Consider the following 57671-nt stretch of genomic DNA (forward strand, 5'->3'; position numbering starts at 1 on the left):
GACTTGCAAACCCGGTACCAAATACCTGAAATCAGGAAGATTTCACCGATTCGACCGCGCGGCGGTCCAGGACCTGATCGATCAGGCCGTACTCCTTGGCCGCCTCGGCGCTCATGAAGCGGTCGCGCTCCATGTCCCGCTCGATCTTCTCCAGGGGCTGGCCGGTGTGCTGAACGTAGATGTCGTTCAGGCGGCGGCGCAGGTACAGGATTTCCTGTGCCTGGATTTCGATGTCGGTCGCCTGGCCGCGGGCACCGCCCGACGGCTGGTGGATCATCACCCGCGAGTTGGGCAGCGAATAGCGCTTGCCCTTGGCGCCGGCCATCAGCAACAGCGAGGCTGCGCTGCAGGCCTGCCCGATGCACATGGTGCTGACGTCGGGCTTGATGAACTGCATGGTGTCGTAGATCGCCAGCCCGGCGGTGACGGCACCGCCCGGGCTGTTGATGTACAGATGGATGTCCTTGTCCGGGTTTTCGGACTCGAGGAACAGCATCTGCGCGACCAGCAGGTTGGCTACCTGATCGTTCACCTCGCCCACGAGGAAGATCACGCGCTCCTTGAGGAGACGCGAGTAGATGTCGTACGAACGTTCGCCGCGAGCGGTCTGCTCGACGACCATCGGTACAAGGTTGAGGTTCTGGATCGGGTCCATAGCCATGCGTGTCGCTCTCCGGTTAATTCGCCTGAAGGATGCCTCAGGCACTGACCGGGCGCATCACCTCGTCGAAGCCCAGGTTCTGCACGGTGGTCGCGGCGTGATCTGCCACCCACTCTGCCACCTGGTCTTCCATCACGCGGTTCTGCAGCCCTGACATCAGTTGGGGGTCACGGTTGTAAAGTTCAACAACCTTCTCCGGCTCCTCGTACGTCGAGGCAATGGCGGCCAGCTGCTCGGCGACGCGGCTGCGGTCGATGACCAGCGCCTGCTTGCGGGCGATCTCACCCATCAGCAGACCGGCGACGACGCGCTTGCGGGCGACCGGCGAGGCAGCCTCGATCAGCTGCGGCGGCACCTGCTGGCCACGCGGAACGCTGTTCTGGGCCAGGGCATGAGCCTCGGACTGGATCATCACGTTCGGCACGTCCAGGTCCGGATGCGCGTCGGCCAGCTTCTCGGCCACTTCGGACTTCAGGCGGGCCATCAGGGTGGCCTTCAGCTCGCGCTCGAGGTTGGCGCGCACTTCTTTGCGGAACTGCTCCAGGTCACCGTCATTGATGCCAAACAGCTGGGCGAACTCGGCGTCCACTTCCGGCAGCTTCGGCTCCTGCACCTTGATGATCTTGAAGTGGCACTGGGCGGTCTTGCCAGCCAGGCCTTCGTTGCGGAAATCAGCCGGGAATTCGACGTCGGCGTCGAACTCTTCATCGGCCTTGCGACCGGTCAGCACTTCGTCCAGCGCCTTGAAGAGGTTGCCCGAACCCAGCACGCTGCCGGCACGCTCCAGGCCTTCCGTCGGGAAGCGGTAGTCGCCCGCCTGCGCGGAGTATTCGAACATCACGAAGTCACCCTCGGCCGAGGCGCGCTCGACCGGGTCGAAGCTGCGACGCTGCATGCGCAGGGTCTCGATCATCTTCTCGATGTCGGCGTCGCTGACTTCAGCCACGGGGCGGCTGATCGCGAGCTTGGCAACGTCGATTTCCGGGAATTCCGGCATCACTTCGAAGGTGGCGGTGTAGGCGATTTCGCCATTTTCCGGACGGCCCGTGGTGTCGATCGACGGGTTGGCGATCGGACGCAGGTTTTCCTGGTTGACGGCCTCACGCAGCGTGCTGCCGATCAGGTCGGAGAGCACTTCACCACGCACCTGGTCACCGAAACGCTGCTGGATCACCGCGGTCGGCACCTTGCCCGGACGGAAGCCCTTGAGGCGCACGGTGCGACCCATTTCGGCGATGCGCGCGCTGACCTGCGACTCGAAGCGCTCCGCGGGGAACTTCACCGTGAGCTTGCGCTCGAGCTTGCCGACGTTTTCAACCGAAACCTGCATGACGTCTCCTGGTGTAACGGTAAGGGCGCCCGTCAAAGGCGCCTGGCGGCCCCTGGCCGCCTGCAAAAAAGAAAAAACCATAAGGGATGGTGCGAAAGGAGGGACTCGAACCCTCACGGGGTTACCCGCTGGAACCTAAATCCAGTGCGTCTACCAATTCCGCCACTTTCGCATCAGAACAACCAAGAGGAAGTGTCCGCAAGCCTCGGATTCACAAGGAAATAAAAGGATGGAAAACCCTTCATGCCCCGCCCCGCCAGCTCCCGGGCGCTCCGCCCCTAAGTCGATGATTCCCTTACACGAAAGCGGGTCATTTTACGGTTCGTGCAGGGGCCAGCACAAGCGGGGGAACGCGGCTGGCCCAAAGGTCTCCAGGTGCCTGCGACACGGCCATCCCGGCTCGTCCAGACCCTGCGTTCAAAGCTCGCGCAAGACCCGGATGCCCACGCGTCCGCTGCGCACGCTGGCGTCCGCGCCCTGCCGGTAGGCCGAGCGCACCTGGTCCGGCGAGCTGCCCCATGAACCGCCACGCACCACCCGGCTGCCACACCCCGGATTGACCCAGGCGCTGCCGTCGCGAGGGGCGCGCAGGTAGCTGTCGTGCCAGCAGTCCTGGACCCATTCCGACACGTTGCCATCCATGTCGTACAGGCCAAAGGGATTGGCCGCGAAGCTCATCGCCGGCGCCGGCCCCCAGAAGCCGTCGCGATAACCTTGGAAGGCATTGCTCCAGCGGCGCCCACTCGGCGAGCGGTCTCCGGAACCCGTGAGATTCTCCACTTTGCTGCTGGGCGCGCCATCGCCCCACCAATAACGTGTGGTGGTGCCGCCCCTCAGGGCGTACTCGAACTCGGCCTCGCTGGGCAACCGGTAGGTCTTGCCAGTGCGCTGGCTAAGCCAGTCCACGTAAGCCTTAGCGTCATTCCAGGACACATTGACCACCGGCAGGCGGTTGTCTGCATTGCGTCCCGCATAATCGGTCTGCCAGCCGGCGCTGGTGTCGTCGCGCATGGCGCCCGAGCCCTCGTCATACACGCTGGCTCCACCCAGCTTCACCGAGTCGGGCTGGTAGCCACTGGCGCGGACGAACTCCCGGAACTGCCCCACCGTGACGGACGTGCGTGACAAGGCAAAACCCTTGGAAATCGTGACTTCGTGCTGCGGGGTTTCGGCATCTTCGCGGCCGGTCTCGCCATCCGGGGCACCCATCTGGAAGCTGCCCGTCGGCACGACCACCATGGAGGGCGCCTGTCCGGGAATGTCGGCAAAGCGGTCGGAGAAGACCTGCCCGGGCTTGTAACTCGCGTACAGGCGTGCGTTGGTGATGCGCTCGCCGAAATCAGCCAGTCCGGCCAGATCCGGGCTGATCGCCTTGGCCTGGTCCGCCAGCTGCTGGGCCAGGGCCAGGTTGCCCGAGTCGAGCGCTGAACGCGCCTGTGCCAGCAGGCCATTGGCGCGTCCCTGCCGCAAGCTGTCCACGCGACCGTGCACGTCGCGCAGCGCCTGCGAATCGGGGGCGATCTGCGCGGCCTCGGCCAGGGCCTCATCCGCCGCCTTGAAATCGTTCTGCGCGATGGCAGCCAGCGCCCGGTCGAGGATCACGCGCTGCACCTGCAGGGTTCCCTGCGCGGCCACTGCATTGTCCGGGTCGAGCTGCTGCACCTGGCGATAAATCTCCATCGCGTTATTGCCGGTCGGCTGGTCGGCATTCCCCTGCTGCAGCAGCGTGGCCGCCTTGGCCAGCAAGGGCCTGACCTGGGACAGCGTCTTCAGCTTGGCCTGCAGCTGGTTCACGTCATCCCCGGAATCGGGAATGAGCTTGAGGCTGTCGAGCAGATCGCTGGCCGACTCCGCATCGCCCACGGCAAGATCCTGGTTGATCTCCGCTTCCAGGCGGGCACGCACTTCGAACAGGCCCTGTGCGGCACGACGACTATCGGGCTTGTCCTTGAGCGCCTGCCCGAACAACGCCGCGGCACTGTTCTCGTCCCCTGCCAGCTGTCCCGCCTTCAGGGCCTTGGCCGCGCGCGTGATCAGGGCATCGACCTCCGGCGTATCCGCGCTCAGCTGTTCGGGGAGGTTCGTGTTTTTCTTGCTCAACCGCGCCACCACCACATCGGTGGGAGCCAGCGTCAACGGCGGGCCCGCATCCACCTCGCTCGGCTCGGGCAAATGCAACGATGCCGTCGGCGCCGCGGCAGTAGCCGGCCCCAGGTTCATCGCCCGGTGCGAAGGAGCGGACGAGGGCTCGACGTGGAACACGCGCGGGAAGAAGTGATAGACGAGGGCGAGCGCCAGCACGACGACACCCACGGCACCACCGAGGGATCGCTGTCGTCGTACGGTTTCCTTGCTCGGCATGTTGGGCGTCCCTGGGCGGCCTGCTATGGTGCGCAATCTAAACCTTAGGCACAAACCGATGTCAGGACAATGCACTCGTGCAAGTCCGGCATCGCCAGGAAGACGCATGCAACAAGATTCCTCCCTAGCGCCCCACGCCGACTGGATCCAGCGGCGCGAAGACCTGCAGGCCTGGCTCGCCGAACTGCCGGGCGATGCCGCGCTGGGCTTCGACACCGAGTTCATGCGCCGGAACACCTTCTATCCGCAGCTGGCACTCATCCAGCTGGGTTGGAATGGTCGCTACGCCCTGGTGGACCCACTGGCTTTCGACATCAACGATGCGCTGCGCCCGCTGATTGGCGAGGGCAACGCCGTCACCGTGATGCACAGCGCCAGCGAGGATCTGGAAGCCCTTTCACCGCTGCTGCCCCACGGCCCGCGCCAACTGTTCGATACGCAGATCGCCGCCGCGTTCGTCGGCATGGGGTTGGGCATCAGTTACCGCGCCCTGGTGGCCGAGCTCGCCGGCGCGGAACTGGACAAGGGCGAAACCCGCTCGGACTGGCTGCAGCGACCGCTCACCGATTCGCAGCGCGTCTACGCCACGCTCGACGTGGTGTACCTGAAGACGGTGCACGAGCAGCTGGCCGAACGACTCGCCCAGCGTGATCGCACGGCATGGCACGCCGAAGACTGCGAGCGGCTCAAGCAGCGCGCATGCTATCGCGAGGGCGATCCGCAACCCCAGCGCGGCTTTCGCAGCGCGTCCGAATGGCGCCCGGAGCAACAAGCCCTGCTCCGCCGCGTGCTGTTGTGGCGCGACCAGTCCGCCCGCTCGCTGGATCGTCCGCGACCGTGGCTGCTCGAAGACGCCGCGGCCATGAGCCTGGCCCAGCAGCCGCCGCGTTCCGCCCGTGAGCTGGAGGAACGCACGCGTGGACAGCGCGCGCTGCGTTCACCGCAACGCGTGGAGTTGCTCGACCTACTGCAACGTCCGGTCGATGCCGATGAAATTTCCGCCACCGGCCCCATCCTCGAATCGCCCCAGGGCGAAGCCAAGCGCGCGCTTGCGGCCATGAAGGACAGCGTGGACAAGCACGCCGAGCAGCTCGAACTACCCCCTGGCCTGCTGTGCCCGCGCAAGGTGCTGGAGGAGTACGTCGTCACTGCCGAATGGCCCGATTTCCTGGAAGGCTGGCGACGTGGCGTCCTGTTCGAACCCTTGAGCAGCCTGCTTCCCTGAGCCTGCGCCGGGGGCTTGGCGAGCGCCGGAGTTCGCTGCTACCATCAATGGCTCGTGTGGGGCCATAGCTCAGCTGGGAGAGCGCGTCGTTCGCAATGACGAGGTCGGGAGTTCGATCCTCCCTGGCTCCACCACTCAGACAACACCGAACAGCGCTTTATGCCTTGCGGCGTGAAGCGCTGTTTTGTTTTGGGCGTTCCGCACCGATGGCGAAGCCGTGATGACGCGCTCCGCCAACCGGATTGATGGCCGTCAGTTGACCAGCGGCGGCTCGCTGAGGGCCGGGCGCCGCACGCTCAACGCCGTGCCGGCAGCCGCCACGATGATCGCCACGATGGCCGTCCATTGCAGAAGGCTCAGGCGTTCACCCAGCAGCATCACGCCCGCCATCGCCGCCACGGCTGGCTCCAGGCTCAACAGGGTGCTGAAAGTGCGCGCAGGCAGTCGCGTCAGCGACACCATTTCCAGCGAATACGGCAAGGCCGAGCTGAGCACGGCCACGCCCAGCGCGTAGGGCAGCAGCGAGGGAGAAAACAACGCACTTCCCGCATGCGCCACGCCAAACGGAATGGCGAGCAAGGCCCCGATCGACGTACCCCAAGTCACGGCATCGCCCCCATGAGCCTCGCCCGCCTTCTTTCCGAACACGATGTACAGCGCCCAGCCCAGCCCGGCAGCCAGCGCATACATCACGCCCACGGGATCAAGCGATTGCACCTCGCCGCGCAGTGGCAACAACAGGAGCAGGCCCGCAACCACCAGGGCGATCCACACGAAATCGATCAGGCGACGCGAACTGAACAGCGCCAGCGCCAACGGGCCAGTGAACTCCAGCGCCACCGCGATGCCCAGCGGAATCGAGCGCAGCGACATGTAGAACACCAGGTTCATCGCGCCCATCGATAGCCCATAGGCCCACAGCGAGCGCCAGTTCGTCCCTGCCCCCACCCGTCGCCACGGGCGGCGCCAGAGCAGCAGGATCAGCGCACTCAGGCCCAGACGATAAGCGGTTGCGCCCTGCGCACCCACCGCCGGAAACAGGTGCTTGGCCAGCGACGCACCGCACTGATAGGACACCATGCTGATCAGCAATGCACCGATCGCGAGCGCGACCGGACCGAGCGTCGAACGAGAGGACATGGGGACGGCCGCGAGGAAGCAATGCGCCCATGATGCCTGCAGCTATTTGCGAAGCCCACACCCCTGCCCGCTTCCGAAACGCTGCTGCTGACAGGTGATGTCAGTAATCCAGGCGTGCGCCCCATCATGCCTCTGGTCGAAAGAGCTTGCGCATTCGCTGACTGCAAGGAAAACGACAGCGGCCTGGGCCTTGATGTCACGCGTGGCGGTCACACTTCCGGCACTGCAGCCCCAACAAAACGGCCGCCACAGTATTCGTTACTTGCCGTCCCACGGAGATTCGCCAGTCATGACCCCGCAGGAACAACAGCTCATCGATGATTTTCTCCAGCGCCTTGTCGCCGCTGGCAGCGTGGCCAAGGACGCACAGGCCGACGCGCTGATCCGCCAGCGACTGGCCGCGCAGCCCGACGCCCTGTATCTGCTGGTACAGCGCAGCTTGCTGCAGCAACAGGCGCTCGACAGTGCCAAGGCGCAGATCGCTCAACTGCAGGCCCAGCTTGCCGGCCAGCAGGGCGGCGGGAGTTTCCTCGGTGGCCAGCCGGCACCGGCCTGGGGCGCCGCACCGCCGCCGATGCCTCAGCAACCCATGCCCCAGCAAGCCATGCCGCAACAGGCCCCGCCAAGCTGGCGTGACCGCCTGTTCGGCAGCGCACCGGCGCAGCCGGCACCGGCCGCGCCATCCTTCCTTTCGCAGGCAGCCACCACCGCCGCCGGCGTGGCGGGCGGCATGTTCCTGTTCGACGGCATCGAGAACCTGCTGGGCGGCGGCCACCATGGCGGTGGCTTCTTCGGTGGCGGCGGACAGCCGACGGTGGTGGAGAACATCACCGAGAACAACACCTACTACGACGACAACAACGATCGCCTTGGCGATCACCGCGATCGCGACGACTTCGCCTCGAACGATTTCTCGTCGAACAACGACTTCGACGATAGCGACGGCGGATTCGACGACAACAACTGGGCGTAAGCTCAGCCTGCACCACGGAACGCCTCCCTTGCGGAGGCGTTCTTATACCGGGGCCAGGGTCGCCAGTGCGCGCAACTCCGGATGCGTCGAGCGGGACAGGTCTTCGCGCAGCGCGTCGGCGAAGTACGCGGGCGACGCAACCAGCACGCGACGCAACAAGGCGCTGGCTTCCTCGATGCGCCCCTGCTCGGCAAGCACCGACGCCCAGCTGCATTGCCCGCGGTAATCGCCCTTTTCCGCCGAGCAGCGATACAACTCGCGCGCACGCTCCGCATCGACCTCGGTTTCCCAACCGAACTCGTAGTACTGCCCCAGAAAATGCATGGCGCGGGCATGTCCCAGCTCCGCCGCACGGGCAAACCACTGAAACGCGGCGGCACGGTCAGCCTTCACGCCGCGACCGTTGGCCAGCACGTGCGCAAAGTTGTACATGCCCCAGTCGGAACCATGCGTGGCCGCCTCGCGATACCACACCGCGGCCAGCTCGGGATCGGCCGCACCACCCCACCCGTTTTCCAGGCAGCGCCCCAGCATGTTCATGGCCATGGCATCGCCCTGGTGCGCCGCATGCTGGAACCAGTAGCGCGCCTCCGCGCCATTGCGCTCGCAGCCGATGCCTTCCAGGTGCATCTGACCAAGAGCCAGCTGCGACGCGCTGTCGCCGGCCAGCGCCTGCACCCGCAACATGCCAAGCGCGCGGGCAGGATCGCTCCGCAGCAGCTGCGGAAAACCATCGTTGGGATTGGCGACGCTATGTATTGCCGTCATGTTTCGGACCACGTGCGCAACAGGTTGTGATAAACGCCGGTCAGGCGCAGAACGTCCGCCTGCGGCGCCTCCGCCTGCGCCAGGCTCTGGATGGATACATCCAGTTCCAGCAACAGGCGACGCTGCGCTTCGTCGCGCACAAGGCTCTGGATCCAGAGCTGCGCTTCCACCCGCTCGCCACGCAATACGGGCTCCACGCGATGCAGGCTGCTGGCCGGATAAAGAATCATGTCGCCAGCGGCAAGGCGCACCGTGTGCGAGCCGTAGGTATCCTCGACGACCATGTCGCCACCGTCGTACTCGTCCGGGCCACTGAAGAACAGTACGGCCAACAAGTCCGTGCGGATCGTCGCACCGTCACCGGTGCCGCGGTCGATGCGAATGGCGTTATCCACGCGGGCGCCCGACGACTGCCCCGGTCGATAGCCACGGAACTGCGGCGGAGAGATGTGACGCGGCAAGGCGCCGGCAAAAAAGGTGGTATTGCGATGGAGCGCCGCGCTCACCAGCGCATCCAGCTCCCGCGCTTCGGCGCTGTCACCAGGCAGTTGCCGGCCGTGGCCTGCCGCAGCCCCATCCTCGTTCCACGAAGCCTGCGCAAGGCGTTGCCGGCCTTGGGCGAGCTCGTCGGCATTCAATACATCGGGAACGTGGAGCAGCATTGCATTTCCTGTCTTGACCCATCGGTCGCACCCTCCGGACCGAAAGGCGCGACCGTGCCGTGTGACCGTATCAGAAACTGAAGTTGGCCGTGAGCATACCCACCCGACCCGGGGCCACCGACGCGTAATGTGCGGCATAGGCCTTGTCGAAGTAGTAGCGGTTCGCAAGGTTCTGCACATTGAGCTGCAGCGACAGATGCGGGTTCACGACGTAGGACACCATGGCATCAAAACGGGTGTACGACGGCACCCACTTGGTGTTCGCCGTGTTGCCGAACACCTTGTCCTGGTAATAGGCGCCTCCGCCCACCGTCCACTGCGAGGTGATGGCATAGGTGGTCCACAGGATGAAGCTGTTCTTCGGCGTATTGGGGAACACGTTGCCCTGACTGGCCGCGTCGCCCGGTCCGGTCTTCACCAGCTCGCTGTCCAGATAGGTGTAGCCGCCATACACGTTCCAGCGCTCGGTGACCTGGCCACTGAAACCGAGCTCCACGCCATCCACGCGCTGCTCGCCTGCATTGATCTGCGGGCTGCCGCGACCACCCGTTGCCACGCGCGCATTGGTCTTCTCGCTGCGGAACACTGCCGCCGTCAGCGACAGACGCTGACCCAGCACATCCCACTTGGTACCCAGCTCGATATTGCGGCTGCTTTCGGGCTTGAGGTCTTCGTTGGTCACCGCCAGGCCATCCGCGCCATCACCGGCGTCCACGCCCGGCGGATTGGACGACGTGCCCCACGACACATAGATGCTGCCGTTGGCCGCCGGCTTGTAGACCAGGCCCAGCTGGTAGTTCCAGAAGCTGGAATCGTTGCTGAGGCGGGCCACCGCGCCGGTGGTGGTCGTGGTGGCCGTGGAACGCGTGCTGTAGCTGTCGAAACGCAGGCCACCATTGAGCGACCACTGCGGATTGAACGTCACCGTGTCGAAGGCCCAGGCCGAACGCGTGTCAGTGACGATGCGCGTGGGATTCTGCCCGCCGATGATCGCGCCGGTGAAGGGGTCGTTCGGCGTGGGGTTCTGCGCGCTGGTGCACCAGTAGTTGGACGCTGCACCGATACCGTACTTGCTGCTGCAGGCGCCGTTGACGATGGAACCGGTGTTATGGGTGTCGCTGGCGTTCTTCGCCGGGTCCACCAGATAGCTGGTGCGGTGGGTCTTCTCGCTGCTCAGCTCGATGCCGGCGGCCAGGCTGTGCTTCAGCGAGCCGGTTTCGAACTCGCCGGTGAGGTCGGTCTGGTTGGTGAGGTTGGTGGTGTTGCTGTCGCGGTTGTTGTTGCGGCGCCAAATGCCGCCATTCAACAGGAAGTTGCCCTGGCTGTCGTCTGGCTGCGTCCAGATGTAATCGTTGGTGGAGCGCCCATACACCGTGGTATTGCGCAGCAGCCAGCCGTCACCGAAATCATGTTTGAGCAGGATGGTGCCGACGTCGTTGCTCTGCTTCTGGTAATCGCGGGCCAGCCAACCGTAATAGGTACCGCGCGGCACCGAATACGGGCGACCGTCGCCATTGAGGCTCGCGTACGGGCTCGTGGCGGCAAACGGGTTGTTGTACGGAATGCCACTGTCCGGCGTGTCGTCACTCTGCAGGTGGTAGTAGCTCAGCGTGACGCTGGTCGCCGAATGCAGACCGAAGGTGACCGATGGCGCGATGCCCCAGCGCGACATGTCCGGACCGTTGCGCCCCGGCACGTCGTTGCTGTGTCCCATCACGTTGAGGCGGATGGCCGTGTCGGCGCCAACCAACTGATTCCAGTCGACCGTGCCGCGGTAGTAGTTGTCAGTGCCCATCCCGGCCGAGGCGCGCACGAAGTTGGTGGCCGTGGGCATCTTGGTCACCAGGTTTACGCTGCCGCCCACACCGCCTCGGCCGGTATAGGCCGAGCTCGGGCCCTTCATCACCTCGACCTGCTCGATGTCGAAGATCTCGCGCGACTGCGAGCCGGAGCTGCGCACGCCGTCGATGAACACCGAGCTCTCCGAATCGAAGCCACGGATGATCGGGCGGTCGCCGTTCGGGTTGCCGCCCTCGCCCGCGCCGAAGGTGATGCCCGGCACCTGGCGCAGCACGTCGAGCAGCGAAGTGGCCGCAGTCTGCTGGATCACCTGCTGCGGCACCACGGTGACCGAGCGCGGCGTGTCCAGCAGCGGCGCGGTGAACTTGGGCGAGGTGGTGTTGACCACGGTGGAACGCACTTTGACGCCGTCCAGGTTCTGGGCGTCCTGCGGGTCGGCCTTGCTATCGGCGGGCGCGTCGGCGGCGGCCATGGCCGAGGTCGACACCAGTGCCAGCCCAAGGGCGCTGGCCATCAGGCGCACCGGCGGGTGGGCCGAGGAGGAAACAAAGGGCTTGGAGGTCATGCTCGATCCTTCGCGCAGGCGAACACCGGCCGCCCCGGATCTGGGCAGCCATTCACCATGGGGTTGAGGGGGAAACCTGGGAGCGCGTGGCCGGGGGCCCACACGCTTCGCATGAAATTACGGTAACAATATTGAGAATGATTCGCAATACTGCTGTTGGATGGCAGTTTGCCCAGCTACTCCCGACATGCGCGAGGAGTGGATCAACGGCCCTCTCCGGCCGCCTGCATCGACTCGAAATTTTGCAGCTCGCCCGCAACCACTGCGTCCGCCGGGTGCAACGGCTCACATTCCCGCATACGCCATCCGGCAAGCATCCTCTGGCCTAGCGGAATTCCCTGATGACCCTGCTAGCCTTGCGCCGCCTGCAACCGGTTCGCACATTCGCACGCGTCTATGCACGCTTGCATTCATCCGAGGGCATGTAACGTCGCACGGGCTCGATCGATCCATCGATACCCTGCGGGTCTAGCCTCGCCATCAACAGTGGAAGAACGGCATGCAGAATCTGGAAGACACCAAGCTCGCCATCATCGGACTCGGTTACGTCGGACTGCCACTGGCAGTGGAGTTCGGCAAGCACTACGACACTACTGGTTTTGACATCAACCAACGCCGCATCGAAGAGCTGTCGTCCGGCGTCGACCACACGCTGGAAGTCAACGGCGAAGAACTGGCGGAAGCCAAACGCCTGCGCTTCAGTTCGCAGCTGGCGGATCTGGCCAGCTGCCATGTCTACATCGTTACCGTGCCCACGCCGATCGACTCGGCCAAGCGCCCTGACCTCACCCCGTTGATCCGCGCCAGCGAAGCACTGGCCAAGGTGCTCAAGCGCGGCGACATCGTGGTTTACGAATCAACCGTGTACCCCGGTTGCACTGAAGAAGTCTGCGTTCCCCTGTTGGAAAAGGGCTCGGGACTCGTCTTCAACAAGGACTTCTTCGCGGGCTACAGCCCCGAGCGTATCAACCCGGGCGACAAGCAGCATCGGGTCACCAGCATCCTCAAGGTCACGTCGGGCTCCACGCCGGAAGCGGCGGATTTCGTCGACCGCCTGTACGGCTCCATCATCACCGCCGGCACGCACAAGGCCAGCTCGCTCAAGGTGGCCGAGGCCGCCAAGGTCATCGAGAACACCCAGCGCGACCTCAACATCGCCCTGGTGAACGACTTGTCCATACTGTTCAACAAGCTGGGCATCGATACGCTCGAAGTGCTGCAGGCGGCTGGCACCAAGTGGAACTTCCTGCCGTTCCGCCCGGGCCTGGTTGGCGGCCACTGCATCAGCGTGGATCCCTACTACCTCACCCACAAGGCCCAGGAAGTCGGCCACCACCCGGATGTGATCCTGGCCGGTCGCCGCACCAACGACAGCATGGGCCCCTACGTGGCCAGCGAAGTCATCCGCCTGATGGTGCGCAAGGGCATCAACCCCGTGCGTGCACGCGTGCTGGTGCTGGGCCTGGCCTTCAAGGAAAACTGCCCCGACCTGCGCAATACCCGCGTGGTGGACATCGTGCACGCGCTGCGCGACTACAACGCCGAGGTCGACGTGCACGATCCGTGGGTGAATGTGGCGGAAGCCGAGCACGAGTACGCGCTTACGCCCATCGGCGCACCCGACCAGGGCAACTACGATGCCGTCATCATTGCCGTGGGCCACCGCCAGTTCGCCAGCCTGGGCGCCGAGGGTATCCGTGCCTACGGCAAGCCATCGTCCGTGGTCTACGACGTCAAGTACATCCTTCCGCGCGAAGCGGTCGACGGTCGACTCTAAGAGCCAGCTCAATGTCTCCCCGTAGCCCGCGCTGCTCAACCCCATGGAACAGGCTCTAAGGAAATAGCGTCATGAAAGTGTTGGTCACCGGTACGGCAGGCTTCATCGGTTCGCACGTCGCCCAGCGCCTGCTGGCGCGCGGCGACGAAGTGGTGGGCCTGGACAGCCTCAACGACTACTACGACGTCACCCTGAAGAAAGCGCGCCTGGCGCGCTTCGCGGACAACCCGGGCTACACCCACATCCACGCCGACCTCGCTGACCGCGCGGCCATGGAGCAAGCCTTTGCCGAGCACCGCCCGCAGCGCGTGGTGCACCTTGCGGCGCAGGCGGGCGTGCGCTATGCCGCGCAGAATCCGCACGTGTACACCAGCAGCAACGTCACCGGCTTCCTGCATGTGCTGGAAGGTTGCCGCCATCACGGTGTTGAACACCTGGTGTTCGCCTCCACCAGTTCGGTCTATGGCGCCAACACCGCCATGCCCTTCTCCGAACACAAGTCGGCCGAACATCCGCTCACGCTGTACGCGGCCACCAAGAAGGCCAACGAACAGATGGCGCACAGTTATGCGCATCTGTACGGCATTCCGTGCACCGGCCTGCGCTTCTTCACCGTGTATGGCCCCTGGGGCCGGCCGGACATGGCGCTGTTCCTGTTCACGCGCGCCATTCTCGCCGGCGAACCCATCCGCGTGTTCAACCACGGCAAGCACAAACGCAGCTTCACCTACGTGGACGACATCGTCGAAGGCGTGATCCGCACGCTGGACAAGGTGCCGCCCATCAACGTCGACTGGGACAGCAACCAGCCCGACCCGGCCACCAGCGGCGTTGCACCCTATCGGCTGTTCAACATAGGCAACGAGCGGCCGGTGGAACTGCTCACGTACATCGAAGTGCTCGAAGCCTGCCTGGGCCGCAAGGCCATCATGGAACTGCTGCCGCTGCAGCCGGGTGACGTGCCCGACACCGAAGCGGATGTAACCGACCTGATACAGGCCGTTGGCTATAGGCCGCAGGTGTCGGTAGAAACTGGCGTGGACAACTTTGTACGCTGGTACAAGGAGTACTACCGCGTGTGATCACCCAGGCCACCCCTAGTCCCTAGCGACTGTGCGCTGCGCCGCGGACCTGATCCACGACCGAGAGGGCAGTACGCGACGTGGGTCACTAGGGGATTGGCGTGATCATCGACTACTTGGATGGAGCGCATCCGGAGGATGTGGAGGCCGACCTGTGCATCATCGGTGCCGGCGCGGCCGGCATCGCCATCGCGCACAGTTTCATCGGCACACAGGTGCAGGTCTGCCTGCTTGAAAGCGGCGGACTGGGTGGCGAACAACGCAACCAGGCCCTGTATGAAGGCAGTTCGGCGGGTCATGTCGATTTTGATCCCGGCACGTCACGCATGCGCGTGTTCGGCGGCAGCTGCAACCTGTGGGGTGGCGGCTGCATTCCACTGGGTCGCGACGACCTCAAGCCACGTGACTGGGTGCCGCACAGCGGCTGGCCCATAGGCTTCACCGACCTTGAGCCCTACTACGCACGCGCCCGTGCGTTCTGCCAGCTGGGCGACATCGCCTTTACCGAAGGCACCTTCACCGCGCCCACCGCGCGACCGGTGCTTCCGTTTGACGACGACAAGCTGATCAATCCGCTCTTCGCGCGCTGCGCGATCCTGTTTGGCAATGCCTATCGCGACGTGCTTGATCACGCCGACAACGTCAAGGTTCTGCTGCACGCCAACCTGCTTGAACTGCTGCCCACGCCCGATGGCCAGCATGTGCGCGAAGCCATCATCGGCTCGCTCGGCGGCCATCGCGGGCGCATCCGCGCGCGCCAATACGTGCTCGCCTCCGGTGGCATCGAGAATGCGCGCCTGTTGCTGCTGTCCAACTCCGTCGTGAGCGAGGGCCTCGGCAACCAGCGCGATGTGGTCGGCCGTTATTTCATGGACCATCCCAGCGGCACGCTGGGCACGCTGACCGCCGACGAGTCCCATCGCGTCACGCGCCCCTACGAGCGCCTGCACGGCAAGAACGCGCCGATGTCTTTTCCCGAGATCGCGCTGTCGCCGGAGTACCAGCGCTCGCAGCGCGTGCTCAACGGCCGGGTGCATCCCTTCGGCGTCGAAGGCCCGTTGCCGCGTGGCATCCGCGCCTTGCGCGAATTGCGCACCGCCATGCGCAAGACCGTGCAGGATGAGAATGCGCTGCTTGAAGCGCGCCTGTCCGAAGCCCTGCGCAATGCGCCGCTGGGAGAAGTCATCACCGCACCCAGCAGCGTCGGACTGACCGCGCTCAAGCTGGGGCTTGGCATCGGCGACATCGCCAGGGCCGTGGTGCACAAGCTGGGCGATCGTCCGGTGGTGCGCAACAGCCACGTGGAACTGGTGGGCTACTTCGAACAGGCGCCCAACCCCGACAGCCGCGTCACGCTGGGCGACGACACCGACGCCCTGGGGCAGCGCAAGGTCTGCGTGGACTGGCGCCTTACGGAGCTGGATCATCACACCCATCGCAGCTCGGCGCAGCTATTCGGCAACGAACTGGCGCGCTCCTGCAACGGCCATTTCACCCTCGCGCCGTGGCTGACCAACATCGGCGATGCCAAACCCGAGATCCACGGCACGGCCCATCACATCGGCACCACGCGCATGTCGGATGATCCGGCACTGGGCGTGGTGGATCGCGACTGCAAGGTGCATGGCATGGACAACCTGCACATTGCCGGAAGCTCCGTATTCCCGACCGGCGGCTGGGCCTTCCCCACCTTCACCATCGTCGCCCTCAGCCTGCGCCTTGCCGACGAGCTGCGCGCATTGCTGATGGCCGGATTCCTGTAGCAAGAGGCAATGGAATGCACGCAGCCATGCTCCAGCAGGCAAGCTTTTCCCGCTTTACCCACCGCGTCGCGGCTGCCTTGCGCGCCTGCGGCTTTGTTGCACCCACCGACCACGAGGCGCGCGTGGTGGTGTTCGACAGCACGCCATGGTGGCCGCTGCTGGACGAAGCGGCGGACCTGCTTTCGCCGCAGGAGGCCTCACGCGCCGCCCGCTTCCGCCATGCACTCGACCACCACACCTACACCATTGCCCATGCCTTCTGGCGCGTGGCGCTGGGCATAACCCTGGATGCCGATCCCGCGGCCGTGCAGCTGGCGCGCTCGCCGGAGGGCCAACCCCTGCTGCCCGGCAGCGGCCTGGCAACCAGCCTCAGCCACAGCGGCACCATGGTGGCCATCGCCATAGCGCGGGGCGCGGCCATCGGCGTGGATATCGAAGGCCTCCCGTCGCGCGTGCACCTGCAGGACATTGCCAGCGTACTGTGCGCACCCGACGAAGCTGCCGCCATGGCCTTGCTGGATGGCAACGCCCGCACGCGCGCCCTGCTGGACCTGTGGACGCGCAAGGAAGCGCTGCTCAAGGCGTTTGGTGTAGGCCTGCGCGTGCCACCGGCAAGCATCGAGGCGGACCATGGGCGCCTCATCGAACCGCCTGCCGTCGCTGCTGAGACCAGTGCGTGCCGTGTGTTTCCGCTGGCCATGCCGGTGGGCTGGCTGGGTTCGCTGGCGCTGGCCGTGGATATCGAACGGCACACGCTGCACCACGTCTGACCTTTCGCGCGCACCGCGTGCGCGATGCGCCGGCTGACCATCCGGATGTAACACGCCTGAGACAGCCGAACAGACTGTGCCTTCGGTCCTCCGTAAGTTGCATCGACACACGCGAAGGCTCGGCGATAGCCTCTCTTACGGTCATTGGACATGACCGCATTAGGGGAAGTAAGGGGGATCGGATGCTTCGTTTTCTTCGTCGACAGTCCATGCGCTGGCTTATGTTGCTCGGCTTCTGCGAGCTCGTACTGCTTGCCCTGTCACTGACGCTCGCCACCTATATTCGCTACGCCTACAACCCGGACCAGCTGGCCGAGTTCAGCGCGCACCTGCCGGAGCGTTCGCTCATCTTCGCCACGATCATCATGATCGGCATGATCGCGCTGGGCCAGTATCAGGCGCATATCCGCATGACGCGTTTTGGCCTGGTCGCGCGCCAGTTCGTTGCTTTCGTGCTGGGCGGCGTGCTGCTGGTGATCGGCTACTACGTGATACCGCAGGCCTATGTCGGCCGCGGCGTGCTGGCCATCGCGCTGGCCCTGGGCTTTGCCCTGGTGTTCGGCGTACGCACGCTGTTCCTGCAACTGGTAGAGGTCGACGCGCTGAAGCGCCGCGTGCTGATCCTGGGCGCCGGCAACCGGGCGGCGCAGATCCACAACCAGATGCGTCGCCGCACCGACCGTCGCGGGTTCTTCGTGGTGGGTTATGTGCCGCGGGCCAACGAAACGGTGGCCGTACCCGACGATCACCTGATCCACACGCATTTGCCGCTGCACGTGCTGGTGCAGCGCGAGCAGATCGACGAAGTGGTGGTGGGTGTGGACGACCGTCGCGGCCACCTGCCGATGGACGACCTGCTCGAATGCCGCCAGATGGGCATCGCCATTACCGACCTCACCTCGTTCTTCGAGCGCGAGTCCGGTCGCCTGCAGCTGACCATTCTCGATCCGTCCTGGCTGGTGTTCTCGGGTGGATTCAACGCCACACCGCTGCGCCAGCTGAGCAAGCGCTGTTTCGACCTGGGCGCGGCGACCCTGCTGTTGCTGGTGTGCTGGCCGCTGATGCTGCTGGAAGTGCTGGCCATCCGCATCGAATCCGGTGCTGGCCAGCCCATTCTTTATCGCCAGGAGCGCGTGGGCGCACACGGGCGCACCTTCCTCCTGCTGAAATTCCGCAGCATGCGCACCGATGCCGAACGCGATGGCGTGGCGCGCTGGGCATCCAAGAACGACGACCGTGTCACCCATGTCGGCCGCATCAGCCGCAAGCTGCGCATCGACGAACTGCCGCAGCTCTGGAACGTACTGAAGGGCGACATGAGCATCGTCGGCCCGCGGCCGGAGCGCCCCCAGTTCGTGGCCGACCTGGCCACGCAGATCCGCTACTACAGCCTGCGTCATTGCCTGAAACCCGGCCTCGCCGGCTGGGCACAGTTGAGCTATCCCTACGGTGCCACCGTCGAGGAAGCGGCCGAGAAGCTCAAATACGACCTGTTCTACGTGAAGAACCACAACCTCATGCTGGACATGCTCATCCTGATCCAGACGGTGGAAGTGGTGTTGTTCGGCCGCGGAGCGCGTTGATCACGCGTGACCGCACTGGCCGCCGGGTGGTGGAAGCATACGACGCGATCCGACCTACCTCGGATCTCCCGCAGCAGCCGCCTGGCGACCAGTGCCGTCATGGTCAACGCGCCGGACCGATGGCCGCCACGTGCAGCGGCCGCAACGGCGATTCGTGCCACTCCACTACCTGATCGTTGTCGAAGCGGATCCAGGATGGTCCGTACTCCCAGATTCGCCCATGCACCGCGTCGGGCTCGCCTTCGATGTCACGCACATCGTCAGGCGACATGCCCAGGCACAACACTGCACCGGTGGGTGCGGGTTCGCCCAGCATGTTGCCGGCGCCGCGCTGGTCGGGCGCCTCCGCATCGGCGCTGTCCGGCGTCGAGGTTGGTGAGGTTGGCGAGGACTCATGCCACATCCAGCCCAGCGTCAGCAACGCAACGGCCAGCAACACGACCGCCAGCCTGGCGCGCGGACGGTGCCCTGGCGGCGCCACGGTCTCGTGCCAACCATCGGCATGGCCGGCAGGTACCTGTCGGCCGGCGAATGGATCGGCCGGTTCACGCGTCTCGCCCAGATGCGCGCTCCGCGTTTCCGTCATGCCCGGAGAAGCAACCTGCGGCGCGCCTGGCAGGCGGCCATGGCGGCGATGGAAGTCCATGGCGGCACCGTATTGCGCCGTGAGTCGTTGCAACCGCGCCGCGGCGCGATCGTCGGCCGGGGCGCCCTGGCGGCGATCCGGATGGAGGGCGGCGACGTGCCGGCGATACGCCTGCTTCAACGCATCCAGTTCGCAGCCGGGATCCAGCCCAAGGCGGCGATACAGATCGAGAAAGTCGGTTTCGTGCGTCATCAGCGCTCCCGGAACCATGCTGCCGAAGCGTCAACCTTGGCCTTGACGCCCCGGGTCAACCCACCGGTACTTCTACATCGTTTGGCCGTCCATTCGATGTGCGCCGCGAGCTTGACACGGTGCAGACCCAATCACAATATCGCATCAATACGGCAGGAGAATGCACACATGCACGCTGGTTTCTCCTCGTTCCTCCCGCGCCCCCGCAGCCATCGCACCACGTCGCTCGCGCTGCTTCTCGCCTTCGCCCTGCCCGTGGCCGCGGCCACCATCGACGATGCCATTCCCGCCATGCAGACCCCACCGACGCTCGGTGCGCACACCCTGCTCACCCAGTCTGAAGGCGATGGCAGTTCGCCGGCCATCACCTCGGCCGTGCACACGCAGGACGATGGCAGCTCGCTGCTCGTGCTGGTGGCCGGCCATGCGGACAACGACGCCACCCCCACCGACAGTTACGCCAATACGTGGAAGCTGGTGGGCGACCCGGTGACCTACAACGGTTACGACGCCCGCTTCGATGCGCGCGCCTATATCGCCATCGGCGCACACGGCGGCAAGCATCACACCGTGCAGGTCGCCAAGAACGGCTCGCCGAACGGCGAGATCAGCATGCCCTTCATCGAGATCGCCCACGCCGGCAAACTGCAGGACGTGGCACAGAACTACCCCACGCCCGGCGTCGCTGCACGGACGGCCAACAAGCTGGCCCGCGCCTGGGAAGGAGTGGTCGGCGGCCCCGACACCACCAGCACCCTGCTGACCAGCGGCACAGTCACCACCACCGGCCCGGCCACGCTGGTCGCCGTGTGGCTGGGCGACGCGTACATCTACTCGATGACTGCCGTGCCGGGCGACGGCTTCAAGGTAGTGGACAGCTACCTTCACCTGCCCCCGAACAGCGGCGTGCAGTGCGCCGTCGCCATCCGCCAGGTCAACGCCGCAGGCACCTATTCGGTGACATGGAGCGGCTCCCCGGCACAGGGCGCCATCCTCTGGCTGTTCGCCTTCCAGGCGCCCTGACGCAGCCGTTTTCGACCCACCTGTTACATCCCTGTATCACTTTCCAGGCGACCCTACGCCGCGCCTTCTGTCGCCGCGACACCTGATGCCGTGACAGCGCGCACGCGCTATCCCTAACAGCCTATTCCGTCGGGTTTGCCGCAGCGGATTGGCCGCAGCGTCCTGCAGCTTAGGGCGTATTCACACCCATGCACGCGGGACGGAGACTAACGGTGTTCCGATGTATCACGAGGGTTGCAGGAACCCTCGCGGAATACGGCAACGGGGGATGGTGCCATCGACGCGTACGCGGCCCGGAAACGATCCGCGCGACAAAGAAAGCGATCGTCGACCACCGGATGGATGACCCGTCGCTGCGACGCGAATCATGCTTGTTCAGGGGGAGGAAGCCATGAATGCCGATGCCGGCTGGCTGATCGAGGTGGAGAGGGAGTCCCTCGTGCTGTGGTGCCTCAGGGCGATGCGGTTGCACCGCGCGCTTCGCCTTGCCTTGCAACGCTCCCCGCAGATTGTTGTCGGCCGGCACCTGCCGTCCGGAAGGTGCGTGCGCCGCTCCCGCATCGGGCGGCATTGCCCTGGTGACACATTCCGCCCCCTTGCCAGTTGATTGACCGCGCCCCGTTGCGCGCAGGTGAACGCCCATGAGTCAGCCCAACATCCCGCAAACGTCTCCCGCCGGCACGGAGCTGTCCCTGCTCGATGTGCTGACCCGGCAGTCGCCGGCGACGACGCCTGGCCCGATGCAGCGGCTGACCACGGCGATCGATGCAGATCTCCTGCGCGGCATGGATGCCCGCGCGGCGCGACTGGAGCTTGCCCCAGTGTTGCTGCGCCGTGCCGCACTGGCCCTACTGGAGTCGCGCCTCACCGGGCAGGCGGAAATCGTGCTGGCCACCGCATCGGGCATCGTGACCCACAAGGTGCCGACCGAGGGCTCCGTGGATGCCTGGCTGCTTGCGCATGCCACCCCGTCCCGCGCCGAAGGCACGACGCCGAGCGCCATGGGCGCATGGACGGATGACGTCCCGGCGAATGTACCCGTACCGCTGCAATGGTCGATGGCCAACGATGGCCACCATCTCCAGCTCGATTACGACACCGCCGTGTTCGATGAGCCCATGCTGCTCATACTGGTCAAGGCGCTGTCGCACCTGCTTCATTCGCTCGCCCATCAGCAGGCCATCGATGCTGTCTCGGCACTCGATGACGAAACGCGCGAACACCTGCTGTCCACCTGGAACGATACGGCGATGCCGCGTCGCACCACGGACACCGTGCACGGCCTGTTCCGCCAGACGGCCGCCATGCAGGGCGATGCCATCGCGCTGGACGGTCCGCTTGGCGCGCTCCGCTATGCCGAGCTGGACCAGCGCAGCGATCGCGTCGCCGCCGGACTGATCCGTGCCGGCGTGATGCCCGGCGCCACCGTGGGCCTGCTGCTGGACCGCTCGCCGGAAGCCATCGTTGCCATTCTCGGCATTCTCAAGGCGGGCGCGGCGTATCTGCCGCTGGACCGCACGAATCCTGCCGAACGCCTTGCCTTCGTACTCGGTGATGCAAAGGCCAGCCTGATCATCGCACCCGCCGGCGTGGAAGCACCGCTGGGCATCAGCGCACCGGTGCAGGAACTGGCCGCGCTCATGGACTCGGAGGCCATCGCCGAACTGCCCGTGCTCGATGGCGATGCGCTGGCCTATGTGATGTACACCTCCGGCTCCACCGGCACGCCCAAGGGCGTGGAGATCCGTCATCGCTCGATCATCCGGCTGGTACGCGACGTCAACTACGTGGAGTTCGGCGCGCAGCCGCGTGTGCTGCACGCCGCTCCACTGGGGTTCGACGCCGCCACGCTGGAGATCTGGGGGCCGTTGCTCAACGGCGGTGTCTGCCTCGTACATGACGAGCGCGTGCCCAGCGGTGCCGGCCTGGCGAACACCCTGCGCCGGCACGATGCCCGCATCGCCTGGCTCACCGCCGCCCTGTTCAACGCGATGGTCGACGAAGACGCCACGCATCTTCGCGGACTGGAGCAACTGCTCACCGGCGGCGAAGCATTGTCCGTCGCGCATGTCCGCAAGGCGCAGTCACTCCTGCCCGGCACGCAGCTGATCAACGGCTACGGCCCCACCGAGTGCACCACCTTCGCCGCCACCTACCGCATTCCCGACGCGCTGGACGCCTCCGCGCGCTCCATCCCGATCGGTCGCCCCATCGCCGATACCACGCTTTACGTGGTCAACGCCCGCGGTGAACTGGTGCCCCCGGGCGTCATCGGCGAGCTCTACATCGGCGGCGCGGGCGTTGCCCGTGGTTACATGGCGCGCGAAGAACTCAGCGCCGCGCGCTTTGTCGCCGACCCGTTCGCCGGCCCCGGCCAGACGCTGTACCGCACGGGCGACCTGGTGCGCTGGCTGCCGGAAGGCGTCATCGATTTCATCGGCCGCATCGACGGACAGGTGAAAATCCGCGGCTACCGCATCGAGATCGGCGAAATCGAAGCAGCGCTGCAGAAGCTCGCCGGCGTTCGCGCCAGTGCCGTACTCGCGCGCGAAGACCAGCCCGGCCAGAAGCGGCTGGTGGCGTACTTCGTCGCGGAGGATGCCGCCGTCTCTGCCCGCGTTCTGCGGGAACAACTGGCGCAGTCGCTGCCCGAGTACATGGTGCCGGTCGCCTTCGTCCGCATGGACAGCCTGCCGGTAACCACCAACGGCAAGCTGGATCGCCGCGCCCTGCCCGCACCCGGACGCGGCCGCCCCGAACTGGCCGACCGCTACGTGGCTGCCGCGGGTGAACTAGAGCAGCGACTGTGCGCGCTGTTCGCCGACATCCTCGAACTCGACCAGGTCGGCCGGCTCGATCACTTCTTCGACCTCGGCGGCAACTCGCTGCTCGCCGTGCGCCTGATGGAGCGCGTGCACACCGACGTATCCAACGCACCGACCATCCCCGCCTTCTTCGCGGACCCGACACCGGCCGCGCTCGCCGCACTGGTCGAAGGCCGCACGGCACGCTCTGCGCTGGCCTCCCGCCTTTCGCGCGGCAGCCAGGGCGATGCGCGCGAACCCATCGCCGTCATTGCGGCAGCCGGGCGCTTCCCCGGCGCGGCCGATGTCGAAGCGTTCTGGGCCAACCTCTGCGAAGGGCGCGAAAGCATCACGCATTTCGATGCCGGGGAGCTGGACGCATCCATTCCTGCCTCGCTGCGCAGCGACCCGGCCTATGTGGCGGCGCGCGGCATCGTGGACGGCGTGGAAGACTTCGACGCCGCTTTCTTCGGCATGTCTCCCCGCGAAGCAGAGTTGATGGATCCGCAGCAGCGCATTTTCCTGGAGCTGTGCTGGGAGTGCCTGGAACGCGGCGGCTACACGCCGGATCGTCACGAGGCACCGGTCGGCGTGTTCGGCGGCATGTACCACGCCACGTACTTCCAGCATCACCTGACCCATCGCCCCGACCTGATCGAGAAGCTCGGCGCGTTCCTGGTGTCGCTGGCCAACGAAAAGGACTTCCTCGCCACGCGCGTGGCGCACAAGCTCAACCTCACCGGCCCGGCGGTGAATGTCAGTTCCGCCTGTTCCACCTCGCTGGTCGCCATCTGCCAGGCCGTCGCCGCGTTGCGCGCCGGCCAGTGCGAGATGGCTATTGCCGGCGGCGCCTCGATCACCTGCCCGCCACGCAGCGGCTATCTCACGCAGGAAGGTTCGATGCTGTCGCCGGATGGCCATACGCGCACGTTCAGCGCGCAGGCGCAGGGCACGGTGTTCAGCGACGGCGCAGCGGTCGTCTTGCTCAAGCGTTGGTCCGATGCGCAGCGCGACGGCGACGATGTGCTTGCCCTGATCCGCGGCATCGCCATCAACAACGACGGCGGCGGCAAGGCCAGCTTCACCGCGCCCAGCTGCGAAGGCCAGGCCGCCGTCATCGCCATGGCGCTGGCCGATGCGGGCGTGGACGCGCGTTCCATTTCCTACGTGGAAGCCCACGGCACCGCCACGCCGCTCGGCGATCCCATCGAGATCGAAGGCCTGACCACGGCCTTCCGCCAGCACACGGACGATTGCGGCTACTGCGCCATCGGCTCGGTGAAGAGCAACATCGGACACACCGTGATCGCGGCCGGTGCCACCGGCTTGATCAAGACGGCGCTGGCCCTGCACGAACGCCTGCTGCCGCCCTCGCTGCATGTGCAGGGCACCAATCCGAAGATCGACTTCGCCAACTCGCCGTTTGTGATCAACGATGCGCTGCGCGCATGGCCGGCCAGCGAGGCGCCCCTGCGCGCGGGCGTCAGCTCGTTCGGCGTGGGTGGTACGAACGCGCACGTGATCCTGGAAGAAGCACCCGCGACGACGCCATCGGATGCCGCGCATGGGCCCCAGCTGCTGTTCCTGTCCGGTCGCACGCCGACGGCGATGGCTGCCGCGGCCGCACGCCTGGCCGATCACCTCTCGGCACACCCGGCCATCAATCTTGCCGACGTAGGCAGCACCCTGCTGCACGGCCGGAAGGCTTTCAGCCAGCGCGCCACGGTGGTCGCCTCCAGCACCGACGAAGCGATTGCCCGCCTGCGGGAACTCTCCGCAAGTTCCGCGCACGAGGCCCGCAAGCCGGCGCCGGAGGTGGTTTTCCTGTTCCCGGGCCAGGGCTCGCAGTACGCCGGCATGGGCAAGGCGCTGTATGACAGCGAGCCGGGCTTCCGTGCCGCCATGGACGACTGCGCCGAAGCGCTGCGCGCCGAACTCGGCTTTGACCTGCGCGAGCGCCTGCTCGACAGCGACGCGACGGCGCTACGCGAAACCTCGCTCACCCAGCCGGCCACGTTCGCCATCGAGTATGCGCTGGCGAAGCTGTGGCTCTCCATGGACATCACGCCGACGGCCATGATCGGCCACAGCGTGGGCGAGTTCGTGGCGGCGGTGATCGCTGGCGTCATGACGCTTGCCGATGGCGCGCGACTCATCGCCCGTCGCGGCCAGCTGATGCAGGCTATGCCGGCGGGTGCCATGTTGTCGGTGCGCCTCGGTGCCGATGCGTTGCGCGCGCGTCTTCCCGATACGCTGAGCCTGGCCGCCGAGAACAGCCCGAACGCCAGCGTGGTCAGTGGCGAAAATGCGCAGGTCGAGGCGTTCCGCATCCAGCTGGAAGCCGAGGGCATCGCCTGTCGCCTGCTGCAGACTTCGCACGCGTTCCACTCCGCCATGATGGATCCCGTGCTCGAGCCCTTCCGCGCCGAAGTAGCGCGCGTGGCGCTGGCCGCACCGGTGATCCCTATCATTTCCACGCTGACCGGCGAACCGCTCGGCGATGCCGACGCCACCTCGCCCGATTACTGGACACGCCATCTGCGCGGCACCGTGCGCTTCTCGCCGGCCCTGCTCACCCAGCTGGCCGGCGAACCGCGCGTCTTCCTTGAGGTGGGTCCGCGCAATGCGCTGAGCACGCTGACCCGCCAGCACGCACCCAGCCGCTCGCATCAGGTCGTCTCCAGCCTTGCCGATGGCGAGGCTGGCGAGCGCGCGGCCTGGGTCGGTGCCATGGGCGACTTGTGGAGCGCTGGCCTGCCGGTGGCCGTGTGCGCGCTGGATCGTCGCGCCAACCGTCGTCGCGTGCGGCTGCCCACCTATCCGTTTGAACGCAAGCGTCACTGGGTCGAGGCCGCGGCACTGGCTGCCGCGGCTCAAAGCGCTGCCCAGGACAACGTCGTTCCGCTGTTCACCCCTTCGCCTGTTCCTGTCGTGGAGCCCACCATGGATGTCATTGCCTCCGGCGCCAACGCCGGCTCGCCCCGCCACGCCCGCCTGCTTGCCCAGCTCACCGAGCTGTTTGAAGACGTGTCGGGCGCCGAACTGCAGGGCGAAGACCCCACGGCCGGTTTCGTTGAACTGGGCCTGGACTCGCTCTCGCTCACCCAGGTGGCACTGCAGCTGCAGAAAACCTTCGCGCTGAAGATCACCTTCCGCGAACTGATGGAGTCGTTCTCCTCCTTCGAGCGCCTCGCCATGCACATTGACCAGATGCTTCCGCCGGACGCAGTGGCGCCGGCCGCCCCGGTCCTTCCCGCTGCACCCGGCGCGACGGTGGCTCCCGCCGCCATCGTCGCGCCGGTCATGCAGGTTGCCGCCAGCGGCAACGTCGTGCAGGACCTCATCCAGCAGCAGATGCTGATCATGCAGCAGCAGCTGGCCCTGCTTGCCGGCGCCACGCTGGCCGCCGCACCGATGGCCGTTGCACAGCCGCAGGCCGTGCAGCCACAGGCAGCGCCCGCACCGTCGCCCGCCGCGGCACCGGTGGCCGCCGCCGCGCCCGCGCAACCGGCGACGCAAGACGAAGAAACCGCGCTGGCCCACACCACGTACGACGTGAAGAAGGCCTTCGGCGCCATCGCCCGCATCCACTCCAACCAGACGGAGCTGAGCGACCGCCAGCATGCACGACTGGACGCCTTCATGCGTCGCTACATCGACCGCACGCGCGCCTCCAAGGAATACACGCAGCGCCATCGCGACCACCTGGCCGATCCGCGCGTGGTAAACGGCTTTCGTCCGCTGCTCAAGGAAATGATCTACCAGATCGTAGTCAACCGCTCCAAGGGCTCCAAGGTGTGGGATCTGGACGGCAATGAATACGTCGATGCACTGAACGGCTTCGGCATGAACCTGTTCGGCTGGCAGCCCGATTTCGTGCTGGATGCCGTGCGCCGCCAGCTCGATGCCGGCTACGAGATCGGCCCGCAGCATCCGCTGGCCGGCGAGGTGGCCGAGCAGGTGTGCGAGCTGACCGGCTTCGACCGCGCCGCGCTGTGCAATACCGGTTCCGAGGCGGTGATGGGCACCATCCGCATCGCCCGCACCGTCACCGGACGCGACACGCTGGTGATCTTCACCGGCTCGTACCACGGCATCTTCGATGAAGTGATCGTGCGCGGCACCAAGAAGCTGCACTCCGTACCGGCGGCGCCGGGCATCCTGCGCAATACCTCGGAGAACGTGCTGGTGCTGGACTACGGCACGCCCGAATCACTGCAGATCATCCGCGAGCGCGCATCGAGCATTGCCGCCGTGCTGGTGGAGCCGGTGCAGAGCCGTCGCCCCGACTTCCAGCCGCGTGATTTCCTCAAGGAACTTCGCGCCATCACCGCCGATGCCGGTGCGTTGCTGATCTTCGACGAAGTGGTGACGGGCTTCCGCTCGCATCCGCGCGGCGCGCAGCAGGTACTTGGCATCGACGCCGACCTCGCCTCCTACGGCAAGGTGGTGGGTGGCGGTTTCCCGATCGGCGTGATCGCCGGCAAGCGTCGCTACATGGATGCACTGGACGGCGGCGGCTGGCAGTACGGCGATGCCTCCATCCCCACCGTGGGCGTCACCTATTTTGCCGGCACCTTCGTGCGCCATCCGCTGGCACTGGCGGCCGCACACGCGGTGCTCAACCACCTCAAGCAGAATGGCCCGGCGCTGCAGGAACGCCTGAACGCGCGCACCAGCCTGCTGATGGACGAGCTCAACGCGTTCTGCGCCAGCGTCGGCGCGCCGATCCAGCTGGTGCATTTCGCCTCCGTGTGGAAAACCAATTTCACCGAAGACCACCCGCTGCAGGACCTGCTGTTCGCCATGATCCGCAGCCGCGGCATCCACCTGCTGGACAACTTCCCCTGCTTCTTCACCACCGCGCACAGCGAGCAGGATTTCCAGGCCATCGCCAAGGCATACAAGGAATCCGTGCTGGAAATGCAGGAAGCCGAATTCCTGCCGCGCAACAAGAAAGTGGAATCGCTCGCCATCGACGCCAGCCGCCCGCCCGTGGTCGGCGCCCGGCTGGGCAAGGATCAGGAAGGCAACCCCGCGTGGTTCGTGCCCAATCCTGACATCCCGGGCAAATACATGAGGGTGAACGCATGACTGCGAACGATCCGGCCCAGGGGCCCGATGCCGGGGCGGTTGCCGTCGATTACGACCCGTTTGCCGGTGCGACGCTGGCGCGCGTAGTACCCGCCACCGCGCCGCAGCGCGAAGTATGGCTGGCCTCGGCGCTGGAGCCGGAGGCCTCGCTGGCCTACAACGAATCCGTGTCGCTGCGCCTGCATGGCGAGCTCGATGTGCAGGCACTGCAGACGGCGCTGCAGCAGCTGATGGAGCGTCATGAAGCCCTGCGCGCAACGTTTGCCAACGAGGGCACCGAGCTGTGCATCGCCGCCACGCAGGACCTGCCCTGCCCGTTGCGCGAACTCTCGTGGCTGGGCCCGGACGAACAACAGGCCGAGATCGCCCAAACCCTGACCCGTGTGGTCAGCGAACCATTCGATCTTGATCATGGCCCGCTGGTGCGGGCCGAGTTGCTGCGCCTGTCGACCCAGGAGCACCTGCTGGTGTTCACCGCGCACCACATCGTGTGCGACGGCTGGTCGTTCGGGGTGATCGTGCGTGACCTCGCGACGCTCTATGCGCAGCAGACCGGCAAGGGCCAGGAGCTTCCACCTGCCGACCTGTTCGCCGACTACGCGCTTGCCGAAGCCGCACGTGCGCAGAGCGCCGATGGCAAGGGCGACGAAGCCTACTGGCTGACGCGCTTCGCCAACGCCACGCCCTCGCTGGACCTGCCCACCGACCACGCGCGGCCGCGCCAGCGCAGCTTCCACTCGCGGCGCGAGGATCAGCTGCTGGACGCTTCGCTGGTCGCCGACGTGAAACGCATGGGTGCGCAGCGCGGCGCCAGTCTCTATGCCACCCTGCTTGCCGCGTTCGGCCTGCTGCTGCAGCGGCTGAGCGGACAGGACGACGTGGTCATCGGCATTCCTTCCGCCGGCCAGGCCGCCGGCGGCCACCAGGATCTGGTGGGCCACTGCGTGAATGTGCTGCCGCTGCGCGTGGCCATGGATACAGCCGCGCCATTCAGCGACAGCCTGAAACAGGTGCGTGGCGACCTGCTCGATGCCTTCGATCACCAGCAGTACACCCTGGGCAGCCTACTGGCACGCCTTGCCTTGCCGCGCGACCCGGGCCGCCTGCCGCTGACCAGCGTGCTGTTCAACCTGGACCAGGCGCTGGACGAGCGCACGGTCAGCTTCCCGGGCCTGTCGTTCGAGTTCGCCGGCAATCCGCGCGTGTTCGAGAACTTCGAACTGTTCGTCAATGCCGTGCAGCTGCCCTCCGGCATCCGGCTGGAGTGCCAGTACAACAGTGACCTGTTCGAGGCTGCCACCATCCAGGCCTGGCTCGATGCCTACGTGACCCTGCTGCGTCACGCCGCCAGCACGCCGGATGCAGCGGGCGATGCGCTCGCGCTGGTGTCGCCGTCGGCACACGCCCAGCTGAAGGCGCTGCAGCCCGCGCGCAGCAACTATCCCGCGCAACAGCTCGCGCACGAGTATTTCGAGAAGCAGGTAGATCGTGCGCCCTCGCGCCTGGCCCTGGCCGGCGAAGCAGCGCTGACCTATGCGGAACTGGAAGCCCGCGCCAACAGCATCGCGCACGTGCTGCGCGAACGTGGCGTGGGTCGCGGCCAGCTGGTCGGGCTTTCGGTGGCTCGCAGCGCGGACATGCTGGCCGCCCTGCTCGGCGTGCTCAAGTCCGGCGCTGGCTATGTGCCGCTGGATCCGTCATTCCCGCCGGAACGCCTGGCCTTCATGGCGCAGGACGCCGAACTCGCCGCGCTGGTGGTGGATGACGAGGTCGACACCGTTTTCGACTTTCCCGCCGAAAGGGTGCTGTCGCTGAAGCGCGATGCCGCACGCATCGCCGCTACCAGCGATCTGCGCCTGCCGCAGGACGAACGCTCGGCCACGCCCGAGTCGCCGGCCTATGTGATCTACACCTCCGGCTCCACCGGCAAGCCCAAGGGCGTGCGCGTGCCGCATCGCGCGACATCCAATTTCATCAGCAGCATGCAGCGCGAACCCGGCATCCGCGAGGATGACCGACTCGTCGCAGTGACCACGCTTTCGTTCGACATCGCCTTCCTCGAGCTGATGCTGCCGTTGAGCGTCGGCGCCGCCATCGTGCTGGCCAGCCATGACGACGTGCGCGATGGCACGGCGTTGCGCCAACTGGTGGAACGCAGCCAGGCCACCGTGATGCAGGCCACCCCCGCGGGCTGGCGCGTGCTGCTGGAGTCGGGCTGGAACGGCCGCAACGGCTTCAAGGCCATTGCCGGTGGCGAACCGCTCCCGCTGGATCTCGCCGAGGCCCTGCTCGCCCGCTGCGGTGAGCTGTGGAACGCCTACGGGCCCACCGAGACCACGGTGTGGTCGACGCTGTGGCGTGCGCAGGATCCCCGTGCCGGCATCAGCATCGGCCGCCCCATCGCCAACACCACCGTCCATGTGCTCGACGAACACGGCGCGCCCTGCGCGCTGGGCATGCCGGGAGAGCTTTATATCGGCGGCGACGGCGTCACCCTGGGCTATCTCAACCGTCCGGAACTCAACGCCGAACGCTTCCTGCCCGACCCGTTCGGCAGCGACGAGCAGGCCCGCATGTACCGCACCGGCGACCGTGGCCGCTGGCTCGCCAACGGCGAACTGGAACACCTGGGCCGCCTGGATTTCCAGGTGAAGATCCGCGGCTACCGTATCGAGCTGGGCGAGATCGAGACCGCGCTGGTGGATCTGCCGGAAGTGGCGCGCGCCGTGGTGATGGCGCGCGAGGACCGTCCCGGCGACGTGCGCCTGGTGGCCTATGTGGTGCCGGCCGAAGGCGTGGACCTGGAAACGGTGGACCTGTGCCCGCGCCTGCGCCAGCGCCTGCCCGATTACATGCTGCCGCAGCACTTCGTGGCGATGACGGCCATTCCGCTGCTGCCCAACGGCAAGATCGACCGCAAATCGCTGCCTGCGCCATCTCAGCCGGTGGCCGAAGCCCGTCGCGACCGCCGCGCGCCGCAGAGTGATACCGAGCATCGCGTGGCCAGCGCGATGGAAGCCGTGCTCGCGTTGCCGGAACTGGATGTGCGCGACAACTTCTTCGCGCTGGGCGGGCACTCCCTGCTCGCCGCGCAGCTCACGGCGCGACTGAACCGGGAGTTCGGCATCGCGCTGTCGTTCCGCACGCTGTTCGACGCACCCACCATCGAAGGCCTTGCACAGGCCATCGACGGCTATCGCACACCGGCCACGGCCACGCCGTCGACGGATATCCCGCGACTAGCCGAGCGCCACGTGGCACCACTGTCTTCCATGCAGCAGCGCCTGTGGTACCTCGAGCAGCTGCATCCCGGTCGCGTGGTCTACAACACGCCGTCCGCACACCGTCTGCGCGGCCCCATGGACGTGGCGGCCTTCCAGCAGGCACTGCAGGACGTGGTGCAACGCCAGCCCGTGCTGCGCACGTCGATCGAAGCGGGTGAGAACGGTGGCGTCCAGCGCATCCATGCCGACCTTGTGCCGGAGCTGTGGCTGGAAGACCTGTCGGCCATGCCGGAACACGCCCGCATGGACGCACTGAAGCAGACGCTGGACGCGTCCATTGCCGAGCCGTTCGACCTCACCCAGCCGCCGCTGTATCGCGCCCGCCTGTTCCGGCTGGACGAGAACGACCATGTGTTCTTCTTCATGGCCCATCACATCGTGTGGGATGGCTGGTCGTTCGACCTGCTGTACGAAGACCTCTCCCGCGCCTACGTGGCGCGCAGCACCGGTGCCGGCGAAGGCCTGCCGCCGCTTGGTGTCGAGTACGCGGACTTCGCGGCGTGGCATCGCGACTGGATGCGCAGCGACACGGTGCAGGCGCAGTTGTCGCACTGGCTGAAGACCCTGGATGGCGCGCTTGAACCGCTGGAGCTGCCCGCCGATCGCCAGCGCCCTGCACGCATGTCGGGTGCGGGCGCCACCGAATGGGTACGCATCCCCGCCGAACGCGTGGCCGCCGTGCACACACTGGCGCAGCGCGAAGAAGCCACCTCGTTCATGGTGTTGCTGGCCACCTACTACGTGCTGCTGCATCGACTGAGCGGGCAGCGCGACCTGATCGTGGGTACGCCGGTGCGCGGTCGCGACCGCGTGGAAACCGAGAGCATCATGGGCCTGTTCGTCAACGCCCTGCCACTGCGCGTGGCGGTGGACCCGGATGCATCGTTCCGCGACGTGCTGCACCAGGTGCGACAGGTCGTGCTCGACGCCTTCGCGCACCCGGACGTGCCGTTCGAACAGCTGGTGTTCTCGCTGGGCCTGGCCCGCGACGAAAGCCGGCCGCCGATCTCCCAGGCCATGTTCTCCTTCCAGGATGCGCGCCGCCGCATCGTGTCGTGGGGCGGGCTGTCGCATGAGCACTTGCCGGTGTTCCAGCGCGGCGCGGCCGACGACATCGGCCTGTGGTTCCTCGAGCAGGAGCAAGGCCTGCTCGGCGGCATCACCTACAACACCGACATCTTCGACGCCTCCACCGCCGCGCGTTTCCGCGACTGCTACGAAACGCTGCTGGCCTCGGCACTGGCCGACCCGGCACGCGCCGTCGCCGCGCTCGACCTGCTGCCGGCGCACGAAGCGGCCCGGCTCGCCGCATGGAACCAGACGCAGCTGGACGTCCCCGACCTGCGCCTGCACGAGCTGTTCGAACAGCAGTGCGACCGCGTGCCGGAGCACGCCGCCATCCGTTGCCGTGACGTCACCGTCAGCTACCGCGAACTCGACGCACGCGCCAACCGCATCGCCCACGCGCTGCGCCAGCGCGGCGCACAACGCGGTGCGCTGGTCGGCGTGTCACTGACGCGCGGCATCGACATGGTGGCCACCGTACTGGCCGTGCTGAAAACCGGCGCCGGCTATGTGCCACTGGATCCCGACTTCCCGGCAGATCGCCTCTCCTACATGGCGCAGGATGCCGAACTGGCCGTGCTGGTCACCGACTCGACCCTGTCCGCGCGCATCGACGGCGTCGATGTACCGCGCCTGCTGCTCGATGCATCCTCCAGCGAACTCGACGCCCTCCCGTCGGCGCGACTGCCGGCCGATCCGGGGCTATGCGGCGATTTCCCCGCCTACGTCATCTACACCTCCGGCTCCACCGGTCGGCCGAAGGGTGTCGCCATTCCGCATCGCGCGGTGGTGAATTTCCTGGCCGGCATGGCGCAGCGTCCCGGCCTGCGCACCGACGAGCGCCTGCTCGCGGTGACCACGCTGTCGTTCGACATCGCCGTGCTCGAACTGTTCGGTCCGCTCAGCGTGGGTGGCGAAGTGCTGCTCGCCACGCGCGAGGAATCCATGGACGGCGATGCCTTGTGCCAGCTCCTGGACACGCATGGCGCCACCATGATGCAGGCCACGCCGGTCACCTGGCGGCTCCTGCTGCAGACCTCCTGGCACCCGCCGCAGGGTTTTCGCGCCCTGTGCGGTGGCGAGCCGCTCCCGGCCGACCTGGCCCGGCAGCTGCTGGATCGCGGGGCTGAACTCTGGAACATGTATGGCCCCACCGAAACCACGGTGTGGTCCACCTGCTCGCGCGTGGAGCAACCCGAACGCGGCGTTTCCATCGGCACGCCGATTGCCAACACCACCATCCACATCCTCGACGAGCGCGGGCGTCATTGCCCCATCGGCGTGCCCGGCGAGCTGTGCATCGGCGGCGAAGGCGTGGCGCTGGGCTACCTGCATCGCGAGGAACTCACGGCGGAACGCTTCCCGCGCGATCCGTTCGCACCGGGCGCGCGCTTCTATCGCACCGGCGACCGCGCGCGCTGGCTGGCCGATGGCACGCTGGAACACCTCGGCCGCCTCGACTTCCAGGTGAAGCTGCGCGGCTACCGCATCGAACCGGGTGAAATCGAAGCCGTGGCACGACTGGAACCGGGCGTGCTCGACTGCGTCGTAGTAGTGCGCGAGCTGGCGCCCGGCGATGACCGCCTGGTGCTGTACGCCGTCAGCAGCGAAGACGAAGACACGCTGTGGCCCAGACTGCGCGCGCAACTTGCCACGCGCCTGCCGGCCTACATGCAGCCGCAGCACATGGTTCGCCTGTCCGCACTGCCGCGCACGCCCAACGGCAAGACCGACCGCAAGGCCCTGCCCCTGCCCACGCTGGGTGCTACCGCCACCATCGAAGATGCCGAGCCCGGCGTCAGCGCCAGTGACGATGCGCGCGAGCGTTATCTCGGCGAAGTGTGGTGCCGGCTGGTCGGCGTGGACGACGTGCGCGCCAGCGACAACTTCTTCGATATCGGCGGCCATTCGCTGCTCGCCATCGAAATGGTCACGCAGGTGCGCAAGGAAACCGGCGTCAAGCTGAACCTGCTCGATGTCGCCACCAGCCCGCTGGCTTCACTGGCCGCGGCGCTGCCGGAGGGCGACCTCACGGAACCGGGTAAGAACGCCTCGCTGGGCGGCAGGCTGCGACAGCTCTTCGGCAGGCGGTGAGCGGACATGGCGACAGGGGGATCGACATGGGGACGATAGCGGCACTGGTGTGCAGGGCCAGCCTCCTGCTGCTGCTCTACATCTTCGTCGGCTATCCGCTCATTGCCTGGCTGTGCGCCAAGGTGATGCGGCGGCCGGTGCGCAAGCAGCCGATCCTGCCCACCGTGTCCATCATCATCGTGGTGCGCGACGGCGTGCAGCATATCCGTGCCAAGCTGAAGAACCTGCGTGCGCTGGATTATCCCCCGGAGTACATCGAGGTCATTGTCGCCTGCGATGGCTGCAAGGACCGCACCGCGGCACTCGTACGTCACGCGCATGATGCGCGCGTGCGGGTGCTGGAGTTCCCGGTGGCACGCGGCAAGGCGCTGTGCCTCAACGATGCGGTCGCCACGGCACGCGGTGAAGTGCTGCTGATGACCGACGTGCAGCACAAGCTCTCCCCGCTGGCCCTGCGCGAACTGGTGGACAACCTGGGCGATCCACGCGTGGGCGCGGTCAGCGGCAGCCTGGAGCTGGAGAACGTGAACAGCACGTTCGGCCATGGCGTGAGCGCCTACTGGCACTACGAGAAGTTCATCCGCCACCAGGAGAGCCGCTGCGGCTCCTCCATCGGCGTATGCGGTGCGCTGTATGCGGTGCGCAACGAGCTGTACAAGCCGCTGCCGGCAGCCACCCTGCTTGATGACGTATTGGTGCCGATGGATGTCGCCGCTACCGGTCGCCGCGTGGTGTTCGAGCCCCGCGCCATCGCCTGGGGCGAAACCGCGCAGGCACCCATGGAAGAACAGCCGCGCCGCCTGCGCGCCATGGTGGGCTGCTTCCAGTTGATGGATGTGGCGCCATGGCTGCTGTCTCCGGCGCGCAATCCGCTGTGGTTCCAGTTCATGAGCCACAAGATGCTGCGGCTGCTCGCGCCGTGGCTGCTGCTGTCCCTGCTGCTGTCCTGCACCTATCTCGCCCGCCAGCACATCGCTTACGGCGCGATGCTGGCCGGCTTGCTGGCATGCGCCGGCGTGGTGGCGATCGAACGTGCACGTCCCGATGCCGGTCGCTGGCTGCCGGTGCGGCTGATGGTGGCGTTCTTCTATCTCAACCTGTATGCGGCGCAGGCATCGATTGCCTATGCCCGAAGCCGAGGGGAACATTTATGGTGAGCCAGATGCCGAGCACGGGTATCCGCGAAAGGTTGGGCGAGCTCTGCTACAACGCGGGCCTGCTCAACCCTTTGCAGAAGATGCGTGCCTGGTGGCAGAAGGACCTGCGCATCCTTGCCTACCACCGCGTCATGCCCGTGCCCGATCCCGAGCACTATGCGTTCGACATGGAGCTGATCAGCACCACGCCGGAAGAGTTCCGCGAGCAGATGCAACTGGTGAAGGAGCGCTACCGGCCCATGCGCCTCAGCGACGTCGCCGCCGCCATCAATGCGGGCGAGACGTTGCCACCGGATGCCGTGGTGGTCACCTTCGACGACGGCTATGACGACAACTACCGCATCGCCTACCCCATCCTGAAAGAGCTGGGCGTTCCCGCCACGTTCTTCATCTCCACCGGCCATATCGACAGCGGGCGCCCGTACGCCTACGACTGGCTGGTGCACATGATCCTGTTGAGCGGCGCACCGCGACTGGTGCTGCCGGAACTGAACATGGACCTGCCCATGCCGGCCACCCGCGACGAGCGCCGCGCGCTGGCAGGCCAGGTGCTCGATCGCATGAAGGAGATCAGCGCACTGGCGCAGGCCGCGATGATCCGTCGACTGGAAACGCAGTGGAAGATGCCCTCCGAGCATGCCTATCCGCCGGAATGCCGCCCGATGAACTGGGACCAGCTTCGCGAGATGCGCGCCGCCGGCCTGGAGATCGGCTCGCATGGCGTGAACCACTGGATGCTCTCCAAGCTGCCGCGCGACGAGCTGGAGCGCGAGGTATTCGATTCCCGCAATGCGCTGCTGCGCGAACTGGGCCCGATGCCGCTGCTGATGTCCTACCCGGTAGGCAGCAACCGCGCGTTCGACCGTCAGGTAATCGAGGTAACGCGCGACGCCGGCTTCGACCTGGCCTGCAGCTACATCAGCGGCACCAATCCCCACCCCGCCGACAACCGCTATTCGCTGTACCGCATCGCGGTGGAGCGCTATTACGGCAAGGCATGGTTCGCCGCCCTGCTGGCCATGCCCGGCATCATCGGCTATCAGACACCGGCCCATCTCGCTTCAGTGGATGAGGCGAAACCATGTTCCCACTGATTCTTCTCTACGTTTTCCTGACCATTGTCCGACCGCAGGAATACATCCCGGCGCTGATCGGCCTGCCCGTGTTGCCGGTGGTACTGGTGCTGGCGTTCGCGGCCTGGATCGCCTCCGGTGCTCGCCGACCGCATGCGCCGCAGTTCCTGATACTGCTGGCGTTCTTCGGCGTGCTGATGCTGTCGGAAGTCGCCAATGGCTGGGTCGGCGGCGTGAAGGATCAGCTGGGCAAGTTCGGTCCGGTGGTGCTCATCTTTTTCATGATCGCCTCGGCGTGCACCACGCAGCCGCGCATCCGTACGCTGATGGCGGTGATGGTGATGTGCTCCACGCTGCTGGCCATCCACGGCATTGGGCAGCACCGCACCGGCATCGGCTGGACCGGCATACCGCTGGCGGAAGACGGCCGTATCCGCTACGCAGGCATCTTCGACGATCCGAATGACCTGGGCATGCTGTTCGTGTCGGTATTCCCGATGGGTTGCCTGTTGTTCAAGCGCGCGGGGTTCATTGGCAAGCCGTTCTGGCTGGTCTGCATCCTGACCGTGCTGTATGGCGTGTACCTCACCAATTCGCGCGGCGCCATGCTCGGCGTGCTGGTGGTGATCGGCGCCTACATCTGGTATCGCCGCGGCATGGTGGTGGCGGCAATACTCGGCGCCGCCGGTCTGGCGGTGATGAAGATGCTTTCCTCGCGCATGCAGGAGCTGGATGCCGGCGAGGAGTCGGCCAGCGGACGCGTGGACGCCTGGTACGAAGGTCTGCAGATGTTCAAGTCCCATCCGCTGTTCGGCGTCGGGCCGGGCAACTTTACCGACTATAACCCGCTCACCGCGCACAACTCGTTTGTGCTGGTGCTGGCCGAGACCGGCTTCGTGGGCTACGTGCTGTGGCTGGCGCTGATCGGCTATACGTTCTGGATGGTGGCAACAGTGCTGCGCCAGAAGCCTGATGCCATCACCGAGCCCGAGCGCTACGCCGCCTGGAGCGAGGAGCGCCCCATGGCGCTTACCCTGCTGCTCTCGCTGTGTGGCATGTTCGCCTGCGCGTTCTTCCTCAGCCGCAGCTACATGATCGTCCTGTACGTGGTGCTCGCCATCGTCACCGGTTTCTACGTAGGTGCGCGCGAGCGCATCGACAGCCTGCCCTCTTTCAGCATGACCGAAAGCGGCATGCGCTGGATTCCCGCTGCCATCGGCAGCATCGCTGGCCTGTTCGTGCTGGTGAGCATTCTCCTGAGGACCGAAGGATGAACGCTCGCCTTCCCACAGCCCTCCCTTCCGGCCTGACGGAGCATCGGCCATGAGCGACTGGTACGAACGGCTTTTCCGTGGCGTGCTGTATCCGGCCTACGAGACCGGCCTGCGCCGGCGCGACACGCTCTCCTGGCTGGCCCGCTACGAGCGCGACCAGTGGTACTCGCCGCAGGCCATCGCGTCATTGCAGTTCACCCGGCTGAAGGCGCTGCTCGAACATTGCTATCGCGATGTACCGTATTACCGTCGCCGCTGGCGCGAGCTGGACATTGCGCCAGACGATATCCGCAGCCTGGACGACTACGCCAGGCTGCCCGTGCTGACCAAGGACGACATCCGCGAAAACTTCAAGGAGCTGCAGGCAGAGTCCTGGCGCAACCGCCTGCTGTTCAAGCGCACTGGCGGTTCCACCGGCGAACCGCTGGAACTGGGCTACACGCACGAAAGCTACGAGCGACGCATGGCGGTGATGTGGCGCGGCTACGGCTGGGCCGCCTCGCGACCGGGCCGTCGCACGTTGTACCTGTGGGCGGGCACGGTGGGCACGCCCGGCCGCCTGCATCAGTTCAAGGACAACCTGTACAACGCCCTCTTCGCGCGCCGCATGCTCAACAGCTTCGACATGACCGAGTCGAACCTGGCCAGCTACGCCGATGCCATCGACCGTTACCGGCCCTCCATCATCGTGGGCTACGTGCACCCGCTGGCGCAGCTTGCCGAGTGGATGGTGGAAACCGGCCGCAAGGTGCATCAACCCGATGCCGTGATCACCGCCGCCGAGGCATTGCACCCACACCAGCGCGAAATCATCGGCAAGGCCTTCGGCAGCGCCGTGTACAACACCTATGGTTGCCGCGAGGTCATGCTGATTGCTTCCGAATGCCCGCATCACCAGGGTCTTCACGTGAACTCCGACCATCTGGTGCTGGAACTTCTCAACGAGGAGGGGCGACCCACCACCAAGGGCCCCGGCGAAGTCGCGGTGACCGACCTGTCCAACTACGGCATGCCGTTCATCCGTTACCTCAACGGTGACCTCGCCACTGCCTCGCCCACGCACAGCTGCCCCTGCGGTCGCGGCCTGCCCCTGCTGGATCGCGTGGACGGTCGCGTGCTCGACGCCATCCGCACGCCGGACGGGCGCATCCTGCCGGGCGAGTTTTTCCCGCACATGCTCAAGGACGTGCCCGGCCTCACGCGCTTCCAGCTGGTGCAGCGGGAGCTGGACCGCCTGGAGCTATCCATCGTGCGCAACGATGGCTTCGACGATGCCTCGCTGGCGTATATCCGCCGCGAGACAGCCAAGGTGCTGGGCGACAGCGTGTCGCTGCACTATCACTTCGTCGACGACATCCCGCTCACCCGTAGTGGCAAGCGTCGAGTGACCCGCTCCGAGATCGCGTCATGAACATCACGCACGTGGTCGAAAACCTCAACCGCGGCGGACTCGAGCGCATGGTGCTCGACCTGGTGCAGCGCCAGCAGCAGCAAGGCCATCACTGCCAGGTGGTATGCCTGTACGAGACCGGCTCACTGGCGCACGAACTGGATATCGCAGGCATCCCGGTAGTGGCCTGCCACAAGGGGCGTGGCATCGACCTGCGCGCGCTGGCACGGGCGCGCTGGGCCATCGACCGGCACGACACCGACGTGCTGCACACCCACAACGCCGTGGCACATTACCAGGCGGTGATCGCTGCCTGCGGGCTGGGCGTGCTGCGCGTGCTCAACACGCGCCACGGCATGGGCGCAGGCGTGCGCACGGGCCGCAAGGAGTGGCTGTACCGCCGCGCGCTGTCGCGCACGGATCTGGTGGTCACCGTTTGTGAAGCAGCCCGTCGCAACGGCCTGTCGCGCGGCATGTTCCCGCCACCCAAGACGCGCGTGGTGCCCAACGGGATTGCCGTGGAACGCTTCCGCCCCGCCTCGGAGGCCATGCGCCGTCACGTCCTGCAGATGCTGGATCTTCCGGAGAACGCCTTCCTGATCGGCAACGTCGGCCGGCTCAACTGGACCAAGGATCAGGCCGGCCTGATCCAGGCCTTCCGCCTGGTGCATGCGCGCCACCCCTCGGCAAGGTTGCTGCTGATCGGCGACGGCGAACTGCGCGCCGAGCTTGAACAAAGCGCCGACGGTGAAGGAGTGCGCGATGCCGTGCACTTCCTTGGCGACCGCAACGACGTGCGTGATCTGCTGCAGGGACTGGACCTGTTCGTGATGTCGTCGGTCAGCGAAGGCTATTCGATGGCCCTGCTCGAAGCCTGTGCAGTGGCCCTGCCCATCGTGGCCACCGACGTCGGCGGCAACAGCGAGATCATCCATACCGGTCGCACCGGGCAGCTGGTGCCGCCCGGCGAACCTGACGCACTGGCCGAGGCCATGCTGCAACTGCTGGAGCGGCCGCATCTGGCCTCGTCTTATGGCCATGCGGCCCGTGCCTGGGTGGAAAAGTATGGTTCACTGGAAGCGATGACCGATCGCTACGAGCGCCTGTACCAGGCCATGGAGTGCGAGACATGCGGTTGAAGGTACTCGTGCTCACCAACCTGTTCCCATCGCCATGGGACCCGTTGCGCAGTCCGTTCAACCGCCAGCAGTTCGAACGCCTGGGCGAACGGCATCAGGTGGACGTTATCACCGCAGTGGATTTCCGCGAACGCTTTGGCCGCCAGCGCAAACCCTTCCGTGCGGAAAATGTGCGCACCGATCACTTTGTGTTCTTCTATCCGCCGCTGATCGGCCGCTCGCTGCACGCCGCCAGCTGGCTGCTCTCCCTGCTCGGCCAGAAATGGCGACGACTGCGCCGGGCCAGCTACGACTGCATGCTGCTGAGCTGGGGTTACCCCGATGCCGCTGCCGCGGGCTGGCTGGCCCGGCGCCTTGGCATTCCCTACGTGGTGAAGGTGCACGGCTCCGATCTCAACGTCAAAGCGGAACAAGCCTGGGTAAGGCCGCAGATCCGCCATGCGCTGTGTGGCGCGCAAGCCGTGGTGGCGGTGAGCCAGGCGCTGGCCGACAAGGCCGTGGCGATGGGCGTCGATCCCACCCGAGTGCATGTGCTGTACAACGGCGTCGAACCTTCACTGTTCCACCCCGGTTCGCTGAGCGACGCGCGTGCGAAACTGTCATTGCCGCAGGACGAACGCATCCTGCTCTACGTCGGCAACCTGAAAGACACCAAGGGCTGCCTCGACCTGCTCAACGCTTTCCCCCACGTGCTGCTGAACCAGCCCGACGCCAACTTGCTCTTCGTCGGCTCCGGCCCCTGCCGCGATGCCCTGCTGCAACGTGCCGCCGCCCTTGGCTGCCAGGATCGCGTGCGCCTGGTCGGCGCCATCGAACACGACGCCCTCGGCGACTGGTTCCGCGCCGCCGATGTGCTTTGCCTCCCCAGCCACAACGAAGGCGTACCCAACGTCATCCTCGAAGCCATGGCCTGCGGCACCCCCGCTGTCGCCACCCGCGTGGGCGGCATACCCGAAGTACTGCCCGAACACGCCGGCATCCTCGTCAACGTCCGCGACCGCATCGGCCTCGAAGGTGCGCTTGTCGATGCGCTGGGCAAGTCATGGGACAGCGCGCATATCGCGAGCCATGCGGCGCGCTTCCGCTGGGACGAGAACATCCAGGAGCTGAGTGATGTGCTGGAGGAGGCGGCCATGAGTCGGGTAAAGCCAGATGAAAAGCGAAAGCCGAAGGCTTCGAAAGCAAACAAACCCCTCGATCACGTAGCCGCAAAGAACTCACCGTGAAGTCTTAAGCCCTCATCGCTTCGGAGCGTTGCGAAGAGCTTTGAGGTACCCGCTGTGTCCCACGGGACTAGCTTCGCGTCGTAGAGGCGAAGGTTGTCACGCAACCATGTTCCTAACCCGTTCGGGCTTATTCCATCGGAATGCTGTCAGCTCTTCAGGCCATTTCTTTGGGTTACTTTTGACGCGAAGCTAATCCCCGTGGGACTTTTGGGCCAGCAAAGAAAAGTGACTCGGCCTTCGGCAGAAGGTCGAAACGCCCCCTGCGTAAGCGGCCCGGTCGCGGGAACGCGCGAAACCAAAGGCCAGGAGCAAAGACCCAGAGCAAAGTCACTGGATGACCCGCCCTTCGGCGGTTGAACAGCGCCTCCTGCTTTCGCAGGAATGACGAGCGGGGGACGGCGAGGCAAGGTTGGCCCCTCACCCCAACCCTCTCCCCGGAGGGGAGAGGGAGTAAAGGAAGCGCGCGAAGACGCCCGGCGCGCAGCCCCACATCACTACTTATCCGACACCGTCGTCACCACCTCCGCCGGCGTCACTGCCCGATCTCCAAACATTCCCTCCATCCCGCGCCTAACCCCAACCCGCGGCACCCAACCCAGCACATCCCTCGCCACGCGCTGGTCAAAATTCGCCAGGGGCCGCAACGACCTCACGCGATAGCGCGTCAACGGCACGCTCCGCCGCATCAATTTGCCCAGCCCTTCCACGCCAACCGCCAGCGACAGCAGCAACCACGTCGGCCAGCGCATCAGGCGCAGATCCGCGCCGCGCTTGCGCCGCACGCCATCCAGGTATTCGCCCTGCGTCACGGTGGCCGGATCCACCACGTGCACGACCTGCCCGACGGCAGCAGGTGTCTGCGCTGCCAGCAGCAATGCATCCACCACGTCATCGACATACACCAGCGGCAGTGTCTGCGCGGGCGAACCGACCGCAATCCAGCGTCCTGCAATACCCAGCGTGCCGTTGGGCGTGGTGTTCTCCGAGCCCGGCCCGATGATCTGCCCAGGACGGATCACCACGGCCGGCAGGCCGTGCTCGCGAATCGCTTCACGCACATAGGTTTCGGCCACCAGCTTGGTCTGCGTGTAACTGCCGCGCCAATCCGGATGTGGCTCCAGCGCCGACGATTCGTTCATGGCCACCGAGGGATCGCGCCCGGCGTGATCGAGCACACTCATGGAGCTGACGTAGACCAGCTTCTGCGTGCCGTGGCGCAGGCAGGCATCCACCACGTTGCGCGTGCCCCATACCGTGCCGGCCTCGAATTCGCGCGGACCACCGCCCATCGCGGCGCCCACGTGGTAGACCACGCCAACGCCCTGCACCGCGTGATCCACGATACGTGGGTCACCGAGGTCGCCGATGACCACCTGCTGGACAGCAGACGAAAGCCGCGGATCTGCACGGCGCACCAGTACGCGCACGCTCTGGCCACGTCGACGCAAGGCGTTGACCAGGGTGCGACCGAGGAAACCTGCCGCGCCGGTAACGAGTACATCCGCCGGTTCCAGCGCAGCAAAACGTGCCTCCAATTCCTGGCGACGCTCGTCGTCGGCCTGACGGCACGCCGCTTCCATCAGGGCGACCGGGCGCCGGCCGTCTTCAGCGCTGACGGGCGGCGCCTTGCCTTCGAGCAGCGAACGCGCAAAGGCCTCCGCGCCGGACTGGATGCCGGGCGACGGCCGCAGCCTGCCGGTGGCGAAGCGCAGTACGTTCCACGGAATGCGGAACACGTCGCGCACGGCGTCGAAGAACGCATTCATGACGATGCCGATGAACTTCGGACCGGGCAACACGCGGCGCACGTGACAGACCTGCAGGAAGCGGTCGATCTCGATCACGCCCTGGGTCCCCTGCACCACGATGCGGTTGAGCATCGGCCGGATGTTCCACGACAACATGATCCGCCCGGCACCTTGCGCGCAGTTCGCAAAGGCCTGCCACTCGTCGAACTTCAGCGTGCTCGAGCGCCCGGTGGAGCGGTAGCGAATGTCCACCTGGTCGATCTGGCCAAGAAAGGCCTCCAGCGTGTACAGCCCATGCACACCCAGGTCGCGGAACGGATAAGAACCCTGCGTCACCATCGCCGGCAACGGACCACCGGCATACGGCGGGTAGTCGGAGCTGCGCCACACGTCCACCGCAACCAGGTCGCCACAGGCGCCGGAAGCCACCAGCGCTTTGGCGCGCATGATCATCGGATCGAACAGGTCCGAATGGTCCACCGACAGCACCAGGCCCTTCTCCCTGGCCTTGGCGATCATCGCATCGCACTCGGCCACGGAATCGGCCATGGGCTTTTCGACGAACACGTGGCAGCCCATATCCATGGCGCGCAGTGTCAGCGCGCAGTGGCTCGACGGCGGTGTGAGGATGAAGATGGCCTGCGGCTGTCGCGCGCCCAGCTCCCCGAGATCGGACGTCACCAGGTCGATGTCGTACGTTTTCGCCAAGCGCTGTGCCGCGTCGCGATCCAGATCGCAGATGCCGACAATCTCCACCTCGGCAAGGCGCTTGAGCGCCTCGATGTGGTAACGCGCCACGTAACCTGCGCCGACGATGCCGACGCGCAACCGCTTGTCCATGGAAACACTCATCCCGATACCTGACGATCAGCCAGCGTCATATCCGCCGCGGCAAGTGACGTGGCGACTTCGCGCAACACATCCTCCACACGGCGGTCCCAGGTCTGGTCGGCTACCGAGGCCATGCGTTCGGAAGCACCCTTTGCGGGGCCGTCCGCGATGGCCTGGTCCAGTCCGGCCAGGAAATCTTCATGTCCATCGGCAATGCGCACCAGCGACGCGAAGCGCGCGATCTCCGGATTGCTCACCGCCACGATGGGTTTGCCCGTGGCGAGGTACTCGCGCAGCTTGAGCGGATTGGCGTTCTCCACTTGCCGGTTGCGCCGGTAAGGGATGATGGCCACGTCGAATGCCTTGGCCCATGCCGGCAAGCTGGCGTACGGCTGCGCGCCCACCAGGATGACGTTGGACAACGCCTCCAGCTCGGGCACCTTGATCGCGGCGTAGCCCACCAGCAGGAAGGTCCAGTGCGGGCGTGACCGGGCGAGAAAGGCGATCAGCTCCACGTCGATCCATTCATGGATCGAGCCGAAGTAGCCCACCACCTGGCCCGGAAAATCACGGACCAGGTCGGGTACCTGGGTGGCCGGGTCCGAGGCCTGGGCGAACAGCGCCGCGTCTACGCCATGCGGTGAATAGCGCGTCTGCGGATTCTGCGCCTGCTTGGTAGCCACCAGCGCGGGCGGCGCGACGAAAACGATGTCGGCAGCCCGGGTAAGTGCGAGGTCGCTGGCGGCGATCACCGGTGCATCCACACCGGGATGCGCCGCATAGTCGTCAATGCAGTAGTAGACGCAGAAGCTTTCTCCCAGCCGCCGCGCAAGGAAACCCGGATGCGGCGTGACAAACCAGGAAATGCGCTGGCGCGAGCCAAGCACGCGCATGGCACGTCGCAACGCCCACTGGCTGAACAGGCGGTTGAACAGCGGTACCCCGGGCACGCGACGGAATGGCAACTGCGGCACGGTGCAGTGCCACAACTGGCCTTCCACGCGCTGCGGTGCGCGCAGTGCCTCACGCAGTTTGCGCCAGGCGCGGCGAAGATCGCGGCCGCTGGCCTGCGGTGCGCGCATGCCCGGCGAATCCACGTAAAGCACGGGCATCTTCGCTGCCAGACGCTGGGCAACGTGATGGCTGCTCGTGCGGTTTTCGGCAAACCAGTCGTTGCCGAAATAGACGACACCGTACCGCTCTAGCATGCCGCCTCCGGTGCAATGGCCGGATGCGAGATCGCCATGGCCTGTCCCCTGTCCCGATTGATCACGCAAACTGAACGCTGCCGTCCGAACGGCCCGCTCTGCCGGCGCCTGGTGACGCAGTGGCCCGGCTTCCTGTCGACACGATGAGACTAGCCCAACGCCCGGCGCGCTCCCATCCGTCGAATTGCCAAGGCAATTCCCGAAAAACGGCCGTTTTTTGCTGGCCTGGCACGTCCGCGGTCTGCCCACCCTCGACCTATCGGCCGTTCGTCATAGCCTGTCGGTGGCATGGGGTACTGACTATGTGCTCAATGGATATCGCCGCCACTTGGCGACACAGTGGTCACCGGAGGAACGGCGTTTGCCGGGCTTCCGCGAACGCCTCCTTCTCATCCTTTCCGTGCGCAAGGTCGTCATGACGCTTCGACCGAAAAAGATGCAATTGCTGCGGTGCCTGCCACACGGGGTGGTGTCCACGCGCGCGCCTCGCGAGCAGAAGTCGCTGTACCTGACTTTCGACGACGGCCCGCATCCCGACCACACGCCGGCACTGCTGGAATTGTTGCGGGCCTATGGCGCCAAGGCGACGTTCTTCCTGATCGGGCGGGAGGCGGAGCGCTATCCGCAGCTGGTGGAGCGCATCGTTGAAGAGGGGCACGTGCTCGGCAACCACTCCTACAGCCACCCGATGTTCGATGCGCTGACGCACACCGAGCAATGGGTGGAAGTGGAGCGTACCGACGAAGTGCTCTCCAGCTTCGACGGGCGCCAGTACCACGGCTTCCGTCCGCCGCGCGGCGTGTTCTCGCTGCTGCTGACGCTGCGCTTTGCGCTCAGTCGTCGCCAGCTGACCTACTGGTCGTATGACACGCTGGATTACCAGGGTCGCGAGCCCGACGAGCTGGCCAACCGCCTGCGCGCGCAGCCACCACGCGCCGGCGACGTGATGCTGATGCACGACGACAGCGACTGCTCGCTACGCATGCTCGAACAGCTGCTCCCCGAATGGATGGAGCATGGTTTCACTTTTCGCGCCCTGCCAGCCTGAGTCCCAGGCAGGGCGTCGCGCGGCAGATCACGCCCGAACGTGGTCGCTGCACACAGGGGATCTGTGATGAATCAAACCATCGTCATCGCGCTACTGGGCCTGGTTGTGCTGGCGGCGCTGTTCTGTGCCGTTGCGTGGATGGCCATCCGCTCGCGCAACATGCAAGTGTGGCTGGGAAGCTACCTGCGACGCAAGCCGCGCCCCGCCGTCAACGGCCCTACCCACGTGATGTTCTGTTTCGTGGATCACTACGAACCGGCCTGGGGCCGCGTGGACCTGGAAACCCAGCGGCAGCGCGTGGACCGCTGGTACCGTGACTACCCCGCGATGGCATCGCGCCACCGTGACGCCGATGGGCGTCCGCCGCAGCACAGCTTCTTCTATCCGGAGGAGGAGTACCTGCCGGAACACCTGGACAAGATCGCCGGACTCTGTGCGGATGGCTATGGCGAGATCGAGATTCACCTCCATCACGACAACGACACGGCTGACAACTTCTGCACCACCATCTCGCGCTTCAATGAGCTGCTGCATGCACGACACGGCGCGCTGTCACGCGACCGCAAGACAGGACAACTTCGCTTTGGCTTCATACACGGCAACTGGTCACTGGACAATTCGCGCGCCGATGGCCGCTGGTGTGGCCTCAACAACGAACTGATCCTGCTGCGCGAGCTGGGCTGCTACGCCGACTTCACCCTGCCCTCCGCCCCCAGCGAAACGCAGACGCGCGCCATCAATGCCATCTACTACGCCACCGACGATCCCTGCCATCCCAAATCGCACAACACCGGTACGCCGGTGCGTGTGGGCGGCCATGCCAGCGGCGACCTGATGATCGTGCAAGGCCCGCTCGGACTGGACTGGAAGCGCCGGCGCAAGCTGATCATGCCGCGCATCGAAAACTCGGACGTGCGCCACAGCTGCCCACCCACGCCGGAGCGTGTGGACGCGTGGGTGCGTACCGGCATTCATGTGGAAGGCCGGCCGGAGTGGATCTTCATCAAGATCCACACGCACGGCACGCAGGAACGCGACATGGATACCCTGCTCGGCGATCCCATGCATGCCATGCACGATCACCTGGAGAAGGTCTACAACGACGGCAGCCAGTACGTTCTCCACTACGTCACCTCACGCGAGATGTACAACATCATCAAGGCTGCCGAAGCCGGCATGGAGGGCAACCCCCATCGCTACCGCGACTTCGAGCTGGCTCCTCCCCCCGGTGTCACCAAATGGACCAACCCGCTTCCGGCTGGCCAAGTGCGTGAGCCCGAAGTGGTCGCTGGTGGCGGGCGGAGCGTGGAGTAAAAGTCATGCACTGGCGAGCCAAAGGCCTGCTGCAGAAGCTGCTGGGGCATATGCCCGGCGGCGAACAGGCGCACTATCTGCTGCAGAAGCGCTTCGGCGGGCTGCGCGGCTTCACCCGTGAGTTCGAGATCAAGATGGATGACTGGCGCCTCATGGCCAGCCATCTTCATGACGCCGGCCGTCCCATTGCCGGTGCCAGGCTGTTCGAGATCGGCAGCGGCTGGTACCCCACGTTTCCACTGGCCTGTTATCTCGGCGGTGCGAAGCAGGTGATCACGGTGGATCTCCATCGCCATCTCAAGCATGACCTGCTGCTTGAATGCGCGGACCATCTTGCGGAGCACACGGCTTTGATCGCACAAGCCTGCAACGTGCCCGAAACGGAGGTGCAGCGTCGCCAGCGGCGACTGTCCGCACGCCTGCAGCAAGGCGACGACCTGGCGGCGGCAACCGACGGCGTAGTGATCTACCAGGCCCCGATCGATGCCTCGTGCACCGCACTACCCACCCATGGCATCGACTGCGTGTTCTCAAACAGCGTGCTCGAACACGTGGAACCGGCTGTGGTTGATGGCATCTACCGCGAGGCCATGCGCATCCTGGTGCCTGGCGGCATCATGTTCCACTCCGTCAACTGCGGTGACCACTACGCCTACGTCGACCACTCGATCAACCAGCTCAACTACCTGAAGTACTCCGATCACGACTGGCATCGCTGGGACAACGCCTTCCTGTACCAGAACCGCATGCGCGCCTACGAGTTTGTCGACCACGCCGAGGCCGCCGGCTTCGACATCGTGCTGAACACCGAATGCCCCCGCGAAAAACGCCTGGCCGAACTGGCGGCCATGCACGTTCACCCGCAGTTCGCGCACATTCCGCCGGAACGCCTGTGCGTCACCTCCATCGACTTCATCGGCCGCACCCACCTGACAGGAGCAGCAACGTGACCCCATCCCTGGTCAGCGTAGTGATGCCCGCCTACAACGCCGCCCGGACTATCCGCGGCGCTGTGATATCGGTGCTCTCGCAGACCTACGCCTCGTGGGAACTGGTGATCGTCGACGACTGCTCTACCGACGACACGCCCAACATGATCGATGCACTGGCCGATGCCGACCAACGCATCCGCGTGCTCCACGCGCCACGCAACGCCGGGGTCGCTGCCGCGCGCAACACCGCCATCGCCGCCGCCAACGGCAGCCATATCGCCTTCCTCGACAGCGACGACGGCTGGCATCCGCGCAAGCTGGAATGGCAGATGGAACACATGGAAGACACCCGCTCCCGTGTCAGCTACACCCCTTACGACCGGGTCACCGAAGACGGCCACCTGCTTTCGCGTGTGCAGCCGCCCGCTTCCGTCGACTACGCACAGATGCTGCGAAGCAACTACATCGGCAACCTCACCGGCCTGTACGACCGCAGCCTGGGCGACGCCGTCTTCCCCTCCGTAGGCCACGAAGATTACGTGTTCTGGCTCGACATGGTCCGCCGCGCCGGCCACGCCACCTGCGTCCCCGGCGACCAGCCGCTTGCCTACTACTGCGTGCGCGAAGGCTCCGTCTCCGCCGACAAATGGCGCGCCGCCTGCTGGCAATGGCGCATCTACCGGGATATCGCCAGGCTCAACTGGATCTCCTCCTCCCAGCACATGTGCCATTACGCGTGGGAAGCGATGAGGAAGCGGATGGTGTGAGTGGGGCCAGGACGTACGAGTTGCCCGGTGAGTGTTCTCCCCAGACTGACCGCTTGCAACGCGCAACCCGTTCCCGCGGAAAATCCGGGCACCTTTCTTTGTTTGATTGCGCAAATGTCTCAGGCATTCACGCGTAGAGGCATCCCTGTAGGAGCGCACCCTGTGCGCGACCACCTGGCGGAGCGGCATCGACATGGCGCTGCGGTCGCGCACAAGGTGCGCTCCTACAGAGGGTTCCTCGCACCGCGTGAAGCCCGTTCTTTTCTCGCCTCCGTGCTCACTCCAGTCATCTCCAGTGCCGGGGAGAATGAGCGACAGGTGATATTCAACGTGAACACCCACATGCTTAGTCGCTCGTCTGTAGGAGCGCACCCTGTGCGCGACCACCTGACGGAGCGGGACCGACATGGCGCTGCGGTCGCGCACAAGGTGCGCTCCTACAGGGGTGTCTCGCACCGTGTGAAGCCCGTTTCTTTCGCGCCTCAGTGCTCACCCCAGTCCTCTCCCGAACGGGAGAGGACGAGCGACAGGTGATGTTCAACGTGAACGCCCTAGTGGCAAGGAAGGATGTGCCGCACAGCGGCACGACGCTCCGCGTTAAGTCCTCTTCGCTTCGGCGCGTTGCGAAGCGCTTGGAAGTACCCGCTGTGTAGAGGCGAAGGTTGCCAAGCAGCAACGTTCCTCAGCCGATCGGGCCTATCCCCACGGAATGCTGCCAGCTCTTAAGGCCATTTTCTTTGGGTTACTTTTCTTTTGGGCCAGCAAAAGAAAAGTGACTCGAGCGTCGGCAGACGATCGAAACGCCCCCGCGGCGTAAGCGGCCCGATCGCGGAAACGCGCGAGACCGGAGGCCAAGAGCAAAGTCACTGGATCCCGGCCCTCGCCCCCTTTTGTGGGGTGCGCCGGGATGACGTGTAGAAGCGGTGAGGCGAGCACCCACCCATCACCCCAACCCTCTCCCCGACGGGAAAGGGGGCAGATAGGTGGGCTACAGCAACCTGTAGCAAACGCCCCTCAAGGCGCCACCCTCTCCACCGGCCCCTGCAACACCCCCAACACCCGCTTCGCCACCCGCCCCAACGGCCCAAGCTTGTCCGTGATCATCCCCATCAACCGATAATCCTCCTCGCTCCAGTAGCGCACGAGGAAACTGGCCGGCACGAACACCACCGTGAACATGATCGACCCGGTGACGAAGGCCAGGTGCCCCGGCGTCACCTCGGCCACCAGCCAGCCCGCGCCGGTCGCCACCAGTCCCACCACGAGCAGACGCGCCATCAGCCCGATGGGCAGGCCCGCACTGGCCACGCGACGGATATAGAGCGTACAGATCACCAGCTCCGCCAGGCGCGTGCCGGCGTAGCACAGCACAGCGCCAAGCAGACCGAAATGCGGAATCAGGCTGAAGCCGAGGATCACGTTGATCACCAGCGCCGAACCCGAAATGCGCAGGCGGTCACCCTGGCGATCGGTCACCACCTGGAAGGCGGCAATGCTGTTGGTCATCAGCAACAGGCCCGCCAGCACCAGGGTGACTTCGATGGCGGGAATCGCATCGACGTACTTGTTGCCGTACATCAGCGTCACCAGGCTGGGCGTGGTGATGAAGCCGAGCCCAGCGATCATCAGGCCGGTGGCCCAGTAGAACCGCGTGGCCTCGGACAGCACGCGCGTCGCCTGCCCTTGACCGTTCTTCCCGAAAGCACGTGCCATGTAGGGGAGCAAGGTGGTGGTCAGACCCACAGAGAACAGCTCCACCGCACCGCGCGTCAGCGTGCCGGCAATGGCAAAGAAACCCACCGCGGTGGAGTTGGCGTAGGTGTTGAGCAGGAAGACTTCGACGGTGTTGCTCTTCAGGGCCAGCAGCAGGATCAGCACCGCCGTAAGGCGAAGGTGGCGGGTCAAGCGTTGTGACATCTCCGCAGGCACCTCACCCGGGCCGAAGGGCAGGCAATAGCGGCGATAGGCGATGCGGTTCACCAGATTCAGCGTGAGGCACGAGATGGTGAAGATGCCCACGAACGCGATCAGACCCGCGTGATAAATCGAAGCAAGCACCACCAGCGCCAGCATGATCACGCCGGATATCACGGTGGCAATGGAGACCGGCTCGAATTTCTCCTGCCCCTTGGAAATCGCCACCCACAGGCTGTAGTTGGCCTTCGCCACCACGCCCACGGCCACCAGCAGAGTGATGGGCAGGATGAAACCACCCCATTCCGTCGGCCGGATAATCGCCACGCCCATGAGGAACAGTGCAATGACCGCGGCGCAACTCCATGCCTGGTTCCGCGCCAGCCGGTAGGAGATGTGCGACGCCACCTCGGGACTGTCCGCGCCATACGCCTCGGCGATGAACTTGGTGGACGACGTGGTCAGCGCATGGTTGCTGCACGTCATCAGCCAGCCGCATAGCCACACGGTAAACGCATAACGGCCGAAATCCGCCGGGCCCAGCGCGCGCGCGATCCATACGCTGATAAACAGACCCAGCGCGTACTCCACATAGGTGGAGGCCGACACCAGCGCCACGCTCCTTAATGCTGCCATCCGGCGGTTCATCAATACCTTCCCCTGTTCATGCCGATCCGGTTCTGTCATCAATACCCGTCACGGCGAGGCATGAGCCGCCAGTGTCGAGGTGGCGCCGCTGCCGGGCGGCTGCTGCATGAACCACAGGGCCACGCCCGTGCCGCGGTTGTTCCAGTTGAATCGCCGCAGTGTCTCGCCGATCCGTCCGCACTCGGTGTCGTAGGAGGATGACAGTGCCTCGACACGGCGTTTGAGCGCGGCACTCTGCGTTGGGTCCTGCTCGAAGTAGTACGCGGCGGCCACCGGCATCACCAGCTCTACGTTGTGCGCGTCGCTGTACCAGCCGTCGGAATCCTCGATGTCGGAGAGCTTCTTGTGGCTGGCCTGTGACGAGGCCCAGTACCAGGAGATCTGCCCGTTCGAGCCGGAACACGGATTGCGCCAGTCATGGCCCTGCACGATGGTGCTCACGTCGATCCAGCCATAGCGCTCCATGTAGCGGCCGAACGCCGTGATCATCTCGGGAATGCGCCGGTCGCCCGTGACCAGCCACGTGTGCCACAGCGCGTCGATGATGTTCTCGCTCATCCATGGCGAAGTGCCCCGCACATCACTTTCCGGCTTCCATGAGTCGTCTTCGTGCAGGTTCCAGCTGTTGCGCCAGGAGCCGTCGTTGCCCAGCTTGTCCGGGTTGTTGCGCTGATGCTCGTAGAGCCAGCCCACGCGCTCGTTGGTATTGTCCAGGTAACGTTTGTCGCCGGTGAGTTCATAGGCATTGATGGTTGCCAGCAGGCCCAGCCCGGCCAGGCGTTCGGTGAAGCGTTCACCCGGCCCTGTATAGGGCCCGGCGTCGCCGCTCCAGCCGTTGTGCTTCCACAGCATCACCATCTTGTCGACCAGCTCGGCATCGTGTTCGCTGTCGTCACCGGTCAGCGCCAGTGCCAGCAGAATGGGTTCGACATACACGTACTTGGAATCGCATGGCTCCTTGCCCATGGTCCAGCCACCACCGCAGAACGGACTGAACGGCAAGCCGTCGCGTTTGATGTACTTCATGTAGAAGTGGTAGCTCTCGTCGGCCGCCTGCAGATAATCCAGCCGGCCGGTACGCACATAGGCCTTGAACAAGGTGGAGGGGCGATCGAACAACCAGGCGGTGTGATCGTCCACGGGCAACTTCTTCGCCCATTCGAACTGGGTGGCCACGTACCTGGCGTAAGCCTCGCCCTTGGTGGCTGGCGTCTGCGGCCCTGCCACCAGCGAAGCACACATCCATGCCGGCTCCAGCGTGGCCAGCGCGGCGGCCACGCGCACACCGTGCGAGTCGGGTACTAGTTCCTGCACATACGGCCAGCCGGGCAGCTCGCGGGTACGCGGCTTGCCAATGGCGAAATAATAGGTGCCCTCGCCTTTCACCAGCTGCGCCTGGAACTGCGCCCGCACGGCGCGAATGCTGTGATCGCGTATGTACCAGCGCAAGGTGGCTACGACGTGGGCAGGAACCTCTTCGCCGTTCGCGTCGAGAATGCGCACCTGCTGGGCATCGCGCAGCATGCCCGGCGGAAACGGAATGCCGACGGAAACTTTCACGTCGGTGGCATCACCCACGTTCTGATGCACCACGATGCGCTGATCAGGCGCGCTGTCCTGCGGCGCCTGCGGCCCCTGGCTTTTAGACGGCGCCTCTGCCTGTGCATGCGCCGGTCGCCCTGATGCCCATCCCGTCAGGGGCAGGCATGACAGGATCAGGATGAGCAGAAGCCCTGACCTGTGGTTCCGTCCACCACGATCACCGACGATGCTGGTTGGCACTGCCTTGAACATCACGCCACCGACGACAGCCGCGCGTGTTCGCCGACCATCTTGCGCTCCCACGTCAACGCGGTGCGCACGATGAAATCGAGGTCGTCGTACTGGGGATGCCAGTCAAGCACCTGCTTGAGCCGGTCGCTGCACGCAATGAGCATGGCGAGGTCACCTTCGCGCCGCGGCAACTCGACGATGTTCAGCGGATGACCGCCCACGCGGGCGACCGAATCGAGTACTTCACGCACGCTGTAGCCGTGGCCATAGCCGCAGTTGAGCTTGAGCGATACACCGCCCTCACGCAGGTGGTCCAGGGCGCGCAAGTGTGCGGAGGCCAGGTCTTCCACATGGATATAGTCGCGGATGCCGGTACCGTCCGGCGTGTCGTAGTCGGTGCCATAGATGGCCATGGACGCGCGCTTGCCGACAGCATGTTCGCATGCCGCCTTGACCAACAAGGTGGCCGTTGGCGCGGAATGACCGATGCGCCCCTTGGGGTCGCAGCCGGCCACGTTGAAGTAGCGCAGGATCACGTGGCGCATCCGGCCGGTCATGCAGTAGTCGCACAGCATCATCTCGGACATCAGCTTGGATGTGCCATACGGGTTGGCCGGATGGGTGGGCGTGTCTTCGTCGGCCACGCCATGTTCGGTCAGGCCGTACACGGCAGCGGTCGAAGAAAAGATGAATTTGTCCACGCCGGCGGCCTCGCAGGCGGCCAGCAGGTTGCGCGTGTTGCAGGTGTTGTTGCCGTAGTACTTGAGCGGGTCGCTCACGGATTCCGGCACCACCGTGTGCGCGGCGAAATGCATCACCGCATCGATGTCGTTGGCGCGCAGCACGGACTCCACCAGCGCCGCATCACCCACGTTACCCACCACCAGCTCGGCGCCACGCACCGCCTCGCGGTAGCCACTACTGAGGTTGTCGATCACCACCACGTGCTCGCCGCGAGAGGCAAGCTGCTGGACGACATGACTTCCGATGTAACCGGCTCCGCCGGTGACGAGCACCTTCTGCATGTTCACGTACCTGGTCGCGTGACGGGAAAGTGACGCCCCATCCACTGCGCGACGTGGTCGAGCAGGCGTTGGCGGTCACCCGTGAGAACGTAGGTGTGGTCCGTTTCTTCGAAGTAGCTGGCACTGATGCCCGGGTGATCGGCCAGACGGCCAAAGCACTCGCGGAACTGGCGGATATGATTGAAGTAGCGCGTCACACCGCCGCTGTAGACGAAGTCGAGCTTGAGACCGCGCTGGAGCATGTCCGCGAGTTCCGCACGCACCACCTTGGGCGGCAACGGCTCGACCACGAAGGCGGGCTCGGCGGGTCGAGGCGATGCTGAACCACCGCGCCGGAGCAGGCGGTTCCGCCAGGTTGAAAGGCTGAGCAGGCGCGGCAGGTAATGACGCACACGCTGCCCGAAGGTGCGGTGACCATAGCCATCCAGGAAACAGGCACCCACCACGCGCGAGTCCGCATGCGCGGCAGAGTGCGCGTTCTGCGCGCCCGAGCAGAGCCCGAACAACACGAAGCGCGTGCTGCCTGATTGCTGCTTGAGCAACTCCATCGCATCGCTTACGTCGGCGACGACCTGCTCCGGACGCGACAAGCGCTGGCCACTCGCCCCGCTGTCGCCGATGGTGGAAAGGTCGAAGCGCAGCGTGGGATAGCCCAGCGCATTCAGCCGGCGACTGAGGTCCACGTGCAGCCTGAAAGGCCCCACGCGGTACACCATGCCCGCATTGAGGAAAATGACACCCACGCCGTGATCGATGACCGCCGGCAGGCCCACCACGCCCACCAGATGGCGCGCACTGCCGAAACGGAAGGCCTGCTCGTGCATTACGCCATCTCCTTCAGCAGGCGCTTCGCCGCGTCGAGCAGCGGATGCGACAGGATGGCCATTTCCAGGCAGTCGACATCGTCCCAGCGAGGGGAAACATCCACGCTCACCTGGCGGCCCACGTGATGGTCCAGGGGCCGCGAGGCTTCGTCGGTCATCGCCGATGACAGCCACGCCGAGGCCATGCCCGGGTCCAGCAGACGCAGCGCCTGCAACTGCGCGCGCAAACCCTCGCCCCGTTCGAAACCCGGCCACTGCGTACTCACGTCCAGTTCGGGACGTGCGACCTCGAAGCGATTCAGGTCGACCTTCAGCGCGTCCTGCATGCGGTCGTACTGCCGCACCAGTGCATCGCCGGAAGTGATGGCATCCCATGTCACCACGCCGTCGAGCCGGGCCGACTGCGCAGCGGCCAGTGCGGCGTTGGCTCCCAGCCTGGCGCCGAAGGCTAGCAGACGGGCGCCGCCGGTCCGGTTACGCAGCTCGTTGGCAGCCGTGGCGACATCCGCCAGGCATCGCGTCCACTCAAAGGCACGGCTCTCGCCGGCCGAATCGCCGGTGCCGTAGTAGTCGAAGCGCAGCACCGGCAAACCGCTCTCGGCCAGACCATGCGCCAGCTGGCGATACAGCCGGTGGCAGCGGATCTGCTCCACGCCGAAGGGCGGGCACAGCAGCACCGCCGCCCCCGTCACCGCAGCGGACGGATGATAGAAGCCGAACAGCTCCCGCCCCGGGCCGAAGTAGAACGGCAGCTCCGCTTCGATGCGCGCCTTCATCGACGGTAGACCACGCCAACCACGAACTCGTTTTCGTGGTAGCTCTGCAAGGCCGCATTACTGGCGCGCAGCTGGCGCGTATAGCCTGCGCGCCAGCTCCAGTGCTGGGTGAACTCGTGGCTGATGGCCACGCCGAAGCGGGTGGTCTTGTCGGTGCGGTCCAGCGAGGTGTACTGGGTGTGTTCGTAGTCGCCGAACCCTGTCAGAAGCAGCGTCGGCCGCAGCTTGTACTCGATGCTGAAGGCCGCGTCTTTCTCGTTCTGATCGAAGGTGGGATTGTTGAGGTAGGACAGCTTGCGATACAGCGGCGCCACCGTGATGGACAGGCGATCACCGCGATAGCTGTAGGTGCCCTGCACGCTATGGTCCAGGTAGACCTGCGAATCCACCACCACTGAACCCGTATTGATGCCGCGGCTGGGATCGTTGATCAGGTCCAGCGGATTCGTGGACACATTGGTCATGCTGTCCACGATGGTCTGGCCCGGCTGGAGCAGCATGTCCTGCGCCGCGTCCGAGAACTGGTAGGTACCGGTCACGCTGAAGCTGTTGTCGATGTTCGGCCGCCAGCCCAGCGTGACGCGCGCCATCGGTTTGGAAGCACTGGGCTCATTCTTGAAGTCGATGTAGCCCCAGCCAAGCAAGGCATCCACGTCGAAATTCTTCAACGTATGGACGTAATGCCCGTACAGCTCATTGCGGGTGTAGTCCGGTCCTGCCGTGTTGTTCTTCAGGTTGACGTGCTGCGACTCCAGGTTCAGCGACACCTGCGTGGTGGGGTCCACATCGCGGATCACACGGAACGCGCCCAACCCGCGGGAGGAATCGAAGTCATCCACCTTGGAGGCGTAGCTGTTGAGGTATTTCAGTTCAACCTGCCCGCGCGTGGCCGCATTGAAGTCGAAATGCAGGATCGGCCCCAGCGATATCACATTGGTCTGC

At 65.6% G+C, this 57671-nt stretch carries 37 protein-coding genes and 2 tRNA genes (1 of these 39 running past the window's edge); 22 read left to right on the forward strand and 17 right to left on the reverse strand.

The features are described 5' to 3' along the window. Positions 1-31: 31 nt before the first annotated feature. The 4 genes from clpP to H8F01_RS00020 form a co-directional block, all read right to left on the reverse strand. Complete coding sequence (clpP, locus tag H8F01_RS00005; RefSeq protein ID WP_187057064.1) at positions 32-661, reverse strand: ATP-dependent Clp endopeptidase proteolytic subunit ClpP; 630 nt, start codon at positions 659-661, stop codon at positions 32-34. Positions 662-698: 37 nt separating this feature from the next. Continuing rightward, positions 699-1991: a trigger factor gene (gene tig / locus H8F01_RS00010; protein WP_187057065.1), complete on the reverse strand. Its 1293-nt coding sequence runs from the start codon at positions 1989-1991 to the stop codon at positions 699-701. Between the two features lie 87 nt (positions 1992-2078). Then, positions 2079-2163 (reverse strand) — tRNA-Leu (locus H8F01_RS00015). Between the two features lie 245 nt (positions 2164-2408). Beyond that, positions 2409-4352: a formylglycine-generating enzyme family protein gene (locus tag H8F01_RS00020; protein WP_187057066.1), complete on the reverse strand. Its 1944-nt coding sequence runs from the start codon at positions 4350-4352 to the stop codon at positions 2409-2411. A gap of 106 nt (positions 4353-4458) precedes the next feature. Between H8F01_RS00020 and rnd the strand changes: the two genes are divergently transcribed. Together rnd and H8F01_RS00030 are read left to right on the forward strand one after the other, a co-directional pair. Then, positions 4459-5577 carry a ribonuclease D gene (gene rnd / locus H8F01_RS00025; RefSeq protein ID WP_187057067.1) on the forward strand — a complete coding sequence of 373 codons (1119 nt, stop codon included), beginning with the start codon at positions 4459-4461 and terminating at the stop codon, positions 5575-5577. A gap of 58 nt (positions 5578-5635) precedes the next feature. Then, positions 5636-5711: transfer RNA gene (locus H8F01_RS00030), tRNA-Ala, on the forward strand. 118 nt (positions 5712-5829) lie between these two features. On the opposite strand, the gene H8F01_RS00035 is transcribed toward H8F01_RS00030, so the two are convergent. After that, positions 5830-6717 (reverse strand): EamA family transporter, encoded by an 888-nt coding sequence (locus H8F01_RS00035; RefSeq protein ID WP_187057068.1) that lies wholly within the window; start codon positions 6715-6717, stop codon positions 5830-5832. A gap of 289 nt (positions 6718-7006) precedes the next feature. Here H8F01_RS00035 and H8F01_RS00040 point away from each other — a divergent pair, with 289 nt between their 5' ends. After that, on the forward strand, positions 7007-7690 hold the full coding sequence (locus H8F01_RS00040; RefSeq protein ID WP_238481094.1) for a DUF2076 family protein: 684 nt from the start codon (positions 7007-7009) through the stop codon (positions 7688-7690). A 42-nt stretch (positions 7691-7732) separates the two neighbouring features. On the opposite strand, the gene H8F01_RS00045 is transcribed toward H8F01_RS00040, so the two are convergent. The 3 genes from H8F01_RS00045 to H8F01_RS00055 form a co-directional block, all read right to left on the reverse strand. After that, entirely contained in the window at positions 7733-8458 is a 726-nt protein-coding gene (locus tag H8F01_RS00045; RefSeq protein ID WP_187057070.1) for a tetratricopeptide repeat protein, read from the reverse strand. Continuing rightward, on the reverse strand, positions 8455-9120 hold the full coding sequence (locus H8F01_RS00050) for a Fe2+-dependent dioxygenase (protein ID WP_187057071.1): 666 nt from the start codon (positions 9118-9120) through the stop codon (positions 8455-8457). Before H8F01_RS00050 ends, H8F01_RS00045 begins: the two co-directional genes overlap by 4 nt. 70 nt (positions 9121-9190) lie before the next feature. Continuing rightward, on the reverse strand, positions 9191-11485 hold the full coding sequence (locus tag H8F01_RS00055) for a TonB-dependent receptor (RefSeq protein ID WP_187057072.1): 2295 nt from the start codon (positions 11483-11485) through the stop codon (positions 9191-9193). Between the two features lie 499 nt (positions 11486-11984). Between H8F01_RS00055 and tviB the strand changes: the two genes are divergently transcribed. The 5 genes from tviB (at position 11985) to H8F01_RS00080 (ending at position 18460) form a co-directional block, all read left to right on the forward strand. Next, positions 11985-13262 (forward strand): Vi polysaccharide biosynthesis UDP-N-acetylglucosamine C-6 dehydrogenase TviB, encoded by a 1278-nt coding sequence (tviB, locus tag H8F01_RS00060; RefSeq protein WP_187057073.1) that lies wholly within the window; start codon positions 11985-11987, stop codon positions 13260-13262. A 71-nt stretch (positions 13263-13333) separates the two neighbouring features. Continuing rightward, complete coding sequence (locus tag H8F01_RS00065; RefSeq protein ID WP_187057074.1) at positions 13334-14344, forward strand: NAD-dependent epimerase; 1011 nt, start codon at positions 13334-13336, stop codon at positions 14342-14344. Between the two features lie 101 nt (positions 14345-14445). Beyond that, on the forward strand, positions 14446-16107 hold the full coding sequence (locus tag H8F01_RS00070) for a GMC oxidoreductase (RefSeq protein ID WP_187057075.1): 1662 nt from the start codon (positions 14446-14448) through the stop codon (positions 16105-16107). A 26-nt stretch (positions 16108-16133) separates the two neighbouring features. Then, positions 16134-16877 (forward strand): 4'-phosphopantetheinyl transferase family protein, encoded by a 744-nt coding sequence (locus H8F01_RS00075; RefSeq protein WP_187057076.1) that lies wholly within the window; start codon positions 16134-16136, stop codon positions 16875-16877. 182 nt (positions 16878-17059) lie between these two features. Continuing rightward, positions 17060-18460, forward strand: coding sequence for a TIGR03013 family XrtA/PEP-CTERM system glycosyltransferase (locus H8F01_RS00080; protein WP_238481095.1), 1401 nt, complete (start codon positions 17060-17062; stop codon positions 18458-18460). Between the two features lie 103 nt (positions 18461-18563). On the opposite strand, the gene H8F01_RS00085 is transcribed toward H8F01_RS00080, so the two are convergent. After that, a complete protein-coding gene (locus tag H8F01_RS00085; protein WP_187057077.1) occupies positions 18564-19298 on the reverse strand; it encodes a J domain-containing protein in 735 nt (244 codons plus the stop codon). Positions 19299-19466: 168 nt separating this feature from the next. Between H8F01_RS00085 and H8F01_RS00090 the strand changes: the two genes are divergently transcribed. From H8F01_RS00090 to H8F01_RS00135, 10 genes are all read left to right on the forward strand, one after another. After that, positions 19467-20321 carry a hypothetical protein gene (locus tag H8F01_RS00090; RefSeq protein WP_187057078.1) on the forward strand — a complete coding sequence of 285 codons (855 nt, stop codon included), beginning with the start codon at positions 19467-19469 and terminating at the stop codon, positions 20319-20321. 391 nt (positions 20322-20712) lie between these two features. Further along, entirely contained in the window at positions 20713-20928 is a 216-nt protein-coding gene (locus tag H8F01_RS00095; protein ID WP_187057079.1) for a hypothetical protein, read from the forward strand. A 34-nt stretch (positions 20929-20962) separates the two neighbouring features. Further along, a complete protein-coding gene (locus tag H8F01_RS00100) occupies positions 20963-28219 on the forward strand; it encodes a hybrid non-ribosomal peptide synthetase/type I polyketide synthase (RefSeq protein ID WP_187057080.1) in 7257 nt (2418 codons plus the stop codon). After that, entirely contained in the window at positions 28216-34662 is a 6447-nt protein-coding gene (locus H8F01_RS00105) for a non-ribosomal peptide synthetase (RefSeq protein ID WP_187057081.1), read from the forward strand. The genes H8F01_RS00100 and H8F01_RS00105 overlap by 4 nt, the downstream gene beginning before the upstream one ends. A 26-nt stretch (positions 34663-34688) precedes the next feature. Further along, positions 34689-35819: a glycosyltransferase family 2 protein gene (locus tag H8F01_RS00110; RefSeq protein WP_238481096.1), complete on the forward strand. Its 1131-nt coding sequence runs from the start codon at positions 34689-34691 to the stop codon at positions 35817-35819. Next, positions 35813-36913 carry a polysaccharide deacetylase family protein gene (locus H8F01_RS00115; RefSeq protein WP_187057082.1) on the forward strand — a complete coding sequence of 367 codons (1101 nt, stop codon included), beginning with the start codon at positions 35813-35815 and terminating at the stop codon, positions 36911-36913. The genes H8F01_RS00110 and H8F01_RS00115 overlap by 7 nt, the downstream gene beginning before the upstream one ends. Beyond that, the gene (locus tag H8F01_RS00120) at positions 36901-38166 is read left to right on the forward strand and encodes an O-antigen ligase family protein (RefSeq protein WP_187057083.1); all 1266 of its coding nucleotides are present in this window, start codon (positions 36901-36903) and stop codon (positions 38164-38166) included. The genes H8F01_RS00115 and H8F01_RS00120 overlap by 13 nt, the downstream gene beginning before the upstream one ends. A gap of 49 nt (positions 38167-38215) precedes the next feature. After that, positions 38216-39577, forward strand: coding sequence for a phenylacetate--CoA ligase family protein (locus H8F01_RS00125; RefSeq protein ID WP_187057084.1), 1362 nt, complete (start codon positions 38216-38218; stop codon positions 39575-39577). Continuing rightward, a complete protein-coding gene (locus tag H8F01_RS00130; protein ID WP_187057085.1) occupies positions 39574-40695 on the forward strand; it encodes a glycosyltransferase in 1122 nt (373 codons plus the stop codon). Before H8F01_RS00125 ends, H8F01_RS00130 begins: the two co-directional genes overlap by 4 nt. Further along, complete coding sequence (locus H8F01_RS00135) at positions 40686-41921, forward strand: glycosyltransferase family 4 protein (RefSeq protein WP_187057086.1); 1236 nt, start codon at positions 40686-40688, stop codon at positions 41919-41921. Before H8F01_RS00130 ends, H8F01_RS00135 begins: the two co-directional genes overlap by 10 nt. Positions 41922-42415: 494 nt before the next feature. On the opposite strand, the gene H8F01_RS00140 is transcribed toward H8F01_RS00135, so the two are convergent. Together H8F01_RS00140 and H8F01_RS00145 are read right to left on the reverse strand one after the other, a co-directional pair. Beyond that, a complete protein-coding gene (locus H8F01_RS00140) occupies positions 42416-44509 on the reverse strand; it encodes an NAD-dependent epimerase/dehydratase family protein (protein WP_187057087.1) in 2094 nt (697 codons plus the stop codon). Positions 44510-44517: 8 nt separating this feature from the next. Further along, positions 44518-45708 carry a glycosyltransferase gene (locus tag H8F01_RS00145; RefSeq protein ID WP_187057088.1) on the reverse strand — a complete coding sequence of 397 codons (1191 nt, stop codon included), beginning with the start codon at positions 45706-45708 and terminating at the stop codon, positions 44518-44520. A 436-nt stretch (positions 45709-46144) separates the two neighbouring features. On the opposite strand from H8F01_RS00145, the gene H8F01_RS00150 reads away from it, so the two are divergent. The 4 genes from H8F01_RS00150 to H8F01_RS00165 all read left to right on the forward strand — a co-directional run bounded on the left by H8F01_RS00150 (position 46145) and on the right by H8F01_RS00165 (position 49769). Then, positions 46145-46756: a polysaccharide deacetylase family protein gene (locus tag H8F01_RS00150; protein ID WP_238481097.1), complete on the forward strand. Its 612-nt coding sequence runs from the start codon at positions 46145-46147 to the stop codon at positions 46754-46756. Positions 46757-46822: 66 nt separating this feature from the next. Then, positions 46823-48070, forward strand: coding sequence for a hypothetical protein (locus H8F01_RS00155; RefSeq protein WP_187057089.1), 1248 nt, complete (start codon positions 46823-46825; stop codon positions 48068-48070). 5 nt (positions 48071-48075) lie between these two features. Further along, positions 48076-49020, forward strand: coding sequence for a methyltransferase domain-containing protein (locus tag H8F01_RS00160; RefSeq protein ID WP_187057090.1), 945 nt, complete (start codon positions 48076-48078; stop codon positions 49018-49020). Then, a complete protein-coding gene (locus H8F01_RS00165; RefSeq protein ID WP_187057091.1) occupies positions 49017-49769 on the forward strand; it encodes a glycosyltransferase family 2 protein in 753 nt (250 codons plus the stop codon). The genes H8F01_RS00160 and H8F01_RS00165 overlap by 4 nt, the downstream gene beginning before the upstream one ends. A 1014-nt stretch (positions 49770-50783) precedes the next feature. Here the strand turns inward: H8F01_RS00165 and H8F01_RS00170 are convergent. From H8F01_RS00170 to H8F01_RS00195, 6 genes are all read right to left on the reverse strand, one after another. Further along, a complete protein-coding gene (locus H8F01_RS00170; protein WP_187057092.1) occupies positions 50784-52331 on the reverse strand; it encodes an oligosaccharide flippase family protein in 1548 nt (515 codons plus the stop codon). A 48-nt stretch (positions 52332-52379) separates the two neighbouring features. Next, positions 52380-53924, reverse strand: coding sequence for a hypothetical protein (locus H8F01_RS00175; RefSeq protein WP_238481098.1), 1545 nt, complete (start codon positions 53922-53924; stop codon positions 52380-52382). A gap of 200 nt (positions 53925-54124) precedes the next feature. Next, a complete protein-coding gene (gene galE, locus H8F01_RS00180; RefSeq protein ID WP_222615702.1) occupies positions 54125-55129 on the reverse strand; it encodes a UDP-glucose 4-epimerase GalE in 1005 nt (334 codons plus the stop codon). Positions 55130-55131: 2 nt separating this feature from the next. After that, entirely contained in the window at positions 55132-55953 is an 822-nt protein-coding gene (locus H8F01_RS00185) for an alpha/beta hydrolase family protein (protein WP_187057094.1), read from the reverse strand. Beyond that, positions 55953-56729 (reverse strand): serine aminopeptidase domain-containing protein, encoded by a 777-nt coding sequence (locus H8F01_RS00190; RefSeq protein ID WP_187057095.1) that lies wholly within the window; start codon positions 56727-56729, stop codon positions 55953-55955. Before H8F01_RS00190 ends, H8F01_RS00185 begins: the two co-directional genes overlap by 1 nt. Further along, on the reverse strand, positions 56726-57671 hold the 3' portion of the coding sequence (locus H8F01_RS00195) for an outer membrane beta-barrel protein (RefSeq protein WP_187057096.1). 398 nt of this gene lie beyond the right edge of the window; only the last 946 of its 1344 coding nucleotides appear in the window; the start codon falls outside the window, past its right edge; its stop codon occupies positions 56726-56728. Before H8F01_RS00195 ends, H8F01_RS00190 begins: the two co-directional genes overlap by 4 nt.

Origin of the sequence: Dyella telluris (assembly GCF_014297575.1) — a bacterium.
Taxonomy (GTDB): domain Bacteria; phylum Pseudomonadota; class Gammaproteobacteria; order Xanthomonadales; family Rhodanobacteraceae; genus Dyella; species Dyella telluris.

Bases quoted from the DNA above. Each gene is read 5' to 3' on its own strand.
- H8F01_RS00055 (WP_187057072.1), bottom strand. From the start codon at position 11,485: ATGACCTCCAAGCCCTTTGTTTCCTCCTCGGCCCACCCGCCGGTGCGC.
- H8F01_RS00100 (WP_187057080.1), top strand. From the start codon at position 20,963: ATGAGTCAGCCCAACATCCCGCAAACGTCTCCCGCCGGCACGGAGCTG.
- rnd (WP_187057067.1), top strand. From the start codon at position 4,459: ATGCAACAAGATTCCTCCCTAGCGCCCCACGCCGACTGGATCCAGCGG.
- tviB (WP_187057073.1), top strand. From the start codon at position 11,985: ATGCAGAATCTGGAAGACACCAAGCTCGCCATCATCGGACTCGGTTAC.
- H8F01_RS00085 (WP_187057077.1), bottom strand. From the start codon at position 19,298: ATGACGCACGAAACCGACTTTCTCGATCTGTATCGCCGCCTTGGGCTG.
- H8F01_RS00045 (WP_187057070.1), bottom strand. From the start codon at position 8,458: ATGACGGCAATACATAGCGTCGCCAATCCCAACGATGGTTTTCCGCAG.
- clpP (WP_187057064.1), bottom strand. From the start codon at position 661: ATGGCTATGGACCCGATCCAGAACCTCAACCTTGTACCGATGGTCGTC.
- H8F01_RS00150 (WP_238481097.1), top strand. From the start codon at position 46,145: ATGCAATTGCTGCGGTGCCTGCCACACGGGGTGGTGTCCACGCGCGCG.
- H8F01_RS00080 (WP_238481095.1), top strand. From the start codon at position 17,060: ATGCTTCGTTTTCTTCGTCGACAGTCCATGCGCTGGCTTATGTTGCTC.
- H8F01_RS00020 (WP_187057066.1), bottom strand. From the start codon at position 4,352: ATGCCGAGCAAGGAAACCGTACGACGACAGCGATCCCTCGGTGGTGCC.
- galE (WP_222615702.1), bottom strand. From the start codon at position 55,129: ATGCAGAAGGTGCTCGTCACCGGCGGAGCCGGTTACATCGGAAGTCAT.
- H8F01_RS00090 (WP_187057078.1), top strand. From the start codon at position 19,467: ATGCACGCTGGTTTCTCCTCGTTCCTCCCGCGCCCCCGCAGCCATCGC.
- H8F01_RS00105 (WP_187057081.1), top strand. From the start codon at position 28,216: ATGACTGCGAACGATCCGGCCCAGGGGCCCGATGCCGGGGCGGTTGCC.
- H8F01_RS00140 (WP_187057087.1), bottom strand. From the start codon at position 44,509: ATGGACAAGCGGTTGCGCGTCGGCATCGTCGGCGCAGGTTACGTGGCG.
- H8F01_RS00155 (WP_187057089.1), top strand. From the start codon at position 46,823: ATGAATCAAACCATCGTCATCGCGCTACTGGGCCTGGTTGTGCTGGCG.
- H8F01_RS00075 (WP_187057076.1), top strand. From the start codon at position 16,134: ATGCTCCAGCAGGCAAGCTTTTCCCGCTTTACCCACCGCGTCGCGGCT.
- H8F01_RS00115 (WP_187057082.1), top strand. From the start codon at position 35,813: ATGGTGAGCCAGATGCCGAGCACGGGTATCCGCGAAAGGTTGGGCGAG.
- H8F01_RS00125 (WP_187057084.1), top strand. From the start codon at position 38,216: ATGAGCGACTGGTACGAACGGCTTTTCCGTGGCGTGCTGTATCCGGCC.
- H8F01_RS00065 (WP_187057074.1), top strand. From the start codon at position 13,334: ATGAAAGTGTTGGTCACCGGTACGGCAGGCTTCATCGGTTCGCACGTC.
- H8F01_RS00035 (WP_187057068.1), bottom strand. From the start codon at position 6,717: ATGTCCTCTCGTTCGACGCTCGGTCCGGTCGCGCTCGCGATCGGTGCA.
- tig (WP_187057065.1), bottom strand. From the start codon at position 1,991: ATGCAGGTTTCGGTTGAAAACGTCGGCAAGCTCGAGCGCAAGCTCACG.
- H8F01_RS00120 (WP_187057083.1), top strand. From the start codon at position 36,901: ATGTTCCCACTGATTCTTCTCTACGTTTTCCTGACCATTGTCCGACCG.
- H8F01_RS00145 (WP_187057088.1), bottom strand. From the start codon at position 45,708: ATGCTAGAGCGGTACGGTGTCGTCTATTTCGGCAACGACTGGTTTGCC.
- H8F01_RS00050 (WP_187057071.1), bottom strand. From the start codon at position 9,120: ATGCTGCTCCACGTTCCCGATGTATTGAATGCCGACGAGCTCGCCCAA.
- H8F01_RS00135 (WP_187057086.1), top strand. From the start codon at position 40,686: ATGCGGTTGAAGGTACTCGTGCTCACCAACCTGTTCCCATCGCCATGG.
- H8F01_RS00170 (WP_187057092.1), bottom strand. From the start codon at position 52,331: ATGAACCGCCGGATGGCAGCATTAAGGAGCGTGGCGCTGGTGTCGGCC.
- H8F01_RS00160 (WP_187057090.1), top strand. From the start codon at position 48,076: ATGCACTGGCGAGCCAAAGGCCTGCTGCAGAAGCTGCTGGGGCATATG.
- H8F01_RS00110 (WP_238481096.1), top strand. From the start codon at position 34,689: ATGGGGACGATAGCGGCACTGGTGTGCAGGGCCAGCCTCCTGCTGCTG.
- H8F01_RS00130 (WP_187057085.1), top strand. From the start codon at position 39,574: ATGAACATCACGCACGTGGTCGAAAACCTCAACCGCGGCGGACTCGAG.
- H8F01_RS00185 (WP_187057094.1), bottom strand. From the start codon at position 55,953: ATGCACGAGCAGGCCTTCCGTTTCGGCAGTGCGCGCCATCTGGTGGGC.
- H8F01_RS00190 (WP_187057095.1), bottom strand. From the start codon at position 56,729: ATGAAGGCGCGCATCGAAGCGGAGCTGCCGTTCTACTTCGGCCCGGGG.
- H8F01_RS00040 (WP_238481094.1), top strand. From the start codon at position 7,007: ATGACCCCGCAGGAACAACAGCTCATCGATGATTTTCTCCAGCGCCTT.
- H8F01_RS00095 (WP_187057079.1), top strand. From the start codon at position 20,713: ATGAATGCCGATGCCGGCTGGCTGATCGAGGTGGAGAGGGAGTCCCTC.